Source organism: Streptomyces sp. KLMMK, from assembly GCF_036961605.1.
Lineage (GTDB): Bacteria > Actinomycetota > Actinomycetes > Streptomycetales > Streptomycetaceae > Streptomyces > Streptomyces telluris.
Map to the genome: position 1 here is coordinate 56,395 of NZ_JBAMDC010000001.1, position 57,040 is coordinate 113,434.

Sequence of the window (57,040 nt, forward strand, 5' to 3'; positions counted from 1 at the left end):
ACCGGACCCGTGACGGGCCTCTGATCAGCAGCGTTGTTCCGGGCGCCCACCTCGACTGCCACTCAAGGAGGCCTCGTGACTCCTGTACGCGTCATACCGCCCCACGTGTCACATTCGAACTCCTTCCTTTCCGTGGTTGACCAGGGGGCACGGGCGCGGTTGACAATCTCTTCGCCCATGAATTCGACGTTCCGCGGCGGGCATCGGAGCGACGGGTACAGCCGCCGGGCCCGCCTTCACCCGTGGCCTGCGCCGTCGGGAGCGACCCGTGAACGCCCTGCGGCTTACGTCTTACGGCCGGTCGAGGCGTCCGCACAGCCGCCGCGGCACGACCGTGTCGGAGGAGAGGAGAACCTATGTCGTTCCAGCCGAACGTTGTCGGCGCACACCTGGTGTTCGAGGACAAGGGACAGGTCCTGTTGGGGTTACGGACGCCCGACGCGCTGTTCGCTGCGCATGTCTGGCATGTTCCGGCAGGGCATGTGGAGCGGGAGAGTGCGCGCGCCTGTGCCGTACGGGAGGCCGACGAGGAGCTCGGCATCACCGTGGCCGAGCCCGACCTCGAGCTCGTGCATGCCGTGCACCTGCTCGACGCCGACGACGCCGAAGCCGTACCGCGGTTGCAGCTGTTCTTCCGCGTGCACCGATGGCACGGTGAACCGCAGCTGATGGAGCCGGACCGGTGCGTGGAGTGGCGATGGTGGCCCTTGCACGCTCTGCCCGACCCGACGGTGGAGTACACGGTCGCGGCATTGGAGGGCATAGCGCACGGTTGGCCGTACACGGACATCGGCTGGAGCCGGTGACACCACGCCGTGCCGCATGCGGCGGACCCCGCTAGGACGGGTGACGCCCCCGGCGCCGGCCATGGGAATTGCCCGCGTCAGTCGGGTTCGGTGTCGAGGGCGAGGGGGAGCACAGTGAGCGAGGCGGATGCCCAGGGGGCGCAGAACCATCATGGGGCGGATGTACCCGTTCCCCGCCAGGGTCAGGGTGCGCTGCCGCTTCCTCCGCAAAGTGCCGCGGCGGCGCCGGAGGGCGGAGAGGTCGGTGATGAGCTGAAGAGCGCGTACTGGAGTCAGTGGGACGGGGAAGCCGCCCGCACCAGTGTGTGGCGGATTCTCGGCCGGCTTCCGGCGATCAGCCGCAGGGTGCTGGGGTTGGCTTACCGGGCCGATGCGCGCGCCACGGTGGTGGTCGTGGTGCTGCAGCCGGCCTCGGCGTTGATGAGCGCTTTCGGGCTCCTGGCCTCGGTGCGCGTGCTGTCGGCGCTCTTCGCCCAGGGTGCAACCTCCGAGCGCATCCACCACGCCCTTCCCTCGCTCGCGCTGGTCGCCGGCTTGATGGCGGCGCAGGGGCTGATCGACTTCGGTGTAGCCCGGGGACAGGCCGCGCTCACTCCGAAGGTCCGGCGCGCGGTGGAGCAGGAGTTCTTGCGGCTGAACTGCCATGTGCGCCTGGAAGCGGTGGACGATGCTGCTTTCGCTGACGAGGCGCACAAGGCCAACGATCGCGGGCTGTACTACATGCGCGAGGCCGTGCCACAGCTGATCCAGCTCGCGCACGCCGCACTCGGTCTGACCGGGGCAGCCGGCGTCCTGGCCGTCCTGCACCCTGCGTTGCTGCCCCTTCTGGTGCTGTCCGTGGTTCCTCAGGGGTACGCGGCGGTGCGCTCGGCGCGGGCGCAGTTCCTCTCCCACAGCCGTTACAGCACGCTTCAGCGCCGTATCCGTCTGTTCACCTGGATCCTTCTCGACCGTGAGTCGGCCCCGGAGGTGCGCGCTTCGACGGCGCAGCGGGCGTTGCTGGAGGAGCATGAGCGTTTCGCCCGGCGGATCGAGGAGGAGGATGCGCGGCTGGGGCGGCAGGAGGCGAATGTCTCGCTGTGGGGGCGTGCGGTCGGTGGCCTGGCGGTGGGGGCGACGTATGGGGTGCTGGGGTGGATGACGGCGACGGGCTGGCTGCCGCTGGCGGCGGGTGGCGGGGCGTTTCTGGCGATCCGCTCCAGCCGGGGGACGCTGGTGAGCGTCGTGCTGGCGATGCACCGGATGTACGAGCATGCCTTGTGGATCGACGATCTCGAGCGGCATCTGGAGCGCTGCCGTGCCCTGCAGCCGCACCGTACGGGCCGGCGCCTTGCTGACCGGGTGAAGACCATTACCGTCACGGACGTTCACTACGCCTATCCCGAGGCCGGCCGGGACGCTCTGCGTGGGGTGTCGATGACGCTGGCGGCGGGCTCCACGGTGGCGTTCGTCGGGGCGAACGGATCGGGCAAGTCGACGATGGCCAAGCTCCTGGCAGGGCTGTACGCGCCGTGCAAGGGCAGCATCTCCTGGGACGGCGTGGAAGTGCGGGAGGTGGATGCCGAGAGCATTCAGGCCCGGGTCGCCATGGTGCTGCAAGACCCCGTCGCCTGGCCGCTGTCGGCGCTGGCCAATGTCACGATCGGCGCGGGGAGCATCACCGAGGCCGACCCGCAGCGGGCTCTCGCAGCTGTGACCGAGTCCGGCGCGGACCGTGTCATCGCCGGGCTACCACAGCAGTGGGCCACCCCGCTGTCCAAGCGTTTCAAGAACGGACAGGAACTGTCCGGCGGGAACTGGGCCAAGGTAGCCGTGGCCCGGGGCCTGTACCAGGACGCCGCCGTCCTGGTACTGGACGAGCCCACGGCCAACATGGACGCCCGCGCCGAACACGCCGTCTACGAGGCCGTCCTGCACGGCAAGCGCCGCCCGGACCGCATCACCATCCTGATCTCCCACCGCCTCAGCAGCGTCACCGGCTGCGACGCCATCCACGTCTTCCGTGACGGACACATCATCGAATCCGGCACCCACCAGGACCTGATGAACCACACCACCGCCGACGGCCGACCTGGCGAGTACCGGCAGATGTTCACCCTCCAGGCCACCGCCTACCAGGCAGCGGCTGCGACGGGAGAGGACGAGAGGTGATGAGGGAGGTGGGCCACCGCGCCGGCGAGCAGTTCCTGCACAGTGCACAGTGCTGTGACTGCGGCCGCGCGCCCTCGCCGCACATGCTCCGCGGTCGGCTGACGGAATGGTTGCTCAGACTTCGCTGCGAGAGGTCACCTCGGCGGCAGGGTCAGGGGCGGCCGGGTCAGGGGTGTTGTGTCCGGTGAACGCCCACAGCACGAGCCCCAGGCAGCTGAACGCGGCGCCGAGTGCGCATACGGCGCCCCAGCCGGCCACCGTGTAGAGAGAAGTCGCGGCTAGGGCGCCTGTGGCGCTGCCGATCGAGTAGAAGACCATGTATCCGCCGATCAGCCGGCTGCCCGCGTCCGGGTGCAGCGCGTAGATCAGGGTCTGGTTGGTGACGTGGACCGCCTGCACGGCGAGGTCGAGGAGGACCACCCCGACGACCAGGGCCCAGAGCGAGCTGCGGGTGAAGGCCAACGGCAGCCACGAGACGGCGAGCAGCGCCAAGGCGATGCCGGTGGTCCGCCGGGAGAGTCCGCGGTCGTTCAGGCGGCCCGCCGCGGTCGCGGCCAGGGCTCCGGCGACACCGATGAGCCCCAGCGCCCCGATCGCGCTGTGGGGCAGGAAGTACGGGGCCTCGCTGAGCGGCAGCGCGACGCTGCTCCACAGGGTGCTGAAGGCGGCGAAGACCAGCAGACCGAACAGGGCCCGGAGCCGCAGCAGTCGTTCCCGTGCGAACAGGGTGATCGTGGAACGCAGGAGCTGTCCGTAGCGCAGGGTTGTCGGCGGAGCGTCACTGTGGCGCGGCAGCACTCGGTACAGGACCAGGGCGAGCAGCGCGGTGAGCGCCGCCGAGGCGAAGTAGACGGAGCGCCAGCCCGCGAGATCGGCCATGAGGCCGGATGCGGTGCGGGCGAGCAGGATTCCGATGACCACGCCGCTGGTGACCAGGCCGACGACCCGCCCGCGTCCGGCGGCAGGGGCCAGTGATGCCGCGAAAGCCACCAGCGTCTGCGTGACGACCGCGAACAGCCCCGTCGCGGCCATGCCTGCGAGGAGGATCGCCGCCGTGTGGGCAGCGGCTACCACGGTCAGTGCCATCACCAGGAGCAGTAACTGGGCCACGACGAGCCGTCTGCGGTCGGCGATGTCGCCCAGCGGCACGAGGAAGAACAGTCCCAGCCCGTATCCGACATGCGTGAGGGTGACCACGCTGCCGACGAGCGCCGGGCTCATGGCGAGGTCGCGGCCCATGGTCACCAGGAGTGGCTGGGAGAAGTAGACGTTGGCCACCGCCGCCCCGCAGGCGACGGCGAACAGCATGACGACGCGACGAGACAGGACGAACGCGGGGCCTTCCCCGCTTCCGGCCTCGATCGGTCGTGTGACGGCCTCACAGTTGCCGGGCATCAGCACTCCTCCGCATATCTGGTTTCATCTTGCTACCAATGGCGGCGACGGTAGCCCGCCTTGGTAGCATGTTGCAACCACTGCGAGAGTGAGGGACACCATGGTGACCAGGACGCGCTTCGACGACAGCGAATGCCCTGTCGCCCGGTCGGTGGACGCGATCGGCGACTGGTGGTCCCTGCTGATCGTGCGGGACGCCTTCGACGGAAGCCGGCGCTTCGGGGAGTTCCAGCGCAGCCTCGGCGTGGCGAAGAACATCCTCACCGCACGTCTGCGCACGCTGGTCGCCGGCGGTGTCCTCGAATCCGTCCCCGCCTCGGACGGCAGCGCCTACCGCGAGTACGTGCTGACCCCGAAGGGCAAGGCGCTCTTCCCCGTCATCGTGGCACTGCGGCAGTGGGGCGAAGAGAACTTCTTCGCCCCCGGCGAACCACACTCGGAGTTGGTCGACCGCCGGCAGGGACATCGCCTGCGTGCACTGGAAGTGCTCTCTGCGGACGGGCGACGGCTGGATCCCGACGACACCACCGTCCACAAGGTCTCCACCCCGTGATCCGAGCCGCATCCGGTACGCCCTGTGGACCAACGGTCACGGTGGGCGCCGGGCGGTGGGTGCAGGAGGGCGGGATGCGCCGCCCGCGCATGCGTGTGAGCCTGAAAACGTGGGCTGAACGGACGAGAGAGATGGGGGTTGGGGGTCATGTCCTGGCTGAGGAAGCACAAAAAAGAGGCGCATGCCGCCGAAGACGAGCGCGAGCAGCAGGACAGAGCGGCAGAAGCCGCGAAAGCACGGGAGGAGACGAAGGGCGACGCCTATAAGACGCCGCCCGAGCAGGACGTTCTCGGCTGGGGGCACTATCACGACTACCCCCCTGACTGATCCGGCTGGACCGCGGGTCAAGGCCTGGGCGTCGGCGGCCTGACTGCTGGCGGCCTGACTGCCGACGGCCTGCCCGTCACATCCCGGGGCAGGCCGCCGACACGTGGCGGAGCCGTCTTACAGCGCCCGCTCCAGGCGGTCCGCCATCAGCTTGACGAACCGGGCCGGCTCCTTCGGCTGACCGCCCTCGGCGAGCACCGCCAGACCGTGCAGGAGCTCGGCGGTCTCGGCGAGCGCCACGCGGTCCTCGCGCTCGTTGTACGCCTGGTTGAGGCCCTTCACCAGCCGGTGATCCGGGTTGAGCTCCAGGATCCGCTTGGCGCTGGGCACCTCCTGACCCATCGCGCGGTACATGTTCTCCAGCGCCGGGGTCAGGTCGTGCGCGTCGGAGACGACACAGGCGGGAGAGACGGTGAGGCGGGAGGACAGCCGCACCTCCTTGACCTCCCCGTCCAGCTGCTCCTTCATCCAGCCGAGCAGCCCGGCGTACTCCTCGGTCTGCTTCTCCCGCTCGCCGTCGGAGGCGTCCTCGTCCTGGGCGTCGAGGTCGATCCGTCCCTTGGCGACGGACCGCAGCTTCTTGCCCTCGTACTCGCCGACGGCGTCGGCCCACACCTCGTCGACGGGATCGGTGAGCAGCAGCACCTCGATGCCCCGGTCCCGGAACGCCTCCATGTGCGGGGAGTTCTCGATGCTCTGCCGGGACTCGCCGGCCAGGTAGTAGATGTCCTCCTGCCCGTCCTTCATCCGCTCCGCGTACTGCTTGAGCGTGGTCGGCTCGGTGTCGTGGTGCGTGCTCGCGAACGACGCGACGGAGAGGAGGACGTCGCGGTTCTCCGGGTCGGTGACCAGCCCCTCCTTCAGGACCGTGCCGAACTCCCGCCAGAACGTGGCGTAGCGGTCCTGGTCCTTGGCCATCATTTCCTTGACCGTGGACAGGACCTTCTTCGTCAGGCGTCGCCGCATCATCTCGATGTGACGGTCCTGCTGGAGGATCTCGCGGGACACATTGAGCGAGAGGTCCGCCGCGTCGACGACGCCCTTGACGAAGCGGAGGTACGGCGGCAGCAGCGCCTCGCAGTCGTCCATGATGAACACGCGCTTGACGTACAGCTGCACGCCGCGCTTGGAGTCCCGCGCGAAGAGGTCGTGGGGTGCGTGGGCGGGGAGGAACAGCAGGGCCTGGTACTCGAAGGTGCCCTCCGCCTGGAGCCGGATCGTCTCCAGCGGGTCGCGCCAGTCGTGGCCGATGTGCTTGTAGAGCTCGTGGTACTCGTCGTCGGTCACCTCGCCTCGCGGGCGAGCCCACAGTGCCTTCATGGAGTTGAGCGTTTCGGCTTGAGGCGCCTCGGCTTCGGGCGCCTCGGCTTCGGACGCCTCATCGCTCTTGCCGGCTGCGGCGGAGCCCTCGGGACCGGGCACCACCATCCGGATGGGCCAGGTGATGAAGTCCGAGTACCGCTTGATGATCTCCCTGATCTTCCACGGGGAGGTGTAGTCGTGGAGCTGGTTCTCCGGGTCGGCCGGCTTGAGGTGAAGCGTGACCGACGTGCCCTGCGGCGCGTCGTCGACCGTCTCCAGCGTGTACGTGCCTTCGCCGCGCGACGTCCAGCGGGTGCCCTGGCTCTCGCCGGCGCGCCGGGTCACCAGGGTGACCTCGTCCGCAACCATGAAACCGGCGTAGAACCCGACGCCGAACTGGCCGATGAGCCCCTCCGCCCCGGCCGCGTCCTTGGCCTCCTGAAGCTCCTGGAGGAACTTGGCGGTGCCCGAGTTGGCGATCGTGCCGATGAGCCGCCCGACCTCCTCGTACGACATGCCGATGCCGTTGTCCTGCACCGTGAGGGTGCGGGCGTCCGTGTCGACGTCGATGTCGATGTGCAGATCGGACACGTCGGCGTCGAGCGAGTCGTCCCACAGCTTCTCGAGACGCAGCTTGTCCAGCGCGTCGGAGGCATTGGAGACGAGCTCCCGCAGGAAGACATCTTTGTTCGAGTAGACCGAGTGGATCATCAGCTGCAGCAGCTGACGGGCCTCGACCTGAAACTCAAAGGTTTCAGTCGACATGTTCGCGAATACCTCACAGGTCCTGTCGCCAGATCTGACGGAAACCACTGTAAAACACCATGTCAGGGCAGTGGCTGGGATGTGGTGGGTAAGGCTGTTACAGACTGTCGCGCAGTGCGCCGGTGATGGGGCCGATGGCCCGAGGGGAGCTGACGCAGTGGTGAGGTACGGGGAGCGTGTGGTGGGTGAGGGTGTGGTGGGTCATCGGTTGCCATCGCCGGGCCGAGGCCACGGGGATGATGGCGTCGTCGCGGGCTGACCATACGGTGATGGGGTAGGCCAGCGGTCTGGGGCGCGGGCCGTACGTGTAGGCGTCGATCAGGGCGAGGTCGGCGCGGACGGCCCGCAGCACGGCGCCTCGCTCAGGCGTGTCCGTCCCGCCGGGCAGAGGGATGGCCAGGCTCTCGGTGAGAGCGACCAAGGAACCGTCCGTCATGGCCCCGCTGTTGAGGTCGAAGCTCGCGTACTCGGAGGGTGAGAAGGCGGCGCACACATGCAGGGCGAGGGCCGGGCGACGGCGTTGCTGGAGGTGCCAGGCGACCTCGTACCCGAGCAGCGCCCCCAGGCTGTGCCCGAGGATCAGCAAGGGCTCCGCCGTGTGAAGGAGCACGCTGTCGGCGAGTTCGGCGGCGAAGGCGACGAGGTCGGGGCCCGGTCCGGCTGCCGGCTCCGCCCCTGTGCCGGTCCCGCGGCCCGGGTACCGGGCCGTCAAGGGCCTCAGCTCCGGCGCGAGATGACGCGGCCAGAGCGAGAAGTCGCCGACGTCACCGCCCAATCCGGGGAGCAGCAGCACGGCCGCCTCCAGCCCGGGCCAGCCTCCTGCGGCGGGTAGCTCCCACAGTGGGCCGTCGCCGAGTGCTCTGCCTCTCACGGCATCCCCTCCCCCTTCGATGCCGCAGCGTCCTCGGCCCCCTGCGCACCGCCCCGAAGAGGAAGGCTTCCCCGGACCCGGCCCATCGAGTGCCCATTCCACTCTTTCGTGGGATGACCCGGTCACCGCTCTGCTTTCAGTTCCTCCAGGGGAAGGATCTCGGGCACGGGGAGCCGAGCGGGCACTGACGGGGGTGGCTGTGGAGCATGCGGTGAACGTCCGTGGTGGTGGCAGCGTCCACACCCATGATGTGGCTGTGGTCGGGATCTCCTGTCGCTTCCCGGGCGGTCTGAACGACCTCGGCTCGCTGTGGTCGGCTCTGATCGAGGGCCGGGACCTGGTCACACTCATACCGGCCGGGCGCTTCGACGCGGACGAGTTCACGGACGCCGACCCGCGGCGGCCCGGGCGCAGTTACACGTCCGCCGCCGGGGTTCTCGACGACGTCGCGGCCTTCGACGCGGACTATTTCTCCCTCTCCCCGCGCGAGGCGGCCCGCATGGATCCGCAGCAGCGGCTGCTGCTGGAGCTGGCCGCCGAGAGCCTGGACGACGCCGGTCTCGACCCGGCGGGACTGGCCGGGTCCGGCACCGGGGTCTTCGTCGGGGTGTCCAACCACTCCTACGGGAACCTCCAGCTCAGCCGCCCGGAGACCATCGACCGGCACACGATGACCGGATTGGCGAACGGCAACACCGCGGGCCGGGTCTCGCACGCCTTCGACCTGCGCGGCCCGAGCCTGGCGGTGGACACCGCCTGTTCGTCCAGCCTGGTGGCCCTGCACCAGGCGTGCGGGTTCCTCACCGCGGGCGGGGAGCTGGCGCTGGCGGCGGGCGTCAACGTCCTCGTCGGCCCGCACGAGTTCGTCGGCTTCGCCAAGGCGTCGATGCTTTCGCCCACCGGCCGGTGCCGTGCCTTCTCCGCTGCCGCCGACGGGTTCGTCCGCGCCGAGGGCGGTGCGGTCCTCGTCCTCAAGCCACTCGACCGGGCACTCGCCGACGGCGACCGCGTCCACGCCGTGATCGCGGCGACCGGCACCAACAGCGACGGCCGCACTCCGGGCCTGGCCCAGCCCAGCGCCGAGGCGCAGGCCGCCCTCCTGCGCCAGGTGTACGGCGCGCCCGGCCTGGATGCAGGCGAGCTGGTGTACATGGAGGCGCACGGCACCGGCACCCCGGTGGGTGATCCCCTGGAGTGCGAGGCCGTCGCGGCGGCTCTGTCCGGCAGGTGCTCGCCGGAGCGACCGCTGCCGATCGGGTCGGTCAAGACCAACCTGGGGCATCTGGAGTCCGCTTCGGGGCTGGCGGGGCTGCTCAAGGCCGTCCTCGTCCTGCGGCACCGGATCGTCCCGCCGTCCCTGCACGGGCTCCCGGCGAACCCGGCCATCGACTTCGCCCGCCTGGGGCTCGCGCCCGTGCCCGCAGCGCTGCCTCTGCCCCGTACTGCGGGCGGGCTGGTGGGCGTGAACTCCTTCGGATTCGGCGGCTCCAACGCCCACGCCGTCCTCGCCCCCTCCCCCGCCCCCGCCGCGCGGCAGGATCCGCCCGCGGGTCCCCGGCCCGTCCTGGTCAGCGCCCGCAGCCCCGCCGCCCTCGCCCGGGCCGCCACCGGACTCGCCGACCACCTCGACGCCGCGGATCCGGATGCGCGCGCGTTCTACGACATCGCGCACACCACGTTCCGGCGGCGCGGCAGGCACTCCTGGCGCGCGGCCGTCGTCGCCTCCGACGCGCGCACCGCCGCTGCCCGGCTGCGGGCAGCTGCCTGCACGCCCGCACAGGCGCTCGCGAGCGGCAGGGTCGCCTTCGTCTACAGCGGCAACGGCGCCCAGTGGACGGGAATGGGGCGCCGGCTCTTGGCCACCGCGGTCTCCGGGGCGGCGGGCGACAGCACGTCCGGTGCGGCTGCTTTCCGGCACGCCGTCGACGAGACCGACGCGGCCCTGTCGCCTCTGCTCGGCTGGTCCGTGCGCGACCAGCTGGCCAGGGGTGCCGACGCCGCCCGCCTTGCACGGACGGAAGTGGCTCAACCGCTCCTGTTCGCGGTGCAGGTGGGGCTCACGGCCGCGCTGGGAGCCTACGGGGTGCACCCGGCGGGAGTGGCCGGGCACAGTGTCGGCGAGGTCGCCGCCGCGTACGCGTGCGGTGCTCTCGACCTGGCCTCCGCCGCGGAGGTCATCGTCCGGCGCAGCCTCGCGCAGGCCCGCACCGCCGGTTCCGGGCGCATGGCGGCCGTGGGCCTGGGCCCCGACCGGGCGCGGGAGGAATTGTCGGCGTTCGGCGACGCACTGGAGCTGGCCGCCGTCAACAGTCCGCAGGACGTGACGGTCGCGGGCGACGAGGCCGCCCTCGACAAGCTGGCCGGACGGCTGGCCCGGCACGGCGTCCACTTCCGGATGCTCGACCTCGACTACGCGTTCCACACCGCCCGCATGGACCCGGTCGAGGCCGGCCTGCGCGCCGGCCTGGCCGGCCTGCGGCCCCGTCACGAGAGAACGGCGTTCGCCTCCACCGTGACCGGCGGCCTCCACCGGGGCCGGGACCTGACGGCCGAGTACTGGTGGGACAACGTCCGCCGTCCCGTGCACCTGCTGGGCGCGGTCGAAGCCCTGGCGGACCGCGGCTGCGACGCCTTCGTGGAAATCGGCCCGCATCCCGTCCTGGGCCACTACCTGCGCCGTATCCTCGCCGCCCACAGCGAGGAACCCGCCGCGGTCCTGCCGGCCCTCGTACGGGACCGGGACGGCGCCGAGGACCTCGAACAGGCCGTCGCCATGCTGCTCGCCGCCGGTGCCCGCACGGACGACGCTGTCCTCTTCCCCGTGCCGGGCCGGGTCCGGAGCCTGCCCGGCTACCCCTGGCAGCAGGACCGCCACTGGCACGGCACTCCCGGCTGGTTCCGGAACGGCTGCGGTGACGGCCTGCGTCACCACCCCCTCCTCGGCGAGCGCACCGGCCATGCCGAGCCCCTGTGGCAGCTGAGGATCGACCCCGTCCGCCACCGGTGGCTCGCCGACCACGTCGTCACCGGTGCCGTCGTCGTTCCTGCGGCCGCCTTCGCCGAAGCAGCCCTGGGCGCGGGCCGCCTCCACCACCAGGGCCCGGTGCAACTGGAAGACATCGCCGTCGAACGCGCCCTGACCCTGCCCTTCGACGACCCCGCCATGGACGTCCGCCTCCAGACGTCCATGGACGCGGCCGACGGCCAGGTCCGCATCACCAGCCGCGACGGCACCGGCCCCTGGCGCATGCACACCCGAGCCACGGTGCGCCGGCTCCTGCGGGAGCGACCGCCTGCCGAGGACGTACCCGCGCTGCAGTCCCGCCTGCCCTCCACCATCTCCGCGGAAAACGTCCGCGCCGCAGCCGCCGAAGCGGGCATCGTCTACGGGCCCGCCTTCAGCGTCCTCACCGCCCTGCACGTGGGGGACGGCGAGGTCCTGGCCCGCTACGCGCTGCCGGACGTCCCGGAAGCCGCCTCGGATCCGGGCGGCCGGGCGGCGTACGTCCTGCCTCCCGTGCTGCTCGACGGGGCACTTCAGGCAGGGGTGCCGCTGCTCGCCCGGGAAAGCTCCGGGACCGGGACCGAAGCTACGACCAAAGCCGAGGCCGGAACCGGGGCCTGCGCAGCACCCGGCGCCCCCTTCCTCCCCTCGGCCATCGCCGCCCTGCGGGTATGGGACGAAGCCCCCGCCGAGGGCTGGGTGCACGTGCGCAGCCGCGACGCCACCCCTCGCGAAGTGTGCTGGGACATCCGCCTGCTGGACGACCAGGGCCGCGTCACCGCCGAAGCCGACGGCTGCCGGCTCCGCCGCTTCGACACCGGCCGCGCCGCTCCCACGCACCTCACCACCGTCCTGCGCGCTGCGCCCCTCGCCCTGGGGCCCACGACGCCCGCACCCGCCGTCCCCGCGCCTCGCGAACTGGCCCGCGCGGCCTGCCGCTCCATGAGCGGACCTGTCTGGGACGCCGCCCGGTACGCCGAGGCCACCCGGCTCGACGACCGGCTCGCCGCGCACTTCACCCTGCGCGCCGTCCGCGCCGTGGCCCCCGCAGCCGCCTCGTTCACCCCCGGCAGCCTGATCACCGCCGGAGTGCTCCCGGTCTACCGCCGCCTGCTGCACGCCTCACTCGACCAGGCCGAACGGGCCGGCGTCATGCGGCGCGGCGACGACGGGGCCTGGACGGCAGCCGTCCGCCCCGATCCCCCCGGTGTTCTCGCGGACTTCGTACGAGCGGTCCCGGAAAGCGCCACGGAAACAGTGCTGCACACCTACTGCGGCACCACGCTGCCCGACGTGCTCCTCGGCCGCCGCGACGCCGTGGCCCTGCTCTTCGGCGAGAACACCCGCCATTGGGTGGAGAAGTACTACTCCTCCACCACCGTCGTGCGGCGCTGCAACGCCCTGGCCTCCGCCGTCATCCGTGAACTCGTCCGGCACTGGCCCGCCGACCGCCCGCTGCGCGTCCTGGAAGCGGGCGCCGGCACCGGGGGCCTGACCGCCGAGCTCCTGCGCGTCCTGCCGCCGGAGCGCGTCCACTACACCTTCACCGACCTGTCCGACACGTTCTTCCCGCGCGCCCGCGCCCGTTTCTCCGGGCACGACCACCTCGCCTACCGGGCGCTCGACCTCGACCGCGACCCGGAAGACCAGGGGTACGCACCGGGTTCGTACGACCTCGTGGTGGCCGGCAACGTGCTGCACGCCACCGCCCGGCTGCGGGAGAGCACCGGCCGGATCGCCCGCCTCCTCGACGAGGGCGGGTATCTGGTCACGGTCGAAACGCACGCCCTCGACCGGCTCCTGCCCTGCTTCGGGCCTCTGAAGAGCTTCTGGAGCGCCGACGACCCGGGCCTGCGCCCGGACTCCCCGCTGCTGACAGCCCTCCAGTGGGAGGAGCTGCTCACCGCACAGGGATTCGACGAAGCAGCCCACCTCGGCATGGACGGGGCGGGCACGGCGGACACCGACTACTCGGTGCTCGTCGCCCGGCGCGATCCCGCATCGGCCTGCCGATCGTCCGCGCCCCACACCGGCATCGGCACCGCCACCGGCCCAGTTACCAGCGCCGGTCCAGGCACCGGTGCCATCAGCCTCGATGCCACTGCGGGCGCCGGCACCACGGGACAGTCCCCGTCCCGCGCCCTCGCGACGTCCTGGATCATCGCGACCGAGCACCCCGGTGACCCGCTGGCCGAAGCACTCGCCGACGCCCTGCGCGCACCGGACGGTGGCCCGGTGACCGTCGTCCAGGCCACCGCCGACACCGGCCAGTGGGCCGCCTGCCTGCGCACCGACCCCGTACGGCCGACCCTCGTCCTCCTCCTCGCCGACACCGGCTGCCGGGAAACCGGAAGCGGCCTTCGCGACACCGGCCCGGCGGTGGACGGCGACGACCGGAGGGTGCTGGAGAACGCCGTCACCCGCACCGCCGTCCTGCGCGCCGTGGCCCAGGCGTGCGCCCTGCTTCCGCACGCTGCCGACCCCTCGCTGTGCCTGGTCACCCGCCCGTCGGGGGCCCTGCCCACAGCGGGAGCCCGCCCGTTCCCGCCCGACTGCGTGCCGTGGGCGGTGTCCCGCAGCCTCGCCAACGAAAAGTCCAGGCCGGCCGTCAGGCGGCTGACCCTCGCGCCGGGGCCCTCGCCCCGGCTCGACGCACGGCGGCTGGCCCACGAGCTGATGACGCCCACGGAGGACGACGAGGTCGTCCTCACGCCCGCCGGGCGGTTCGTGCCGCGGCTGCGCGAGCTGCCCGCCCCCACGGTCCCGGCGGGGCGGCGCCCGTACCGCCTGCGCCTGCGTCGGCCGGGGCTCGGATACGCCCTGGACTGGGTCCCCGCCCCCGACCCGCCGTCGCCCGGCCCGGGCGAAGTGGTGGTCGACGTCCGTGCGGCCGGGCTCAACTACCGCGACGCGTTGCTGGCGGCCGGCTCGCTGCCCCCGGGCGCCGAGCCCACGATCCCGGACGAGCACGCCCTCGGCCTGGAGGCCGCGGGCATCGTCACGGCCGCCGGGGAGGGAACGTCGCTGCAGGTGGGGGACCGCGTCTTCGCCTGCGCGCCCGGCGCCCTGTCCTCGCATCTCCTCGTGCCCGAGGCGTGCGCCGGACGCATCCCCGAGGGCATGTCGTTCGCCGAGGCCGCGACCCTGCCCGTGGCCTTCTTCACCGTGCAGCACTCCCTGGAGCACCTGGCCCGCCTCACGGCAGGCGAGACGGTCCTCGTGCACGGCGCCGCCGGCGGCGTGGGGCTGGCGGCCCTGCAGTACGCGCGACGCGTCGGGGCCCGGGTCATCGCCACCGCGGGCAGCCCCGCCAAGCGCACCCTGCTCGAACTGCTCGGCGCCGAGCACGTCCTGGACTCCCGCACGCTCGGCTTCGCCGACCAGGTGCGGGAACTGACCGGCGGCGACGGCGTGGACGTCGTCCTCAACTCCCTCGCGGGCGAGGCCCTCGCCCGCAACCTCGACGTGCTGCGTACCGGCGGTCGCTGCGTCGAACTCGGCAAACGCGACATCCACGGCGGCGGGCGGCTGCCCCTGCGCGCCTTCCGCAACAACCTGTCGTTCCACGCCGTCGACGCCCTCCAGATGTTCGTCCGGCAGCCCGAGCAGTCGGCACGCCACTTCCGCGACCTCACCCGGCGCGTCCACCAAGGGGCCTACCGTCCGCTGCCGTACCACCTCCACCCCGCCGACGAGATCACGGAAGCGTTCACGCTGCTGCACCGCTCCCACCACGTCGGCAAGGTGGTCATCGCCCTCGACCCCGCCCCGCACCTCACCGCGCTCCCCCGGCGTCTCGCCTGCGACCCGGCCGCCACCTACCTGATCACCGGCGGTCTCACCGGCCTCGGTGCCGCCGTCGCCGGTCTCCTGGCCGACCGCGGAGCCCGGCACCTGGCCCTGGTGTCCCGCCGCGGCCCCGCCACGCCGGGCGCCGGTGACCTGCTGGACGCACTGGCCCGCAAGGGTGCCACCGCCACGGCGTACGCCGCCGACGTCGCCGACCCCGCCGCTCTCGGCGACGTCCTCGATCGCATCGCCGCCACCGGGTTCCCCCTGCGGGGCGTCATCCACTCCGCCATGGCCCTGGGCGACGCCCTGCTGACCGAACTCGACGACGGAACAGCCGAGTCAGTGCTCGCCCCGAAGCTGCGCGGCACCATGCTCCTGGACCGCCTCACCCGCGCAATCCCCCTGGACTTCTTCGTCGTCCACTCCTCGATCTCCGCCACCGTCGGTCACCGCGCCCAGGCCGCCTACGGCGCCGGCAACCTCGCCATGGAGGGCATCGTCCGCGCCCGCCGGGCCGCGGGCGTGCCCGGCCTGGCCGTCGGCTGGGGCCTCATCGGCGAAATCGGGACCGCGGCCCTGGACGAGGTCAGCAGCGTGCTGGAACGCATGGGCCTCGCCCCCATGCGCACCGACGACATCCTCGCCTCCCTCGAAGACCTCATGACCCGCCCGCAGCACGGCGGACCCGCCGGCGCCGAAGCCGCACGCACCGGTGCCGGCCATGACGGCTCCGTCGTCATGGTCGGCCACTTCGACTTCGCCCGCCTCGCCGCGGTCCTGCCTGCCGCGCGCGGACCGCGTTTCGCCGGGGTCCTGCCTGCCGGCCAGGGCACCGCCGGCCACCGGAACACCACCCCGTCCGCCGGGTCCGACGCCGCACCGGCCCGCAGTACAGCCGAACTCGCCGACCTGCTGGCAGCGCTCATCGCCCGCATCACCCACCGCGCACCCGACCGCATCGACCGGACACAGGGGCTCGACACGCTGGGTCTGGACTCCCTCATGGCCACCGAACTCGTCGTCGCCCTCCAAAGCGAGCTGGCCGTCGAGATTCCCGCCATGGAAGTCGTCAACGCCGGCAGCATCAACGACCTCGCCGGACGTATCCGGACCCTCCTCGACCCGGCAGCCGACCGCCCATGACACCCACGTACGCGCGCCCCCGCGGCACCGGCCGCCGGACGTCCCCGCGGCTGGCCACGGCCGTGTTGTGCCTCGGGCTGTTCATCCTCGGCATGGACCTCACCATCCTCAACGTCGCCGTCCCCGCCCTGCGCAGCGACCTGCACGCAACCCTGGCCGAGGTCCAGTGGATCGTGGACGGCTACGCCCTGGCGCTCGGCGCCACCGTCCTGGCAGCCGGAAACGTGACCGACCGGGTCGGGCGGCGACGCTCCTTCCTGGCCGGACTGCTCCTGTGCGGAGCCGTCTCCGCGCTCGGAGCGCTCGCCCGCACGCCCGCCCAACTGGTCGCCGCACGCTGCGGCATGGGGCTCGGCGCCGCCCTGCTGATGCCCGCCACGCTCGCCCTCATCAGCAATCTGCACCACGAGGCCACGAGCCGGCGGCGGGCCATCGCCGCGTGGACCGCCACCGGCGCCGTCGGGGGCCTCACCGGCCCGCTCGTCGGAGGCCACCTCGTCGAAGCCTTCTCCTGGCGGGCCGCCTTCTGGATCAACGTCCCGCTCACCGCCCTCACCGCCGCGCTCGCGCTCGTCCTCGTGCCCCGCGCCGAGCAGCACGCCCCCGAAGCCGGCCGCAAGAGCATGGACACCGGTGGACTCGCCCTGTCCGCCGGCGGATTCCTCGCCCTCATCTGGGCGGTCATCGAAAGCCCCTCCCTGGGCTGGACCCACCCGGCCGTCCTGACCGCCTACGGGCTCGCGGCCGCATTGCTGTCCGCCTTCGTCCAGTGGGAGCGCCGTTCCCCCCACCCGATGCTGCCCCTGCCACTGCTGCGCGACGCCCGCATCGGCGCGGGCGCGGCCTGCCTCGCCCTGATGTCCCTCACCCTCTTCGGCGCGTTGTTCATCCTCACGCTCTATCTGCAGGGCGTACTGGGCTGCACCCCGAGCGAGGCGGGCGCACGCATCCTGCCGCTGCCGGGCGGGCTCGCCGCGGGTGCCCTTGCCGCGCCCGCCCTCATGTCCCGCCTCGGACGGCGTACCCCCGTAGTCCTGGGCCTGGCGCTCGTCGCCGCCGCCTTCGCCGTCCAGGCCGGCACCACACCGGAGTCCGGCTACGGGCGGGTCGTCGTCTTCACCGCCGTGGCCGGCATCGGCGCCGGCATGGTCGCCTGCGCGGCCACGGAATCCGTCATGGGAGCCGTCCCACCCCGGCAGGCCGCCCTGGGTTCGGCCATCAACGACTCGACCCGCCAGGTCGGAGCGGCACTCGGCGTGGCCGTCCAGGGCTCGGTCCTCACCAGCGCCTACACCCACGACCTCCGCACCCGTCTCGGCGGCCGCCTCCCGCCCGGCCCGCTGCCCCTGCCCGGCGCCACCGTGCCCCACGCGGCCCCCGGGCAGCTGGGCACCGCCGCGCGGGAGGCGTTCGTCAGCGCCGTGACGACCACGGCGCTCACGGCCCTGGCCATCACCCTGGCCACCGCACTGGTCACCTGGTTCTGGCTGCCTTCCGAAGCCTTGGACCGTCTCCCGGAGACAACCGGGGCCCCTGCCCCCTGAACTCAGCCCCACCGAACAGCAGGGACCCTCTGCACCTGAAGACGCCCACCGCCCCGGGCCGCTCAGGTCACCGCGGTACCAACGGGGATGGGCTGATGGTCCCGGTCTTCGGGGCGCGTCGGGGACCGGGCGGCCCCTCCTGGTGGGGCATTGGTCCCCGATCTTCCGTGCGCCCGGGCTGACCCGCTGTGCGACTGCTAAACCTGACGGTGGCCGCGGTTGCGCAAGGCCGGTGGGCCCCTTCCTGTTCCTGCTTCTTGCTGCTGGACGGCATGTTCAACCGCGGCAACCAGGCCGGCGGTTCGCAGCGGCGGGCGCTGGCAGGGGCCTTCGCCGCCTTCGCCGGAGCGCTGGCGGCCGACCCCGGGACCCGCCCCGACACGCTGCTCGCGCGCATCGCGCACAAGCACGTGGCCGTCGGTGTCACCGACGACCAGTACACGATCGTGCACAAGTACTTGTTCGCCGCCATCGCAGACGTACTCGGCGAGGCGGTCACCCCTGACGTCGCGGCCGCCTGGGACGAGGTCTACTGGCTGATGGCAGGGGCCCTCATCGCCCAGGAAGCCCGCCTCTGTCTCGAAGCGCAGGTACGGCCCGGGCATCCCTGGCGGCAGTGGACCGTCCTGGAGCGGCGGGAGGAGACCACCGACACCGTCTCCTTCCTGCTGCGCCCGGCCGACGGCGGTCCGGCGCCGCAAGCCCGCGCGGGACAGTACGTCAGCGTGCGGGTGAAGATGCCCGACGGCGTTCACCAGCTGCGCCAGTACAGCCTCTCCTCGGCGCCCGGCGACCAGGTCCGCCGGATCACCGTCAAGCGCCTCCACGGCCGCGGTGCACCCGATGGCGAGGTGTCGAACCTGCTGCACCGCACCCTGCGGGCGGGCGACGAACTCAGCGTCTCGGCGCCCTTCGGTGACGTGGTGCTCGACGAGAGCGACGCGCCGCTGGTTCTCGTCTCCGCAGGCATCGGCTGCACCCCGATGACCGGCATGCTGGCGCACCTCGCGGCCACCGCGTCCACCCGCTCCGTCAGGGTCCTGCACGCCGACCGCTCCCCCGCCGGCCACGCCCTGCGCGGTGACATGACCCGGCTGGTCGACGTCCTGCCCGCCGCGCGGGCCACGTTCTGGTACGAGCAGCCCACGCCGGAGGTGCCCGGCTCCCGGACGGGCCTGATGGATCTCGACGGGATCGTCCTGCCGACCGACGCGAGCGTGTACCTGTGCGGCCCCCTGCCCTTCATGAGGGCGATCAGGTCGCAGCTGCTCCGTGCCGGCATCGCTGCCCGCAACATCCGCTACGAGGTCTTCGGCCCCGACCTGTGGCTGGCGGACGCCGCCGCCTGACCGGGCGCCCGCCGCGCGCGCCCGTCAGCGTCCCCGGTGGGCGTTGAGCCGGGCGGCGCGACGCGTCAGGTGGTCGCGTTCGGCGAGGTTGGGCGCTTCGGAGGCCGCCTCGGCGTAGAGCCGTGCCGCGGTCGCCAGGTCGCCGTTGCGTTCGTGCAGGTACGCCGCCACCGCGGTGTAGCGGGGCATGGGGTATCCCCTGCTCGAAGAGCCTGGGGAGGAGTCGTCCAGCGCCGCGAGTGCCGCCAGGCCGGCGCCCGGTCCGTCGGCCTCGCCGACGGCCACCGCGCGGTTGAGCCGGACGACCGGGCTGTCGGTCAGGCGCGCGAGCTCGTCGTACCACTCGACGATCTGCACCCAGTCGGTCTCCTCGGCGGTGGGAGCGTCGGCGTGGAGCGCCGCGATGGCGGCCTGGGCCTGGTACTCGCCCAGCCGGTCGCGGGCGAGGGCCGCCTGCAGGATCCCGACTCCCTCGGCGATCGACTCGGTGTCCCACCGGCCGCGGTCCTGCTCGGCGAGCGGCACCAGGCTGCCGTCGGGCGCGGTCCGGGCGGCGCGCCGGGCGTGGTGGAGCAGCATGAGGGCGAGCAGCCCGGCCACCTCCGGGTGGTCGATCGCGGCAGCGAGCTGCCGGGTGAGCCGGATGGCCTCGGCGGCGAGGTCGACGTCGCCGGAGTAGCCCTCGTTGAAGACCAGGTAGAGGACGCGCAGCACGGTGGCGACGTCGCCGGGCCGGTCGAGCCGCACGCCGGAGACGGTGCGCTTGGCCCGGCTGATGCGCTGCGCCATGGTCGCTTCGGGCACCAGGTAGGCCTGGGCGATCTGGCGGGTGGTCAGCCCGCCGACGGCGCGCAGTGTGAGCGCGACCGCGGACGACGGCGTCAGCGACGGGTGGGCGCACAGGAAGTAGAGCTGGAGCGTGTCGTCCACCGCGGATACGGGCCCGGGTGCCGGCTCCTCACTGACGAGGTCTTCACGCCGGCGGCGGGCGGCGTCCGCTCGGGTCGCGTCGAGGAACCGGCGCCAGGCCACGGTGACCAGCCAGCCCTTCGGGTCCCGCACGGGTTGTCCCTTGCCCGAAGAGCTCGGGGAGGGCTCGTCCGGCCAGACGCGGACCGCCTCGGCCAGCGCGTCCTGCACGGCGTCCTCGGCCGCCGCGAAGTCGGCTCCGCGGCGGACGAGGATCCCGAGCACGCTCGGTGCGAGGCTCCGGAGCAGGACCTCGTTCACCTGGGTCGTCACGCGTCGTCACTCCGTGATGGTGGGCGGCGCGGCCAGGAACGGGCGAACCTCGAGCCACTCGTGGATGGGCTTTCCGCCGGCCCCGGGGGCGGCGGACAGTTCCCCGGCCAGTTCGACGGCGCGTTCGTGGCTGTCGACGTCGATGACCATCCAGCCGGCGATGAGGTCCTTGGTCTCGGCGAACGGGCCGTCGGTGACCGGCGGGCGCCCCTCGCCGTCGTAGCGGACCCACATTCCCTCAGGGGCGAGCGCCTGGCCGTCGACGAACTCGCCGGTCCCCTCGAGCCGGGCCGCGAAGTCGTTCATGTACTGCACGTGGGCCGAGATCTCTTCCGGCGTCCACTGGTCCATGGGCACGTCGTTCACCGCAGCGGGGGCGCCGCGGTAGTGCTTGAGCAGCAGGTACTTGGCCATCGTGGTTCTCCTCGGTGCTGGTGCGGCCCATTGTGGTCGCGTTCACTGCGGGGACGGAGCGGATCCCGCGTTCTCGACATCGCCGGCCAGGTTTTTTTGCCGTGTCAGTCGGCGACCGCCTCGATGTGATGGCCGGCGTCCTCGCTCCTTTCGACGAGGAGCATCGCCACGTCGTCCGCCAGGCTGCCTCCGGTGTGCCGGAGCAGCTCTTGGTGCAGGTGGTCGAGGAACTCCTGCGGGGTGGTGTCCGGGTGGACCGCTTCCACGACTTGGGGCAGGGGGAAGAAGGCGTCGTCGCGGTTGCGTCCTTCGATCACGCCGTCGGTGTACAGCAGCAGGCGGTCGCCGGGGGCGAGCGGGAAGGTCTCCGCCTCGGAGAGTCCGATGACGACGTCCTCGAGCCCCAGTGGTGGCTGCGGGGAGGCGGGCACGAGCATCCGGGCCTCTCCCCGGTGCAGTACCAGTGGGGGCGGGTGGCCGCGGTTGACCACGTCGACGACGGGCCCGTCCGGCACCTGGGCCACCAGCGCGGTGACGAAGCCCTCGACCAGGGACTCCTCGGCGAAGGCGCCCGGTACGGCGCGCTCGCGCCTCAGCGACGCCATGCAGTGGTCCATGACCTCGGCCAGGTCCCGTTCGTAGTGCGCGGCCTCCCGGAAGGCGCCGAGCACGGCCGCGGCCGCGCGCACGGCGGGCAGACCCTTGCCTCGGACGTCCCCCACGAGCAGCCGGACCCCGTACCGGGTCTGCACGGCTTCGTACAGGTCGCCGCCGATCTGTGCGCCCTTCTCGGCCGCGAGGTACATGCTGGCCGCCCGGAGCGGGCCCAGCCGGTCGGGCACGGGCCGGAGGACGACCTCCTGCGCCGCCGTGGCGATGCGGCGGACCTGGTCGAGCTCGTGCCGCCTGCGCGCACGTACGGCGCTGCTCGTCATGATGCTCGCCGCGGATACCAGGAAAAGCGCAAGGAAATTGGTGTAGACCTGCTGGCTTCCCCAGGCCTGGTTGTACGTCGCCGTGCACACGCTCACAGCCGTCGCGACGGCTGCTGCCGCGACGGTGCCCTTGGGGCCCATCGTGACCGCCGCCAGTGCGGGCGTCGCAGTGAGCAGAGGGCCGGTGTACAGGAAGTGCGCGGGTGAGAACTCGATGCCGATCACGATCAGGGCGAGCACGAACGGCAGGCATTGCCCCAGTGTGAACAGACCCCTGCTGTGGGTGCCCGTTCCTGGTCGAGGGGGTGAGCGGAAGAGCCACCGCATGTCTACAGACTCCCCCGTGGAGCCTCAGCGGTCCACTTGCGGCACCCGCCTCGCCGCGTGGGCGCCGCGCCCTCTCGGGGAGAGCGGCTACGGGACCGGGCGCGGAGGGGAGGGTTGCCCAGGCATCGGCGACGACGGTGTCGATGGCCGTGGTGAGGGTGGGGGTGTCGGCGTCGGCGGAGAGCGCCGGGCTGTCAATGATGTGAGGGCGCGGCGGACAGGAGCGCGGTCCAGTCCTGGTCGGCGGCCCAGTCGGAGAAGCTGTGCCAGCCGGCTTCGGGGTAGGCGCGGCGCAGCCCGGCGACATCGACGTCGAGGCCGGAGGTGGTGAAGTACTCGAACATGGCTGCCAGGTCGGTGGAGCGGGTCCGGACGTAGGCCAGGGGGACTTCGTGGTGCGCGACCGGGCGGCCGATGGCTTCCGCGAGGGAGTGCGCGATCTGGGCGGGGGTGCGTTCGTCGGAGGCGATGTCGATGCGCTGGGCGTTGAATTCCTCGCGGCGCCGGAGGACCAGTGCGGCGAAGGTGCCGATGTCGGCGGCGGGGATGAGGGTGAGCGGCCGGTCGGCGGGCATGGGCCAGGCGAAGGTGCCGTCGCGCAGTCCGTCGAGGGTCCAGCCGCCGGCGTAGTTGTCCATGAAGGCCGCCGGGGCGATCACCGTCCAGGGCACGCGGGAGGTGCGCAGGTGCTGCTCGATCCGGCGCTTGCTCTCGTAGTGCGGGACGCCGGTACTGCGGTCGGCGTGGGCCGCGGAGGTGAACACGATGTGCCCGAGGCGCGCGGCTGCCGCAGCGTCGATGAGGGCCTCGCCCTGCCGGGTTTCGGTGGCGGTGTCGGTGCCGAAGGGGGTGGTGACCGCAAAGAGGGAGTCGGTGCCCGCGAGGGCGGCCTCAAGGGTGGTGACGTCGTCGAAGTCGGCGCGGACGACGTCGGCTCCCAGGCGGCGCAGGGTGTCGGCGGCGGGCGAGGCGGGCCGGCGGGTGAGGGCGCGTACCCGGTGGCCGGCGGCCAGTAGCGCGCGAGCGGTGGCTCCGCCCTGGGCTCCGGTGGCCCCGGTGACGGCGACGGTGAGCATGGTTCTCCCTGAGAAGTAGAATATCTGCGTGGCGCATTAACTGCGCCACGCAGGAGACTACGAGATATCGCTGCGCCGCGCAGCGATTGGGAGGGTGATCCACGTGACAGACGCGCGCCGGTCCCGGCTCTACGAGGAGTTGTCGACGGAGTCCCGCCGCTACCTGGCGGCGTATGCGCTGTTCAACCAGGCTGTCGCCGATCACCTCGGCCTGCACCCGACGGACGTGCAGTGCCTGAGCCTGCTGACCGCCGAGCCCGAGCCGCTCACCGTCCGGCAGATCGCCGACCTGACCGGTCTGACCACGGGCTCGGCCACCCGGCTGGTGGACCGGCTCGAACGGGGCGGCTACGTGGCCCGCACGCCCGACAGTCAGGACCGCCGCAGAGTCCTGGTCACCCCGGTGCCCGAGCGCATCGCCCGGGTCACCGCAGTGTGGGACGACCTCGCCCCGGCCTGGCACGCGCTTCTCGACAGCCACAGCGAGGACGAGCTCGAGGTCATCACCCGGCACATGCGAAAGGCGCAGGACCTCAGCCACGCCCAGATGCGTCACCTGCGCTCGCGGCCCAAGCCGGACTGACGGCCCGGGGCGAGGAACCGTGGCGGGCTCAGCCGTTGACGAAAGTGAGGCTCGTCGCGTCGTAGCGGGTGCCCGCAATCTGCTCGGCCGGGGCGGCGGCCTCAATAGCGGCGAGGTCCTCGGCAGACAGCTCGACGGCCACGGCCGCGAGGTTCTCCTCCAGGTAGCGCTGCCGCCGGGTGCCGGGGATCGGCACCACGTCGTCGCCCCGGTGCTGCACCCAGGCCAGGGCGAGCTGACCGGCGGTGACGCCCTTCTCCGCGGCCAGCTCGTTCAGCTTCGCGACGATCGCCAGGTTCCGTTCGAGGTTGCCGTCGGCGAAGCGCGGCTGGCTGCGCCGCACGTCGGTCTCGGCCAGCCCCTCGACCGAGCTGTACCGGCCGGTCAGGAAGCCGCGCCCGAGCGGGGAGAACGGGACCAGGCCGATGCCGAGTTCGCGGCAGACCGGGGCGATCTCCGCCTCCAGGTCGCGGGTCCACAGCGACCACTCGCTCTGCAGCGCGGCGATCGGGTGCACCGCGTGCGCCCGCCGGACGGTCTGCGCGCCGGCCTCGGACAGCCCGAGATGACGCACCTTCCCGGCCTGCACCAGCTCGGCCATGGCGCCGACGGTCTCCTCGATCGGCACCTGCGGATCAACCCGGTGCTGGTAGTAGAGGTCGATGTGATCGACCCCGAGCCGGCGCAGCGACGCCTCACAGGCCTGCCGCACGTAGGCGGCGTCGCCGCGGACCAGGGTGGGCTCGCCCAGGCGGTTGGCGAAGCCGAACTTCGTGGCCAGCACCACCTCGTCGCGGCGCCCGGCGACAGCCCGCCCGATCAGCTCCTCGTTGTGCCCGCCGCCGTAGAAGTCAGAGGTGTCCCAGAAGGTCACCCCGAGGTCGAGCGCATGGTGCAGCGTCGCGATCGACTGGTCGTCGTCCGCGGCGCCGTAGCCGTGGCTCATGCCCATGCACCCCAGTCCCTGCGCAGAGACCGTCAGTTCGCCGAGGCGGCGGGTGGGGACGTTGTTCATGATGTTGCCTCCTGAGCGCTGAACCATCTGCCCAGGAAGCTAGGTGCTGGAGCGCACTCCATGTCAACCAGAGATGCGTCGCCACCCTCGGCCGGGACCGGCCGGGCCTCGCGAGGTCTGCAGCGGCCGACCCTGCGCAACCTCGTGGCGGGTGCGAGACTGGAGTAAGAGGGCCGTTCCGCTTGGTGCTCCGAGGAGAAGCGGCGCCCGGCGGACGTGTGGGCTGCCAGGCGGATCACGTCCCGCGCCGCCGGGAAGGCGGACCGATGAACGACCGCAACGACCGGAACAGACACGCCCTCGTCGTAGTCACCGGTACTTACGGCGACCTGGGGCTGGGCGCCCTGAGAGCACCCGCACAGGATGCCGAGGAGCTCGCCGACGTGCTCGGCGACGAAAGCATCGGTGGCTTCGACGTCGAAGTCCTCTCCGATCCGACCGCCCAGTGCCTGCGCACAGCAGTGGAGGACTTCTTCGCAGAAAGATCCCCCAAAGACACGCTCCTGCTCCACTTCTCCTGCCACGGAGTCAAGAACAGCGCGGGCAAGCTCTTCCTCGCCGCTACCGACACCAACCGGGCGCGGCTCGCGTCGACCGCCGTACCCGCCGAGTTCGTGAGCGAGCAGATGCTCGACAGCCGTGCCCAATGCGCAGTCGTCTTCCTGGACTGCTGCTATGCCGGCGCGTTCGAGCGCGGAATGTTCGCCCGGGCGGGCACGGACGCGCACGTCGAGGAGAGCTTCACCGACCTGCAGCGCACGAAGGACAGGCGGGGGCGGGCCGTCTTCACCGCCTCCAGCGCGGTGGAGTACGCCTTCGAGGGCGACCATCCCGTGGCCGGCAAGCCCGGCGCGGCGCGAGGGCCGTCATTGTTCACCGGTGCGCTGGTACACGGGCTGCGCAGCGGAGAGGCGGATCGCGACGGGGACGGCAGCATCGGCCTGTCCGAGCTGGCGGACTACGTGAGCGAACGGCTGGACGCGCTGGCCTGCCGCCAGACCCCGCAGTTGTGGCTCTTCGGGGGCCACGGAGACCTCCCCATCGCCCGTGCGAAGCTGCGTGCCACCCGGGCTTCGCCCTTGCCCGAAGCACTGGCCGCGGCAGTCGAATCCGACAGTCGTGAACGGAAGCTGTGGGCCGTCAACGATCTGAGCACTCTGCTGCAAGGAGCCGACCTGGGCCTCGCCCTCTCGGCACATGCGGCGCTCTCGCGGCTGGAGCGCGACGACAGTCGCCGGGTGGCGGACAGCGCCGACCGGGCACTTCAGCAGGCACAGCCCCGGACCGCGACCTCCACTGTGGACCTGGGCCGGGTACCGGTGGGCGAGCCGGGAGAACCGACGCACCTCGGGGTGGAGGGACCGCCGGTCGCACTCGCCACCTTGCGCGCCAGCACGGAGCCCTGGCTGACGACGCGGTGCACCGCCGATGGGCTCGAACTGATCGCGAAGGTGCAGGAGAAGGGGGTGCACACGGGAACCCTGACCCTGCAGTCGGCGACCGGGCAACTGACCGTACAGGTCCAGGCGCAGACGCAGGGCATGGGGGCAGGGGGGTATGACACCGCCGGCGCGACGGAAACACCGGTCGTGGAACCGAAACCAGCGCAGAAGGCGAAAGCGGAACCCGCACCGAAGCCGGTGGAGCAGCAGGAGCACGAGCCCCCGGCCGCCGTCGTACGAGTCTGGCCGTTCTTCTGGGCGGCGGCGCTGATGTGCCTCGCCTTTGCGGTACCCCTGGGCGTGAGCAGAAACGGTCGCTCTATTTGGCTCGCTCGCCTGGCGGGGGAATACCAACCGCTGCAGCCACTGAGCGGCTTCGTGACCTTTGTGCTGATCGTTGTCAGCATCATCACCTGTCTGGTGACAGGTACCCTCATCGTCCGCGCGTCCGCTCACGCTCGCGGGCGGCGCCTGCGTCATTGGTGCGGGGCGGTGGCGTTGCTGGCGGCATTGGCAGTGCTGTGCCTCGTCAGCGTCCTGTTCGCGCTCGGAGCGACGTCCCGCCTCCACCTGGGCTGCCTCGCCCTCGTCGTCGGCGCCGCGCTCCAGGTCACCGCCGCGGTGCGGCTGCACCGGTCGTCGATCGTGAACACCTCGCCACAAGCGGCCCTGGAGTCGACTCGGCTCTACGCGCGGCCGTTCCTGTGTGCGGCAGTACTGATGACGCTTGCCCTGTTGTTGCCGGTCTATCAGGACTCCGGCGACACATGGCTCTTCCAGATGCCCTATGGGTACGTCCTGCCGACACCCGTCGCCTACGTGGTGGTTCTTGTCTCACTCACCAGCACAGGCACGTGCGGGCTCATGTGTGCTCTCACCTGGGGCGACCCCTGGCCCGCCGGCCGGGGACGGGTCCGTGCATGGTGTGCCGTGGTGGCGCTGCTGACGATCGCAGCGGCATTCGCCCTGTTCCTGACGAAACAGATCCAACTGGGCCTGCTGGCCTTCACTGCCGGGGCGATCGTGCAGGTCTGGATCGCCGTGCAGATGTGGCGAAAACACCGCACGGCCGAGGGGCGGGTCCGTGACCCTGATCTCCGGTGAGTCCAGTGAGCCACGGAGTGGAACGGTGCACGGCGGACCGCTCCGCCGTGCACCGCAGCCATGCGCCACCATGGCGCGTCCCGGCTACGGGTTCTCCTGCAAGGTCAGGCCGTAGTAGTCGACGTAGTAGTCCCCCACCCGCTGCGCGTGGTCCGTCAAGCTGAGGCCCTTCGGGGAGGAGACGCCCAGGTCGCGCAGGGTGTCGACCATCATGCGGGCCAGTCGGCGGCCGTCGACCTCGCCGATGCCGAAGTCCCCGGAGTGGTAGGGAGCCTCGTGCCAGTGGTCCAGGGCGGCCGGGCGGGTGGTGTGCGCGATCCAGCCGAAGGAGGTCGGGTCGGTGATGCCCTCTCCCAGCCGCTCCGGGTCGTAGATGATCTCCAGTCGTTCGCCGCAGAGGAGGTTGAACAGGATCGGGCCGTACGTGCCGGGCACCAGGGCGTGGAAGCCGAAGTCCAGCTGGATGCCGAGGGCGTGGGTTTCGGCCGGGAGGGTGTCGAGGAAGTCGCCGAGAGTGTTGGAGAAGACGTCCCAGTCGTCGGTGCGCCAGCGGCCCGGGAAGCCCAGGCCCGCGGTGGAGGAGTCACTGCGGGAGCCGAAGAACCCGCCGAGGGCGTAGTGCTCGCCGTGTCCCTGCCGCCAGAACCAGTTCTCCGCCGGATCGGTCGGCTGGAGCAGCAGTTCAGGGCCGTGCTCGCCGGCGTGCAGCTCCAGCGTGTTCTCCCGCCCACGCCAGCGGCGGAATGGGCTGCCCCACAGCGGGGCGGAGTCGTAGAAGGGCCCGGGGTCGCCGTAGACGCCCATGATGGAGGCGGGGCCGAACTCTTCTGTCAGGGCCTCGCCGACCGTCCGGAATGCCGCGGCCTTCTCCGCAGCGCCTCCCTCCGGCACCGCGACGGGCACGTACAGCCCGACGTACTCCTCACCGCCGTGCACATAGTCCTTCTCGAAGCGGTCCACCGGGCGCAGCCGGGGCGTCCACTGCGGGGAGGCGTCCGCCTGCGTACCTGTGACCAGCCGCGGCCCGGCGGCGTCCTCATGCCACTGCCAGCCGAGGCCTTCCACCACTGCTCGCAGCGCCGGCCCGCTCCAGCCGCCGGTCGCCGCTCCCCTCAGCTGCCGTGCCAGCTCCACTACACGCGCCTTGTCCCAGGCCCCCGTCATCCCGAACTCCTCGTTCCGTTCCGTGTTCGTGCGACAGACCTTGTCATACGGCACTGACAAGAGCTCACCCGCCGAGCGCGGAGCGGGCCCCGTCCGGGCCTCCGGACCCCTGCCCGGCCTTCGCTCCGGTTCGCCGCAGAACTGCTGCGCGCCCTCGGCCGACGCGCCGACGCGGAGCCGGAGCTGCCGGCCGAGGTGGAGGAGTGGCCGGGCCGCCGCATGCCCACGCGGTACGGGGACCCCCGTCGAAGGCTGGCTGGTCGATGATGCCCTGGCGCTGCCCGGAGCGCCTACACGCCTACGTGGGCGGCAAGGCAGCACGGGTGAAGGTATGGGTGCGGGTGTACGTGGTGAAGCCCATGGATTCGTAGAGCCGCTTGGGTACGGGATAGGCGGCATCGCCTCGCGGGCAGACGACGGCATGCCGGCCGCCGGCACGGGCGAAGGCGTGCAGTACCGCGGTGCAGACGGCCCGGGCCAGGCCGAGGCGACGGTGGTCGGGATGGGTGCCGACCGGCTCGAACACGCCGGTTGCGTTGGCCTCGTCGTACCAGCCCTGGCAGTAGGCCGCGACATCTCCGGCGGGCGTTGTCACAACGAGATCGAGTTCGGGACGGTAGGGCCAGGTCTCCCTCATGCGGGCGTGGCGTTCGGTGGTGACTCGGGTCGATCCGAAGGCAGCACGGTGTGCGGCTGCCCGGCCGGCCACGTCGGTGTCATCGTGCTGGGCTCGGATCGTATAGCCGTCCGGCAGACGGGGAACGTCCGGCAGATCGGTGAGGGAGCGATCGAGGCACGCCATGAACGGGCCGTCGGCAGCATCCGTGTATCCCCGCTGTTCCAGCGCCTTGACCAGATGCGATTCGGTACCGGCCACCTCGACGTGCAGCGGGCCGGGTGCCATGTGTTCGGCCCGAGCGAGGACGTCGTGGGCCAGTTCCGGGTGGTCCTGGTCGACTTGGAGCATCAGGCTGTCCGGTAGATCCAGCCATCCCCAGGCCAGCGTTGGGCCGCCTTCGGTCCAGACCGCCGTCGGGCATTCGTCGACGCGGCCGAGCGACAGGCACCAATTCCAGGTGAGGTCGCCTATGTGCCGGAAGCCGGTCGCCGGGAAGGTTCGGGTGGCCAGGTCCTGCGTGGCGCGTAGCGCCATGGGTCCGACGTGGTCATGGCGTCGCATGCGCGCCATGCTGCCGAACGGCTTTCGATCAAGCAACGGAGTATTCGGCGCGCCGCGTACCACCAGGCCGACCCCGGGTGCCCACCCCGGTGCCGACGGCCGGAGCCGACGGCACCGGGCACCCCAGGGAGTGGGAGCAGGAAGTACGGGCGGCCGCCGGCCGTCCTACCGCGGCGCCTTGACCAGCTTGAACTCCATCACCTTGAGGTCATCGCTCGCGTACCGGTCCTGCCAGTAGAGCGTCTTGTCCCCCGGGAAGGCGGGGGACGCCGCGAGATACTGGTAGGAACCGTCCCACCGGGTCTTCAGGCGGAACGTGTCCCCACTGGGCTCCAGCATCCAGGGATTCTGCCGGCAGCTGTCCATCAAGGCGATCCAGCGGTTGTAGGTGTGGCAGAGCATGGTGGCACTGCCCCGGCGCTGCAGGCGTATCTGATAGCCCTCGCCCCATGTGGAGTTGGGGTCCTTCTCGAAGACGACGGGTGTGCCCTGGTCTCCCGCACGGTCCGTGTAGTGCACCAAGTCCCCGTATTCGCTGGCTCTTCCGGCCTTGATCCCCCGGTCGAGCTTCGTGGCCACCAGGTAGTAGGGGACGCCGGGCTCCACGGGGCCGGCCTGGGCACCGCCGGCGGCGGCGTGTGCTGCCGAGGAGGGGACGGCCACTGCCACCAAGGCGAGGAACCCGGCCACGGCGACCGACAACCGGACTCGCCAGAGACTTCCCTGAGCGACCTTCATGGGCTTGCTCTCCCTTCACGCTTCAAAGCCGGCGTTTCGCGGCGAACGGAGAGTTCCTCCCGGTCGCCACCGCCGACGAACCGCCGCTCATCCTCCACGACAACAGGCCCGAACAGAAAGCGTTTTCGTCAACAGGTCACGGTCACGGGTCACAGATCGCGCGGTCGCAGCGCGGGGAGCACCGGTAGGCCGGTGACTATGCGGAAGGCACGGAAGGTGCTGGTGCGGCGCCGGTGCGGCGCCGGAACCACTGCCCAGGCGTGCGTCGCGGCCGGCGGGCGACGATGTCACCGCCGGTCGACCTGCCGGACAGCAGCACGCGCAGCCGTACCGGATCCTCCTCCGGCCCGGGGAGCGGGTGAATCTTGATCTCACCGCGGCTGTAGGTGACGTCGTCGGCATCGACCACGATCCCCGGTGCGGTCACCAGGGTCAGATTTCCGCCGATGCGCAGGTCGACCTCGATGTGCAGGACGTCGTGGGTGATGACGGCCTCGGTGAAGTCGAGCTTCAGGTCACTGAACTTCAGCCGGATCTCCATCCGGCGTGGAACCAGCCAGCGACCGGTGCGCTTGCCCTCGCCGAAGCGCTGGTCGATCCGGATCACCTCGCGGGCCTGCGGCGGCATCCCCTCAAGGGGCAGATCAGCGGTCAGCACCGCGAGGTCGGAGGCGGTGCGTGCCGCCATCGCCGCTTCGACGCGCTCGTCCAGCTCGGCGATCGTCAACCGGCCGTCACCGGCCGCGACCCGGAGGATCTCCACGGCCTGATCCCGGTCCCGGTGAGATACCCGCTGCTCGGACACATGACGACGGAGTGAGGAGTCAACTGTTCTGGAGAGATCGCCTGCCATGGCTCCAGTCTGCTGACGGGCCCAGGAGACCGGCAACACCCGATCGAGGAAATGGGGGATTACCCCGACGGATCTCAGGGGAGGCCGGTTCACCGGCACACGCGAACCCTCAGTCCACCGTCGTCACGATGACGAACCGCACGTCCGGCTGCTCGGCGGGAACGAGGACGTGGCTGGTGACCCGGGTCTCCACGCCTCCGTGGCAGGGCAGGCGCAGCCGGAGGCGGTGACCTCCGGGGTGTTCGACGACGGCGTGCTGCTCGGCCCAGATGCGGCGGCAGGTGCCGTTGGTGTCGGGGATCTCGTCGATCAGGGCCCGGATCTCCGCGTTCTTCGGGGCCCCGTGGCTGGCGACGCGGAGCATGGGGAGGTAGGTGCGGGCGCAGGTGTCCTCCCAGTCCAGGATCTGTTCGCGGGCCTCGGCCGAGGTCAGGGCCCAGCGCATGAGGTTGGGCCGGGGGCCGAGGGCGAAGGGGAACCACTCGGTCATGGGCGAGTTGGCGGCGAGGATGTTCCAGGCGGCGTCGGAGAGGTAGGCCGGGTGCGGGGCCTGGTGTTCCAGGAGGGTGACGGTGGCCGGGGCGGCTGTCGGCAGGCCGTCGTGCGTGCCGGAGACGGGCGGGCGGCGGCCCGAGACGCCGAGGAAGAGGGTGAGGTTCTCGGTCTCGCTCAGCTGCAGCGCCTCGGCGACCCGGAGCAGGAAGGCGTCCGAGAACTCGCGGGGGGCGCCGGTCTCCAGGGCGCGGTACCAGCCTTCGCTCACGCCGGTGAGTCCGGCCACGTCGGCCTGTGACATCCGCGTTCCGGACCGGTGTCCCCGCGGCGCAGTTCGGGTATGCGCCGCCGGTCGACGCGTTCCCTCCAGGCGCGCAGCAGCCGGCTGACGGACTGGGCGTGCGGGGCGCACGTCACCGTCGCCGGGCGCTCGGGGCTCTGGTCCTGATTTTCCATGGATTCACGGGCCTGTCTTGAAAACGATCACTGATCTGCCCGTTTCCACCTGATCTGGGTGACGTTGACCAGCCCTTGTCATCCGGCTTTTCTCCTAGGCGAGTTCAGGGCTCATGGAGCACTTCCTGATGTCCCGCCTGGACGGCTCCCGCACGCTCGGCGAGGTCGGTGAGGAGTACGCGGCGCGGTTCGGGCGGCGGCTCGGCGAGGCCCACTGGCAGCGGCTGCTGCAGCTGCTGCGGGTGCGGCGGCTGCTGGAGGGGGCGGGGAACGCCGAGGCCAAGGGCACGCTGCGGCTGGCCGCGGACGCCACGGCCACCGCCACCACCGACCGGCTGTACAGGGCCGTCGGCTTCGCACTGGCGCCGGTGGTCGTGGTGCCCGTCCTGCTGCTGGTGCTCGGCATGGAGACGTACATCGCCGTGCACGCAGGGGCGTTCGTGAACGACACCGTGCGGCTGTTCCGGCAGCCTGCGGCGCTGCTCGCCGCGTTCTCCCTGCTGTGGGCGAGCACGGCCCTGCACGAGCTGGCCCACGGGGTCGTCGCCCGGCACTTCGGTGGGACCGTCGGCGAGATCGGGCTGCGCTGGCACCTGCCCATGGTGTTCATGTACTGCACCGTCGAGAACTATCCCTACCTGCCCACATGCCGGGCACGGGTCGCCACCGCGGCCGCCGGAACGGTCATGAACCTGGCGTTCCTGCTGCCCTTCTGGCTGCTGTGGTCCCTCGTGCCCGGCGGCGACGCCGCCCGCGGCACCCTGGCCGGCCTGCTGTTCACCGGCTCGGTGCTGGCGCTGACCAATCTGGTGCCGCTGCCGCCGCTGGACGGCTACAAGATGCTCGGCCACGCCCTGGGGATGGCCGACTACGCTACCGAGAGCCGCTGCTTCCTGCGGCTGCTGGGCGCACGGATCGTACGGCGGGGCGACGGCGTCGCCGCCTACCTGCGGGCGGCCCGGATCGCGTACGCCGCCTACGGCCTGGGGGCGGTGGTCCTCGTCGGCGGCAGCGGGACGGGCTTCGTCCTGCTGTGCCACCACCTGGCCGGGGACCGCTACGGCGTGTGGGCCGTCCTCGTACCGGTCCTGCTAATCGCCGCGCTGGTGGCCGTGACCGGCCCGTGGGCCCGGCGGGGCGATCGGGATCACGGCCATGGTCACGGCGGCGCGGGCCGCACTGGGCAGGCGCGCGCCGGGCTCGCCCTCGTGATGTGCGTGCGGCGGCTCGGCTGCCGGGCGGCCGGGGCCCTCCGTCCTACAACTCATACTCCGGCAGCCTGCGGACGTCCCCCGTGCCCAGCGCGATCACGGCCCTGGGCTGCATGGGCCCGTCACCGCGCCGGGAGAGCAGGACCACTTCGCCGACGACCGCCGGCAGCGCGCCGAGCCGGGCGGCGCACTCGGCGGCAAGCTGCCGCGGCTCCTGCGTGCGGCCGAGGGACAGGTGCGGGATGAAGCGGCCGCCGCGCCCGCGGCAGAGCGGGAACCGCGATCCCAGCGCCTGCTGGAGACGGGTCCACGGGACCGGTCCGGCCGCGGCCGGATCGAGCCATACCGTGGCGTAGTGCCGGTGACGGAAGTAACGGACCCCCGACAGGCGCGCCGTGAACGCCTCGTTCTCCGCCGCCCCGGCGGCAAGCAGCGGCACAGCCCGTACGAACTCCTCCTCCGGTACGAAGCCGAACAGCAGGTTCACATGCGGCGGCCACCGCCGGACCTGTGGATCGTGCTCCCACCGGATCTCCTGAATCGCCGGCCAGAGCTCCCGCGGCGGTATCCACGCCACCGCCGTCCGAGCCGTCGGCACCACCTGGAGCGCGCTCAAGGGCTCGGCCCCGCCGAATTCCCGGTTCCTGTCCACGCCTCCATGCTCCCGGACCACGCCCGAACCGCACGACGCGACCGGCACCGAGCCGCACGGGCACCAGCCGGGCGAGTGAAGAACCCGCCCCGACCGCGGGCCACCCGCCCCGGTCTTTGCCCCATCGCGTACTCCCTTACGCCCCTCCCCTCATTCCGCTCATTCCGCTCACTCCGCAACGCAGGACACCCTCGACACGATCATGCGCGCGGAGACCCCCGGCGCCCTGGCCCGGGTCGACCGTCCGGGCGAGTCCTGGCACGGCACTTCCAGGCGGGGGCCGCTGGGATCCGGCCGCCAAGCGCTGGTACGCGCCCCGCGCGGGGATGACCGCCCTCGCCCCGTGGGCGGCCGCCGCCGACGTCCCGGATCTGCTGCCCGGTGAGGACCGTACGCTCGGCAGCGGGCTGTTCGTCGACCTGGTGCCCAGCAGTTGCTGGTTCACCAACGTCCGTTCCTGCGTCACCCCGGCAGGACTGGGAACGGCTGCGCCGCATGATCACCCGCCGGGCCGGCGTGCGCTGCGAGGCCTGCGGAGCCGGCGAGGACCGGCAGGCCACAAGGTGGCTGGAGGCGCACGAGCGGTGGGTGTACGACGAGGCCCGCCGCGTGCAGACGCCCAAGCGGCTGATCTGTCTGTGCACCGACTGCCACACCGTCACGCACTTCGGCTACGCCCAGGTCCGCGGCCTGGAGGCCCAGGCCTTCGCCCACTTGGTCAAGGTCACGGGGATGGTCCGGGCCAGGCCCGGCGGCACGTCGACTCGGCCTTCACGCTGTGGCGGCAACGCTCCGCCGCGAACTGGAGCCTGGACCTGAGCATCCTCACCGGGGCCGGCATCACCGTCACACCTCCCCCGGACGCACGCGACCGCCGCGGCTTCGCCGCCACGACCCCGGCCTCCGAAAGTCAGGCGTGAAGGCGCATCACCGTAGGCCGGACGCGGCAGTGCTCGGTGGTCACCGGTCGCCCTCCAGAGGACGACCGGTCGCCTTCACCCAGTCCTGGGCACCGCCGGCCAGCACGGCAAGGTCCCGGCAGCCCCGGCGGGCGAGAAGGCTGGCGGCGGTCATCGCGCGCTCGCCGTGCCCGCACATCACCACCGTGCCGTCGCGTACCTCCTGGCCGGCGGCGGCCAGATCGCCGAGCTCGGTGTGCGCGGCGCCGGGGAGGTGCCCGGCGGTGAACTCCTCGTCCTGACGTACGTCCAGGACCGGACGGTCTCCGATCCGGCCCGGCGTCACCAGCCCGATGGTCTCGATCGGGCCGCCTTCGGCGCGCCAGGCCTCCATGCCGCCGTCCAGCCGCCCGGCGAGCCGGTCGTAGCCGATCTTCACCGCCTGCCAGGCGAGTTCGTCCGGGTCCTGCCCGGCTCCGAGGACGAAGGCGAGCGGCACGTCCGGGGGCAGCAGCCAGCCGGTCCAGGTCGCGAACGCCGGCCGCAGCGCGTTCGAGACGGCACCGGGGACGTGCCCGGCGGCGAACTCGGTGACCGGGCGGGCGTCGACCAGGTACGCACCGTCGGCGAGCAGGGCCCGCAGCCGGGCCGGGGTGAGCGGCTTCAGGCCGGGGACGCCGGTGAGGAGGGCGGGGCCGCGGCGGTTGACTTCGGCGAGGCGGGCGAAGTAGGCGGGGTAGGAGCCGAACGAGCCGAGCAGCCGGGCGACGAACGCGTCCTCGTCCGGCGCGGCCAAGAGGTCGTTCGCCCGCTTCTCGGCGCCGATGGTGGTGGTCCGCTCGGCGCCGGGCGGGGCCGAGCAGAACGACCCCGCGCCGTGGGTGGGCCACACCTCGGTCGCGTCCGGCAGCTCGGTCAGGCGGCGCAGCGAGCGGTACTGGGCGCGGGCCAGTTCTTCGGCCCGGTCCGCGCCCTGGAGGTCGGTGCGGGCGACCGAGCCGACGATCAGCGATCCGCCGGTGAACACGCCGAGTACCCGGGCCCCGTCGAGGAGCAGGAAGGACAGGTGCTCGTCCGTGTGGCCGGGTGTGGCGAGCGCCCGCAGGGTCAGCCCTCCCAGGTCCACCTCGTCGCCGTCGCCGAGTGCCGTGTGGGGGAAGGCACGGTGGCCGGAGGCGGAGGCCAGCACGGTGGCGCCGTCGTCAGCCGCGAGCTGGAGCGCGCCGGTGAGGAAGTCGGCGTGCAGGTGGGTGTCGGCAGCGAACGCCACCGTAAGGCCGCACCGGGCGGCGGCCTCGCGCAGAGCCCGGAGGTCGCGGGAGGCATCCACGGCCAGGGCGCGGCCGTCGCCCAGATCGACCAGATAGGCGCTGTTGCCCAGCCCGGCGTCGACCAAGGGCGTCACATGCTCGTCGGCGAAACCCATGGTGTCCTCCAGCATCGTGGTGGTGCGGCGACATCCCGATCCTGGCTTTTCCTACAATATTCCACGGTTTTATGGAGGATGCCATGGCTGCACGGGGCGCAGCGGGGCCGGTTCCACTCCGCGCCGGGCGGCAGTTCCGGCTCGACAGTCGGGATCGCCCCAAGGCATGCGAAAGGGCGCAGCCCCCTTGCGGGTGCTGCGCCCTTCGTGCCGTCCGCGGCCGGATCAGTACGCGGAGTTGACGTTGTCCATGGAGCCGTACTTGTCGGCGGCGTAGTTGCAGGACGCGGTGATGTTGGCGACCGGGTCGTAGATGTCCCAGGACGTGCCCTCGACGTGGTACGCCTTGAAGGTCGGGTCGATGATCTGCAGCAGGCCCTTCGACGGGACGCCGTTGACGGCGTTGATGTCCCAGTCGTTGATCGCACGCGGGTTGCCGGTCGACTCGCGCATGATGTTGCGCTTGATGCCCTCGTAGGAGGCCGGGATGCCCTTGGCCTGCAGGACGTCCAGGGACTCCTTGATCCAGCCGTCCAGGTTGTCGGCGTAGGACTTCTTGGCGGGGGCGGCGGGCTTGGCGGCCGGGGCGGGCTTGAGGGCCTTGCGCTCGGTGGAGCGGTTGGCGCGCTCGGCGTCGGCCTTGGCCTTGGCAGCGCCCTGGGCGGCGGCCTCGGCGTCGGCGCCGGCCTTGAGGGCGGCGGCGTCGGTGGCCTTGGCCAGCTCGGCGTCGTGCGTCGTACCGAACTCCTGGGCGCTCTGGGCCACGGGCTTCACGGCGACGCTGGGGACGTCGGCGGCGGAGGCCTGCGGCACCAGCGCGAACGTCAGAGCGGCGGCACCGGCGACGGTGACGAGACCGGCGGCGGAGATCTTGTGAGCCTTGGGCAGAGCGGTATAGCCGGAGATGGTGGAGCGCATGACTGAGCTGAACCTCTTCCAATCGGGGACGTCGCACCCGGGCCTCTTCGGCACGGGAAAGGCGCCGCGTCTCGAACGACGGCGCCCTGCGACTCAGCCATTGTTAGCGGCGCGAAACCCACCTGACAAAGGGTGTGACCTACGACGTAGCACCGTAAAACACCCACCCGAAGTGGTCGGAATGCGCAATTTTGCACCCTTGGCACTACGACCCGGCATCGTATGTGATCGGGCCCACGTGCGTGCCCTCACGCTCCGGGCCCCGTTCGCCGACTCACCGCGACCGGCTGATTACACCCACGGAGAGGGCATGCCCGGGCAACGCTCACGCACTGTCCGAGCGGTGTCACCGCCCTCTCCCCCGAAAACGGCTGTGCCGCCTCCCGGCCTGCGCCCTACGCTCTGCGCGTGCTCCCCATCGCCCTCGCCTGCGTCGCGCTGCCCGTCACCGCCCTGCTGTACGGGCTGCTCGGGCTGCGCCGCCGGGACGGCCGGCGGTACCGAATGGCCTCCGAGCGCTGCGCCGCGCTCGTGGTCGACCCTTACTACGCAGCCGCCGCCCGCTGGTGGCCCGAGGACGACACCCAGGCCGCCGCGGCCCGGCTGCTGCTCGCCGGACTTGCCACCGTCAACCGCCGGGGCAACCTGAGCCTCACCGAAGACGGCACCGACCCCGCACGTACCGCCGGGCACCCGCTGCCGGACGCCCTGCTCGCCGCGCTGCGCCGGCGTACCGCACCCGCCGCCATCGGCCGCATCGTGCTCCGCGACACCGCCTTCCGTACCGCCCGGGAGGGGTTCCACACCGCCTACCGCGCCGGCCTGCCGCCCTCGCCGCCGGCTCCCCGGCGCGACCTCGGGTGCCTGGGCGTCTTCGGGGTGCTGCTCCTGGTCATGGAGATCTCATTCACTTCCGCCGCGCTGCTCGACACCGCACCTCGCGGGCCGGAACAGTGGGCCGCATCCGCTGCCACGGCACTCACGCTGGTCGCGCAGATCGCCTGGTTCGGCCGCTACGACGGGCAGCGCGACGCGGCCGGCCCACGCGACCCGCTCGCCGAGCGACTGGCCCGGGCGGGCCTGCACCCGGCGCTCGCCGAGCTCGCATCGCAGGATCCGGAGAGTGCTGACCGGCTGCGGACCAGCCGGTTGCGAACCCGCCGCAGCCGCAACCGAGGCCGGCCACGCCGCCGCAGCACCCCCACCGGGGCCGGAGCCTGATGGCCGGACGAGGCGTGTCCGTTCGCCGACAAGGGTCGTCAGCGACCGGGAGTCGGCGATGGTGTCCGGCAGGGGCTCGGTGCCGAAGTCGGGGGCCGGGGCCGGGACAAGACAGATCGGCGAGAGGTGCTGAGGTATGGCGGGCAGGCGGGCGCTGGGGCGGCGGTTCGGGCGGTTGTGGGGCGCGTATGCGGTGAGCGCGTACGGCACCTCGCTCGGGTTCGGCGCGTTTCCCCTGATCGCGGTCCTCGTGCTGGACTCCGGGCCGGCCCAGGTGGCGGCGCTGGCCGCCGCGGGGCGTGCGGTGGGGGCCGTGCTGGCACTGCCGCTCGGCCCGTGGGTGGAGTTCCGCCGCAAGCGGCCGGTCATGGTGGCGATGGACCTGATCCGGTTCGCGGCGCTGATGAGTGTCCCCGCCGCGTTCGCGTTCGGGTGGCTCGGCTTCGCCCAGCTCCTCGTCGTCTCCGTCGTCGTCGCCGCGGCCAACATCGCCTTCACCGCGGCCAGTGGTGCGTATCTCAAGGCGCTCGTGCCGCCGGAGGACCTGCTCGTCGCGAACAGCCGGTTCGAGTCCACGACGTGGACCGCGACCATGGTCGGACCACCGCTCGGCGGGGCCGCGATCGCGGCGCTCGGCCCGGTGACGACCGTGGTGGCCGACGCGGTCAGCTACCTGCTCTCGGCTCTGGGCATCCGTGCCATCGGCGGGACGGAGCCACGCCCTTCCCGAACCGATGCGCCGCGGCTGCGGGCACGCGATCTGCTCGAAGGATGGCGCCACATCCTCGGCCGGCCGGCGCTGCGCCGGCTGTTCCTCAACGCGGTCGTGGTCAACGGCCTGATCATGGCCTCCGAGCCGCTGCTCGCCGTGCTCCTGCTGGGCGATCTCGGGTTCGCGCCCTGGCAGTACGGTCTCGTCTTCGCGGCCCCTTGCATAGGCGGCCTCGTCGGCTCACGCCTCGCGCACCGGCTCGTGGAGCGATTCGGACAGCGCAAGGTGCTTCTCACCGCCGGAACGCTGCGCGCGTGCTGGCCCGTCGGGTTGGCGTTCGTCCAGCCGGGCGTCCCCGGGATCGTGCTCGTCATCGCCGTCCAACTCGGCCTGGTGACCTGCTGCGGCCTGTTCAACCCGGTGCTGGCCACCTACCGGCTCCACCACACCGCCCCTGACCGGGTCGTCCGCACCCTGTCCGCGTGGTCGATCAGCAGCAGCGCGACCATCGCGGCCCTGACCGCCGCGTGGGGCCTGCTCGCCGCCGTCACCGGCCCCCGCACCGCGATCGCCGTCGCCGGAGTCCTCCTCCTCGCCACGCCGCTGCTGCTGCCGCACCGCGAGAAGGCGCCGCAGAACGAGCTCGCCGGTGCAGGAGTCCCGAGGCTGAGCGCGGACAGTGATCGCGGCGGGCGCTGAGCCGGCACCCCGGCCGGCGCCCTACTCGCTGTGCACGATCTGGATCAGGTTGCCGCAGGTGTCGTCCAGAACCGCGGTGGTGACCGTGCCCGTCTCCAGCGGCTCCTGGGTGAAGCGCACCCCGAGTTTGCGCATCCGCTCGAACTCCGCTTGTACGTCGTCCACAGCGAATGAGGTGACCGGGATGCCGTCCTGGACCAGCGCCGTCTTGTAGGGCTGCACCGCGGGGTGGCCGGAGGGCTCAAGCAGCAGTTCGGTCCCGTCGGGCTCTTCCGGCGAGACCACGGTCAGCCACCGGTCCGCGCCGAGCGGGATGTCGTGCTTCTTCACGAAGCCCAGCACGTCGGTATAGAAGCGCAGGGCCTTCTCCTAGTCGTCGACGAAGACGCTGGAGAGGTGGATCTTCATGAGGTGCTCTCCGGGGTTCTCGTGCAGCCGGGTGGGCCGGCTGATCGCCCGGCGGCGCGACAGCCCCGGGCCGTGCTTCGTCACCAGCCGTGGGCACATGGTAGAAGCCCTGGCGTCGCCTCATCGATGAGACGCGCCCTGTCAGGTGGCCACGGCCCGGGAGGGGACTCGAACGGCCGAGGCCCTCGCCGGGCGGCCGATGCCGCCCCGGCGTCGGTTGCCGCTTCGGCGTACGGCCGAACGGTCAGCCGAGGACGAGCGGGACCTTCGCGGCCAGCTCCCCCAGGTCGGCCTTCTCCTCGTCGGTCGGGGCACGCCGGCCGGTGCCGATCAGCAGTGCGTCCTTGTCGGAGAGCGACGACGGGAACGCCGCGCCGGCGATCTTCTCCAGCAGCTCGCGTGCTCCCGCGAGGCTCTCGGCGGGCGGGTCAACCGCGTCCGGAAGGTGCGCGATCAGGTCGAAGTGGTGCAGCGTCCATTCCAGGACGTATACGGAAAGGTAGTCGGCCACGGTGAGGACCTCGTCGCGGGTGCCGACCCGGAGGGCGGGGTCCGCGAGTCCGGCGGCGCGACCGGCGGCGGACCCGAGGTCGTCGAGGTGGAACTTCAGCAGCCAAGGCTCTTCGTAGGCGGCGGCCAGACGGACGGTCAGGGCGTCGAGCGGATCGTCGCCGGTCGGCGGCCGGTCCTCGACGTTCCAGTAGGTGACCGCGTCCCGGGTCGGTTCCGCTTCGGCGGGGGTGGCCAGGGTGATCAGGACGTCCTGGGCGTCGATGATCAGGTGGCACACCAGGTCCCGCACCAGCCAGCCGGTGCAACCGGACGGCCGCGCGAAGTCCTCGTCCGGGAGTCCGGCGACCGCTGTGCGCAGCGCTGTCCACGAGCGTGAGAAGAGATCCACGGCCGCAAGCTAGCAGCGCCCGGCCGCCGTTGCGACCGGTTTCCTCCGCGCACGCGTGCCGGACCGGCCCCTCCGGGACTTTCAGGAACCCGGGACGAACACGTTCGGAAATTTTTGTTATCGACCCCCGGCCGCGCCGTCTCCTGAGTGTTGGACCAGCACTCAGTGACACCGCACCGGAAGTGATCCGCATGAATCGTGAACTCGAGACCCCGATGTCCGACCCGGCGTCCGACGGCAGCACGGGCCCGCGTCGACGCCGGGCCCGTGGCAAGCGCCCCCGTCGGGCACTGGTCATAGGCGGGACGGTGGGGCTGATAGCCGTCGTGGGCGGCGGGTACGGCGTGGCCCAGTCGCTGTCGGGCGGCGGGGAGACCCGTACGGACGCCGCGGCGTCGTCCGCGTCGGCCACGGAGCAGCCCACCGAGACGCTGAAGGAACACCCCTCCGTGGCGGCGGCTGCTTCCTCTGCCCCCAGTGCGAGCAGCAGCGCGTCCCCGAGCGCCGGCGCAAGCGCGTCGGCGGCCGCGGGCAAGGACGGGAGCCAGGAGAAAAAAGACCGGGCCGAGGTCAAGACCGAAGCGGGGAAGGAGGCTGAGGGCAAGCCGGGCACCCGGTCATCGGCCAAGGACAAGGCCGATGAGGCCCCCTCGACGGGCCGTGGGAGCGGCAACGGCTCGGGCAGCGCCCGCAAGCCCGCGGCCGGCGGTGGCGGCGCCCAGGCCGGCGGCGCGAACGGCAAGCACGTGCAGCAGGTCGTCGACATGGTCAACGCGGAGCGCGCGAAGGCCGGCTGCTCCCCGCTCACCATCAACGCGAAGCTGCAGGCGGCGGCCCAGGGCCACTCCGACGACATGGCCGCCCGCGACTACTACGCCCACACCAGCCCGGAGGGCAAGAGCCCCGGCGACCGGATGACCGCCGCCGGGTACCGCTGGAGCACGTACGGCGAGAACATCTTCAAGAGCCCCAAGGACGCCCGTACGGCGATGGACGGCTGGATGAAGAGCCCCGGCCACCGCTCCAACATCCTGAACTGCTCCTTCAAGGAGATCGGCGTGGGCATCAACTTCAAGTCGAACGGCCCGTGGTGGACGCAGAACTTCGGCGCCTCCTCCTGACCCGTTCGTGACTGCGCGGGCCGGCGGCACGATGCCGTCGGCCTGCGCGGCGTTCCCCCTGCCGTCCGCCCCTCGCCGCACGCCATGCGGCGGGGGGCTTACGCATACGCCACGACGTGCGGTGTCAGCGGGCGGCGCGCATGAGCAGCCGGGCCCGCACCCGCTGCAGTCGCGGCATCAGGACGTACACCACCGTGAGGACGACGCACGCGCTGAGGACGAGGGTCTGCAGGACGAGCGGCAGGCGCTCCAGCCACTTGTGGAACAGCAGCTCCAGCACGGTGAGCGTGGGGAAGACCGACACCCAGATCATCAGGGCCATGTGGTGACGGGGCGGCGGGCCGGCCTGGGGCGCGGCGGGGGTGGGGGTGGGGGCGGGGGTGGGGGTGGGCTCGGACATGCGTGCGGACTCCTTGACGATCAAATTCCAACCAACCGTTTGGAGATTAACTTAACTTTCAAGCAATCTCCAAACGGTTGGTTGGAGTCCCGTATGATCGGCGCATGGCCTGGGACACCGCACGCACCCGACAAGCCCTCCTGGACGCGGCCGTCGACGAATTCGCCGAGCACGGCTTCGACGGCGCCCGCATCGAACGCATCGGCACCCGCGCCGGCGTGAACAAGGAGCGGATCTACCAGTACTTCGGCAACAAGCAGCGGCTCTTCGGTCAGGTACTGGAGACGGAGCTCGAGCGCATCGCCACGACCATCCCCCTCACCGCCGAACAGGCCGAGGACCTCGGCCACTACGCCGGTCTGCTCTACGACTACCACCGGGCCCGCCCGCAGTTCATCCGCCTGCTCCACTGGGAGGGCCTCCAGGACCGCGGCGGCCCCGCGCTCAAGGAACCGGAGCGCACCGCCACCTACGGCTCGCGCGTCGCGGCGCTCGCCCGGACCCAACGCGATGGGGCGCTGGACACCGGCCTGCGGCCCGAGGAACTCTTCTACGCCGTCCTGGCCCTGGCCGCTTGGTGGTTCACCGTCCCCCAGGCCGTCCGCATGATCTTCGGCGGCCCGTCCGACCCGGAGGCCGAGCGCGCCTCCCTGATCCGACTGGTCCGCAGGCTGGCACGACAGGGCGGGCCGGAATAGGGCTTTACGCACGGCTCGGGCGGCCGCTGAATCGAGGAGGACAGGACGGTGCACGCGGTGGGGCGCTCCGCTCCCCCGAGGCCCGTCCTCTTGACCTCCAGGAGGCGACGGCCATGACGGATCTACGCAGGGACATGCACAAGGGCCGGAACAAGGGCCTGAAGAAGGGCCTGAAGAAGGGCCTGAACAAGGATCTGCACAGGGACCTGCACGCGGGCGCACCCCACGGGACACCGGCCGGCAGACCCGCCCGTGTCGCCCACCGCAGACGTGCCCGCGCTCTGCCGACGCTGCTGGCCGCGGCCGCCGCGGCGGCGCTGGTGGGGACCGGCGCGGCCACCGTGCCCGCCTCCGCCGCCTCTCCCGGCACAACGCCGGCCGCGGCTGCCTCGCTCCTGTGCCCGACGGCAAACCTCTGCCTCTACGTCGGCGGCATCGGCATCCCCGAGCCCCTCCAGATCCCTCAGTGCCGGGGCCGGGACTTCACCCCTCCGTTCCCCGCCAGGAAGGTGGAGAACAACACGCAGCGGATCGCACACCTGTCGACGCCCATGGGCACCGTGCTCCTGAAGCCCGGCCAGACCATGGACTTCCGGCCGGACCTTCAGATCGCTTCGGCGCGGACTGTTTGCTGAGGAGTGCAGCAGCCGCCGGTTACGGCTTGCGCCCCACCACATGGAGGAGACGGTCCTGGCCGGACGCGTCCCCGTCGAGCACGTCCTGGTCCAGCTCCACCATGAACTCCTCGCTGCTGCCACCCCGCAGCAGCGAGGTGGAGAGGCGACTCGCGGGAGCGGTCAGGCGCGGGCCGGAATCACGAACCGTACGCCCGTCAGCCGTTCCGACAGCTCCCACAGCCGCCTGCCCGTCCCGCGATCGGCGGCAGCAGGGCACAGCTGCACTCGCGTCGGACCGCCGCGGAGTTCGGCCATGCCGTCCGGCCCGATGAACTGGCCGCCCTCCGCGGCCGGGTCGGTGGCGGCGTACAGCTGCGGCAGTGCGCCACGGGCCGGCGGCTGGGCGAGGAGGGGGTTGCCGATGGTGCCGAACACGAGCCTCCACAGGCCGATCGGCGCGCTCGTCTGCAGGTTGGTGGCGGTGTAGCCGGGGTGCGCGAGCAAGCTGCGAATCGGGCTGCCGGACCGGGCCAGACGCAGGTGGAGTTCTTGCCCGAAGACGGCGTTGGCGAACTTCGACTGGTTGTAGAAGCCCATGGGCGAATAGCTGCGCTCGCCGGTGAGGTCGTCGAAGCGCAGGTGTGCCTTTCGGTGGTTGACCGAGCTCACCGTGACCACGCGCGGGTCGCGTCCGGCGGTCAGCAGGTCGAGCAGCAGGCCGGTCAGCGCGAAGTGACCGAGGTGGTTGCAGGCGAACTGCAGCTCGTGGCCCTGCGCGCTCAGCGTCCGGGGCGGTGCCATGAGGCCGGCGTTGTTGACGAGCACGTCCAGCCGGGCATGGTCGGCGTGCAGCTTCTCGGCGAACGCTCGGACCGAGTCGAGGTCGGCCAGGTCGAGGTGGCGTACTTCAAGGGCGGCACCCGGCTGTTCGGCGGCTATGCCGGCGGCCGCCCGGCGGCCCTTCTCCTCGTCGCGCACCGCGAGGATCACGTGCCCGCCCCTGCGGGCGAGGGCCCGGGTGGTCGCCAGGCCGAGGCCGCTGTTGGCTCCGGTGACCACAAACACTCGTCCGGTCTGGTCCGGGATCTGCTCGGCGGTCCATTGCCGCTGATTCGTCATGCGACACAGATTGCTGTGTGTGTCACTTGGTGTCAAGATGTCACCAAGTGACACACAGGGCATAGGGTTACCATCGTCCGGTGAGTTCCCGCCCCGAAGTGAGCATGGCCGAGCGCAAGCGCCGGCTCGTCTCGAACGAGCTGACCGAAGCAGCGCTGCAACTACTGGCGTTGAAGGGGTTCGACGCGGTCACCATCGACGAGATCGCGACGACCGCCGGCGTCTCCAAGCGCACGTTCTTCCGCTACTTCGCGTCCAAGGAGGACGTGGTCGTCCAGTTCCTGGCCGGCATGGGCACCGACATCCGCGCGGAACTCGCGGCCCGCCCCGCGGATGAGCGGCCCTCCGCCGCGCTCCGGTCCGCCGTCGCAGTCCCCGTCGCCGCCTGCACGGACCACGCCGACCACGCCGGCAGGGCCCTGCGCGTGGTCCGGCTGATCCTGCGCACGCCCGCCCTGCACGCACGCTTCCTGGAACGTCAGGCGCAGTGGCGCGACGACCTCGCGGCGGAACTGGCGCACCGTCTGGGGCTCGACCCCGGTACGGACCTGTACCCGCGACTGGCCGCGGGGATGGCGCTCAACGCCTTCGACGCCGTGCTGCACCGGTGGAGCGGGAGCGAGGGGAGCGAGGACCCCGCCGAACTCCTCGACCGCGCCTTCGCCGTCATCGCCCCGGCACTCGACACCGCCTGACGCCGCCCGGGGGCCCCGCCCCCTCAAGAACCCCGCCCCGCCTTATGATCCCTACGCATTCAGGGGGAGGACGGATTCGGCATGCGGATGCTGGGAGTGGACGGACCGACGCACGTGGGGCCGTTCAGGACGGTCGGGGTGCTCGGGCAGGGCGGCATGGGGCAGGTGCTGCTCGGAGTGGCACCGGACGGCCGGTTCGTGGCCGTCAAACGGGTGCACGCCGATCTGGCGGAGGATCCCGGGTTCCGTTCACGGTTCCGGCGGGAGGTGGACGCGTCGCGACGGGTGTCCGGGGCCTACACCGCGCCGGTCGTCGATGCCGATCCGGACGCGCCGACGCCGTGGCTCGCCTCGCTCTTCCTGCCGGGGCCGTCGCTGAGCGAGGCGCTGGCGGCGGGCGGCGCGCTGCCCGAGGAGGCGGTACGGCTGCTCGCCGCCGGGCTCGCCCAGGCCCTCGCCGACATCCACCGGGCAGACCTCGTGCACCGGGACCTCAAACCGTCGAACGTGCTCCTGACCGAGGACGGCGTACGCGTCGTCGACTTCGGCATCGCCCGCGCGGCCGACCACCAGACGAAGCTGACCCACACGGGCGCGCTGATCGGCTCGCCCGCATTCATGGCGCCCGAGCAGGTCCGGGGCGAGCAGCCGGGCCCGGCCGGTGACGTGTTCTCCCTCGGCGTCACGCTCGTCATGGCCGGTACGGGCCGGACCCCGTTCGCCGGCAACTCGCCGCTCGCGCTCATGCACGCCGTCGCCCACGACGTCCCCGACCTGAGCTCCGTACCGCCCCGGCTGCGCCGGATCGTCGAGCCGTGCCTGGTCAAGGACCCGGCCGCGCGGCCGACTCCCGCGCAGCTCCTCGACCTGATCGGCCCGCTCGCCCCCACCGCGCGCCCCTGGCCGGAGGCGGTGTACCAGCAGGTCGCGGACCGCCGGGCCCGGGCGGCCCGGCTTGCGGCCACGGCAGGCTCTGCAGCCCCGCCCGCAGCTGCCGACTCCATACCCGTGCCCCTTCCCGCCACAGCCGGACCGATCCCCCCGACCACCGCTGCACCGCCGGCGAATCCCGCCCCGCGCCGCCGTCCCCGGTGGCTGATCGCCGCGATCGCGGCGGGCGTGACGCTGGTGACGGTGGCGGCCACGGTCCTGGCGGTCGGCCCGGACAACGTGTACTACGCGTTCGTTCCCGAGCCCGTGCCGACCCCCGGCTCGACCCCGCTCGCCCAGGTGCCGGACAAGTACACCAGGACGGTCCCCACCTGCGTGCAGGTCCGCCGCAGCATGAAGGCCCCGGACGGTTTCGGTGAGGCCACGGGCAACTTCCCCGACAGGGTGTGGGAGCAGTCCGACAGTGACGGACACACGCATCCGTCGACCGCCTGCGTCTGGCACACCCGCTCCGGCGACAAGATCGACGTCACCTGGGACCTCTACCGCTCCCGCGCGGGCGGTCCCACCGGCGCCGAGCAGGCGAAGAAGCGCTACGAGGGCATGTACATGCGCTCCAAGACCCCGCGTGACTCCGGTCTCGGCTTCGCGGAGGAGGGCATGTGGCTGAAGAACCCCAGCGACAGCAGTTGCCTGCTGTACGCCCGGGACGGCAACCTGTCCCTGTTCATCGCGGTCCAGGGCGTCCACTACCCGAAGGGCGCGTGCGAGGACCTCACGAAGGACATGGCCCGGCAGGCCGTCGCGGCGGTGAGGGCCCTGTGAGCACCTCCGCAAACGCACCGCACCCGCTGCCGGAGAAGGCCGGACCGTACCTCCTCCTCGCCGAGCTCGGCCGGGGCGGCATGGGGCGCGTCCTGCTCGGCGTCGCGCCGGACGGCCGGACGGCGGCGGTGAAGCTCGTCCACGCCCGGCACGCGGCCGACGACGGCTTCCGCTCACGTTTCCGGCGGGAGGTGGAGGCCTCGCGGAGAGTGTCCGGTGCGTACACGGCGGCCGTCCTCGACGCCGACGCGGACGCCGAGCTGCCCTGGCTCGCCTCGGTGTTCGTCGCCGGCCCCTCGCTGGGAGCGGCCGTGGAGCGCACGGGCGCGCTTCCCCCGGACGCCTTGCACCGCCTGGCGGTGGGCCTGGCGACGGCCCTGGACGAGATCCACCGCACCGGTCTCGTCCACCGCGACCTCAAACCCGAGAACGTCCTGCTCGCCGAGGACGGCGCCCGGGTCATCGACTTCGGCATCGCACGGGCGACGGAGACCGGGGACGCCACCGAACTCACCGGAACGGGATGGGTGGTCGGCTCACCGCCGTTCATGTCGCCCGAACAAGCGGAGGGCCGTGAGCTGACCGGTGCGAGCGACGTGTTCTCCCTCGGCTCGGTCCTCGTCCTGGCGGCGACCGGACGCAGCCCGTTCGCCGGACTTTCCGCCCTCCAGACGCTCTACAACCTCGTCCACACCGAACCGGACCTGAGCGGTGTCCCCCAGGCCCTCCACGGGATCGTGGTCCGCTGCCTGGCCAAGAACCCGGCCGGCCGGCCCACGCCGGCCGAGCTGCTCGCCCTCCTCGGCCCGGTGACCCCGGCGGCCCGGCCGTGGCCGCCCGCCGTGCACGGGATGGTCGACGAACAGCGGGCCCGGGTCCAAGGACTGCTCGACGGCGATCCCGAGCGCACTGCGGTCCTGTCCCGCGCCGACTCCACCGCCGTCCCACCGACGGCCGTGCTCACCACGTACGGCGCTCCCGCCTCTCCCCCACACTCCCGTCCCCGCCGCCGCCCCGTGGCGTGGGTGGCGGCAGGTGCGGTGCTCGCGGCGGGGCTCGGCGTGGGCGCGTACCTGCTCCTGCGCGATGACGACGACGGCGGCGGGCCGGCGGACAAGTACGTGACGATGCCGTTGTGTTCGGAGGCCGTTCCCAAGCTCCCCCTGCGGGAGGAGCGCAGGAAGGACAAGGACGTCTACCAGGAGAGGGCGGAGGAGGCGAGCACCGTGTGCTCCTGGCACGGCAAGGACCAGCCCCAGTCGGACGGCTGGAACGCCTTCCCCAGCGCGAGGGTCTCGTGGGACGTGTACCGCTCGGACCCCGACGAGAACGGCACGGGAGAAGCGCGGGAGCGATTCGCCGGCGGCGCGAAGGGCGAGCGCCGCGCGGATGGCCTCGGCCTCGGCGACGCCGCGTACTGGTCGGCGCCTCAGCCCGACGGGCAGACCTGCCAGCTCAACGTCCGCGACGGCAACCTCGTCGTGCACGTCTTCCTCGACGCTGCCAAGCACCCTGCCTGCGAGGCGCAGGCTCAGGACATCATGAAGGCTGCGCTGGCGGCCATGCCGCCGCGGGCGAGCTGATCAGGAGGAGCAGCTCGCCCGGGACGGCGAGTGGACCGGGGAGCGGACCGGAGAGCGGGCCCCTCAGTCAGCGGCGCCCGACAGGACGAAACCGCGGTACCCGTCCCGTGCGGCGGCGTCGCATTCCGCCCGGTAGCGGTCCGCGCCGCCCGTGTAGGCCAGGAACACCCGGGGCTTGCCCGGCACGTTCGCCCCCGTGTACCAGGAGGCGACGTCCGGGTAGAGGGTGCGGGAGGCGAGGTCGGCGACGTGGGCGCACCACTCCTCCTCCGCGCTCTCGGTGGCGTCGATCTCGGTGATGTCGTTCTTCCGCAGGTGGGCGATGCAGTCGGTGATCCACTCCACATGCTGTTCGATGGACACCACGGCATTGCTGAGCACCGAGGGGCTGAGGGGGCCGATGACGGTGAAGAGGTTCGGGAAGCCGGCCGAGAGCACGCCCAGGTGGTTGCGGGGGCCGTCGGCCCACTTCTCCCTGAGGGTGGTGCCGCCCCTGCCGACGATGTCCACGGCGACCTGGGATCCGGTCATGGCGTCGAAGCCGGTGGCGAAGACGATGACGTCGACGGCGTGTTCCCGGTCCGAGGTCCTGATGCCTCGTGGTGTGATCTCCACGATCGGCGTCTCGGTGAGGTCGACGACGTTCACGTGCGGCTCGTTGTAGGTGGCGTAGTAATTGGTATCCAGGCAGGGACGCTTGGTGCCGAAGGGGAAGGTGCGCGGCGAGAGCGTCTCGGCCGTGGCCGGGTCGGTGACGATCGAGCGGATCTTGGAGCGGACGAACTCGGCGACGGTCTCGTTGGCGGCCCGGTCGGCGAGGATGTCGGTGTAGGTGCGCAGAAGGCCGCTGAGCAGGCCCGTCTCCCAGCCCTTCTCATAGGTGGCCGTGCGCTCGGCCTCGTCCACTTCCAGGGCCGAGCGGGTCGGCAGCTCGAAGACGGTGCCTCCGCGGGAGCGGCGCTGGGCGGCGCGGAACTCCGGGTAGCGGGCCTTGAATTCGGCGTTCTCCGCTGCGGACAGCGGCCGGTTCAGGGCGGGCAGCGCGTAGACGGGCGTGCGCTGGAAGACCGTGAGTCCGGCGGCCTGTTCGGCGAGGAGCGGGATGGCCTGGACGCCGGAGCACCCGGTGCCGATCACGGCGACCCGTCTGCCGGTGAGGTCGACGCCCTCGTGCGGCCAGTCGGCGGTGTGCAGGGCCCGGCCGGCGAAGGTGCCGGCTCCGGGTATGTCCGGTTCCTTGACGGCCGACATGCAGCCTGTGGCCAGCACGACGAACCGGGTGGTGACCGTCTCCCCGCTGTCGGTGGTGACCTGCCAGACGTGGCCGCTCTCGTCGTACACCGCGCGGGTCACGCGGGTCTGCAGGGTGACGTCCTTGCGCAGGTCGAAGCGGTCGGCGACGTGATGGAGGTAGCGCAGGAGCTCCGGCTGCGTCGCGTACCGCTCGCTCCACTCCCACTCCTGGTCCAGTTCCGGGGAGAAGGAGAAGGAGTACGACGTGCTCTCGACGTCGCACCGGGCGCCGGGGTACCGGTTCCGGTACCACGTTCCGCCGATGTCCTCGCACGCTTCGAAGACGCGGGTGCGCAGGCCCAGTTCGCGCAGCCGGTACAGCTGGTAGAGGCCGGAGAAGCCGGCCCCGACGACGACGGCGTCCAGTTGCGGGGCGACGGGGGCGGACGGGGAGGGGGGCCGGGGGGCGGTGTGCATGCCGTTCTCCTGACAGGTCTCTCGTACCGGGGTCGTACGGGCGGACGCGCGCCGGTGCCGGGCGGCGGCCTCCGGCGCCCGCGGCCGACGGTCCCGGCCGGCGAGGCCGCCGGTGCCGGTGACCGGCTCCTTCACGTGCTTCCCGTGGCAGCACATCCTGGTTCACGCACCGGCGTTCCGGGAAGACCCGGGGTCGGGCCGGCGTCGCTCGCCGCTACGCCGTTCACCTCTCCGGCGCGGCCTTGTGGTGGGGCTTCCCCAGGCGCCAGGGCCGGTCGGTGTACGCGCCTGGTGCGAAGCGTTCGACCGCGGCGACGATGAGGTCGTGGTGCTCGCGCCGGCGCCGGGGCCGGAGCACGTTGCCCAGGGCGTAGTACGGCAGGGCCAGGGGTCGATCCAGCACGCGGTCCTTCCAGGGAAGGGTGGCGCCTGCACGCACGAGGAGCACCAGGACACCACGGTCAGGCGTGAACTGGACCGCGTCGAGGGCCGACCAGGCGAGGGTCTCGACGCGGTGCCGCTGCACCTTGCTGATGCCTGCCGCGTCGATCCGCAGCGCGGGCCACCGCCACGAGCGGAGGAACACCGGCAGGGTGAGCACTCCCCCGGCCACCGGCAACGGCGCATACTCGGCTACGCCGGGAAGCCCGGCGGTCTCCATGCCCGCGTCCGACAGCAGCTCGACTCCCAAGAACGTCACCGCTTCGAGCAGCGCAAGACCCGCCACCACCGTCAGAACGATGCCGAAGTGCCCCACCGCGCGCCGTACCCTCTCCGCGGGCAGCAGGAGCCCGCCGCCCCCTACGGGATCGGCAGGTGCAGACATCGGGAACCTCCCTTGAAGACCTGGCCAGGGCCCCTCCTCGGGCCCCGGTGCGGGTCGCATCGGCGAACCGGACGAGAGGATCGTACGTTCGATCACCGATCCCGCGCTGCGGGCGCCGACGACGGCAGTCCATGTCTGGTGAGGGAATTGCCCAATTGCCCACCTGCAGTGGACGACAAAAAGGCAAGGGGGAACACCCGCTCCTTGCCACTCTCAACTTATAGCGCACCAGGGGGCTTGCAGCAAGGCCCCGTTCGTACTGCACAATCATCAACCTCGGCCAGAGCCTGCGGAAATAACAGATCCACGACGTACGTGTGCTGTTGTCCACGTACGGGTCACGCGGCGTGGTGGTGCAGGACGGTGCGTCCGGCCCTGCCCGGCAGCCGGCCGAGATCTGACGTTGTTACATTTAAGTTTGTTCGATGGGGGATTCATGATTGACGTCATCGTGGTCGGCGGCGGCCCGACCGGCTTGATGCTGGCCGGCGAGCTGCGGCTGCACGGTGTGCACGTGGTCGTGCTGGAGAAGCTGGCGGAGCCGACCACGGAGTCCCGCGGGCGCGGTCTGCACGTGCGCAGCGTCGAGGTGATGGACCAGCGCGGCCTGCTGGAGCGGTTCCGCGAGGTCAGCGAGCCGTTCACGGTCGGCGGCCCGTTCGCCGCCTTCCCCACGCCGTGGCCGGAGCAGATGGACACCGCGCACCCGTACGGCCTCGCCATGCCGCAGCCGGTCACCGAGCGCGTGCTGGGCGAGCGTGCCGCCGAGCTCGGCACCGAGGTGCGGCGCGGCTGCGAGGTGGCCGGGCTGAGCCAGGACGAGGACGGGGTGACCGTCGAGCTGACGGACGGCACGCGGCTGCGCTCGCGCTACGTCGTCGGCTGTGACGGCGGCCGCAGCACGGTGCGCAAGCTGCTCGGCGTGGGCTTCCCCGGCGAGCCCCCCACGGTCGAGACGCTGCTGGGCGACATGGAGGTGACCGAGGACCCGGCGACGGTGACCGCCGTGGCGGCCGAGGTCAGCAAGACCCACGTGCGGTTCGGTGTCGTCCCCAACGCGGACGGGACGACGTACCGCGTCATCGTGCCCGCCGACGGTGTGGCCGAGGAGCGTGCCGCGCCGACCCTGGAGGAGTTCAAGCAGCGGCTTCGGGAGGTCGCGGGCAGCGACTTCGGCGTGCACTCGCCGCGCTGGCTCTCCCGGTTCGGCGACGCCACCCGGCAGGCCGAGCGCTACCGGGTGGGCCGGGTGCTACTGGCCGGCGACGCGGCGCACATCCACCCGCCGGTCGGTGGGCAGGGGCTCAACCTCGGCGTGCAGGACGCGTTCAACCTCGGCTGGAAGCTGGCCGCCGAGGTAAACGGCTGGGCACCGGAGGGGCTGCTGGACAGCTACCACGCCGAACGGCACCCGGTGGGCGCCCGCGTCGTGCTCAACACCCGGGCGCAGAGCGTGCTGCTGCGGACCGATGCGGGTGCGATGGCGCTGAAGGAGCTGTTCTCGGAGCTCCTGGAATTCGAGGTCGTGAACCGGTACGTGACCGAGATGATCACCGCGGTCGGGGTCCGCTACGACTTCGGCGAGGGCCACGAACTGCTCGGTCGGCGGATGCGGGACGTGCAGCTGAAGGAGGGCCGCCTCTACGAGCTGATGCGCGGCGGCCGCGGTCTGCTGCTCGACCGGACCGGCCTGCTCTCGGTGGAGGGCTGGGCGGACCGGGTCGACCACGTCGTCGACGTCAGCGAGGAACTGGACGTGCCCGCGGTGCTGCTGCGGCCGGACGGCCACGTGGCGTGGGCCGGTGAGGACCAGCAGGATCTGCTCGGCCACCTGCCGCGGTGGTTCGGCGCCGCCGCCGGCTGACGCGCGGCCGCGGGCCCCGGAGACGGGGCCCGCGGGGTTGCCGCCCCGGCGGACGATCCTCGCGGGTCGGCTGCCTATGCTGCGTCGGTGGCTGAAGTGGACATGAAGAAATCGCAGGGCGGGACGGTGGACAGGGGTTTGTACCTGCTGTTCACCCTCGTCGTGGTGGGGCTCGGCTGGATCATCGCCGCGGTCAACACCGGAATCTCGTACGTCGCACTGGGGACGGACCTGATCCCGATCGTCACCGGGCTCCTCGGGTGCGCGGTCTTCGCCCTCGCCCTGCGTCTCCTCCACTGCGCCTGGTGGCTCGCCTTCCTCTCCTTCCTGCCGGCGGTGCTCGTGCTCGTGGGCTCGGTGCAGTACGCGCCCGAGTCCACGCTCGACGAGCGCGGCGTCCGCGAGACCGTCCGCATCTCCGCCGACAGCGGATCGACTCACCGCTTCACTCTCACCGGCCGGTCGGGCGAGCTCAAGCAGACCCTGGACTACGACGGCGACCACCCGCAGTGGAAGGTGGGCGACCGGGTCGAGGTCATCAGCGACCCGAAGGGCGTCGTCCCGCTGGAAGCGGCCTCCGACGTCGACCCGGACGGGCAGTTCGCCGCTCTCGTCACGGGCGTCGCCGGGTGGACGGGCATGGCCCTGCTCGCCGGCCGGCGCGGATTCGTACGGCGTCGCGCGGGCCGGCGCCCCGCGTTCGAGGACTTCGACTGAGCCGGGCCCGGTGCCCGGCTCGCGGGCTTGAGGCCCCGCGCGGACGCCGGCCGCCGCGGGCCCCCGAAAGGCCGGCCTTTCCGAAAGGTCAGCCCTTTCGGCCCTTCCGGCCTTTCAGCCCTTCGACCGCTCCGCCGCGCTGCGTTCGACGCAGAACTCGTTGCCCTCGGGGTCGTGGAGCGTCACCCAGCCCGAGCCGTCGGCCCTGCGGTGGTCGCCCTGCATCACGGCGCCGAGGGACAGCAGGCGCTCGACCTCTTCGTCCCGGCTGCGGTCCTGGGGCTGAAGATCGAGGTGTACACGGTTCTTCACCGTCTTGCGGTCATCGACCGTGACGAAGAGCAGCGAAACCGCCGCGCTCGTGACAGTGGCCTCCGGGTCTCCGGGGTAGTCGTCGTCAGCGAGGGAGCCGTCCAGGGCGGCGGCCCAGAACGTCGCCAGAGCGTAGGGGTCGGCGGAGTCGATGGTGACGTGGCGTATCAAGGAGCTCATGCCCGCAACCTGATCACGAATCCCCCATGCCGTCCAGCCCCGCCCGGGGCCTCCTCGCACCGGCGGAAGCGGCCGGCTGCCGGCGGTCGTTTCACCAGCGCACGGCGGCGAAGTCGATGGGACGGGGCCGGAGTTCACCGACGCGGGCGGCCAGGTCCCGAAGCCGTCGGGCCATGGCTTCGGCCGGGAGGCGCCGGCGGTCGCCGTGGCCCGGCAGGACCCACTCGAAGCGCAGCCGTCCGGCCGTCCGGGCCAGCGACGCGGCCAGTTCCTCGATCGAGTACCAGGTGACGCTGTGGGCCACTTCCAGATCCGCCGTGGTGCGCGACCAGTAGAAGCTGTCGCCGCTGAAGCAGTACCGGTCGTCGGCGAGGTACAGCACACTGCCGCGCGTGTGCCCGGGCAGCGGGTGCGCGGTCACTCCGTCGGCGATGCAGGCCGGCTCGGTGCCGCGCAGGATCCGGTCGGCGTCCGGGGCCGCGTCCAGGTCGCCCTCGTGGATCCACAGCCGGGCGCCGAAGTGGTCGGCGTAGCGCCGGCCGTGCGCGGCGTGGTCCCGGTGGGTGAGGAGGACGTCGGTGACGGGGCCGAGTCCGGCGTGGCGCGCGGCGAGCACCGGGCTCCAGCGCGGGGTGTCCACCATCATCAGGGAGCCGTCGGGGCGCCGCAGGAGGTAGGAGTTGGCTCCCGCGGTGTGCGGGGAGTTGTGGCCGCAGAGATACACGGCGCCGACGTCGGTGCCGGTGCCGTCCAGGGCCATGGGGAAGGGGTCCGACGACGCGTCGAGGCGGCGGGTCGCGGGGCGGATGGACCGGGTGGGGCAGGCGTGTGCCGCGGCGCCGAGTTGCGCCGTCTCGGACGGGTTCCGTGGCTGCCGGAGGAGGACCGACCGGCCTTCGGCCTCGCCGACCAGGTCCGGAGCGAGCTGCCGGGCGACGTCGCAGTTCGTGCAGCGCTCGTCGATGTACCAGCCGCTTTCCAAGGACTTCTCGTGCACCGCGTGCCTCCCCGTTTCCCGTGCGACCGGTCCGGCGGCCGCCCTCCTTCATGGGTACTCCAGGCGTCACCGGAAGGGGAAGACGGACCGAATCTTGTTCTTGCGGAGCACTTCTGATCTGAAGAGCCCGGTTGGCGGCTTTTCCGGGGTATTGCCCGGCACCCCGGCGACGGTGCACTCTGAAGCCCTATGAAGACAGGCATGATGACCGCGCCCGGGGCCGAGATCTACTACGAAGTACGCGGATCGGGCCCACCCCTTCTCCTCATCAACGGCGGTGACGGTGACGCGGCCATGTTCGGCCCGCTGGCCGACACCCTGGCGACGGACCACACCGTCATCACCTACGACCCCCGCGGCAACTCCCGCAGCCGCTTCACCGGCTCCCCCGCCCCGCAGTGGATCGAAGAGCACGCCCGCGACGCCCACTTGCTGCTGGACACGGTGGCCGCCGGCGAACCGGCGTACGTCTTCGGCACCAGCTACGGCGGCATGGTCGGCATGGACCTCCTGGTCCGGCACCCCGGCCGGGTACGGGCGCTGGTCGCGCACGAGCCGTTCGTGATCGACCTGCTCCCCGACGCGGACGAGTGGCACGCGCTCTGCCAGGAGGTGTACGAGCTCTACGAACAGGCCGGCACCGACGTCGCGATGCAGAGGTTCAGTGCGGCGATCGGCGTGGAGGGGCCTCCTCCGGCGTCGGCGTCGGGCCTCCCCGCCCCGGTCCGGGAGATGCTGGCGCGCCTCCACGCCAACATGGAGACGTGCCTGGCATACGAACTGCGCTCGTTCACCCGCTTCCGGCCCGACGTCGACGCGCTGCGGACGGCACCGTTCGCCCTGGCAGCCGGCGGCGAGGGGCCCAAGACGCTCATGCACCGCGTCACGCGGACCCTGGCGGAGCACACCGGCAGCGACGTCACCGACTTCCCGGGCGGACACGTGGGCTTCCTGACGCATCCGGGCGACTTCGCGGCGGCCCTGCGCACGGCGCTGGGTGCGGCAGCGGGCACGGCGGCACCAGGGCACTGAGCCGCGCGGCGGGGCGGCGGCACACCTCGTCGCCCCACCGCCGGTACCTTCGGATCCCGTACAGACTGATGCAAGAAATTTGCTTTAAGCTGGCCGTATGAGTCGCAAGCCGATGGTTCGCCCCGGGGGCCGCAGCGCACGGGTCCAGCAGGCGGTCCACACCGCCGTCCGCGAACTCCAGGCCGAGGTGGGGCGCGCAGAACTGACCATTCCGCTGCTCGCGGCCCGCGCCGGAGTCACCCCCTCGACGATCTACCGACGCTGGGGCGACCTGCAGGAACTGCTCTCGGACGTTGCCGTCGAGCACCTGCGTCCGGACACTCTCCCGGAGGACCGCGGCCGCCTGCTGGACGACCTGCGGAGCTGGGCCGAGCAGTTCC

General features: G+C 71.8%; 47 protein-coding genes (1 of these 47 cut by a window edge). 22 read left to right on the forward strand and 25 right to left on the reverse strand.

The window, feature by feature from the left end; genetic code table 11:
* Positions 1-356 precede the first annotated feature (356 nt).
* Positions 357-806 carry an NUDIX hydrolase gene (locus tag V7793_RS00275; protein WP_335580782.1) on the forward strand — a complete coding sequence of 150 codons (450 nt, stop codon included), beginning with the start codon at positions 357-359 and terminating at the stop codon, positions 804-806.
* 114 nt (positions 807-920) lie between these two features.
* Positions 921-2,957, forward strand: coding sequence for an ABC transporter ATP-binding protein (locus V7793_RS00280; RefSeq protein WP_335580783.1), 2,037 nt, complete (start codon positions 921-923; stop codon positions 2,955-2,957).
* 114 nt (positions 2,958-3,071) lie between these two features.
* On the opposite strand, the gene V7793_RS00285 is transcribed toward V7793_RS00280, so the two are convergent.
* Positions 3,072-4,352, reverse strand: coding sequence for an MFS transporter (locus tag V7793_RS00285; RefSeq protein WP_335580784.1), 1,281 nt, complete (start codon positions 4,350-4,352; stop codon positions 3,072-3,074).
* A 100-nt stretch (positions 4,353-4,452) separates the two neighbouring features.
* Here V7793_RS00285 and V7793_RS00290 point away from each other — a divergent pair, with 100 nt between their 5' ends.
* Positions 4,453-4,905, forward strand: coding sequence for a winged helix-turn-helix transcriptional regulator (locus tag V7793_RS00290; protein ID WP_335580785.1), 453 nt, complete (start codon positions 4,453-4,455; stop codon positions 4,903-4,905).
* Between the two features lie 147 nt (positions 4,906-5,052).
* On the forward strand, positions 5,053-5,232 hold the full coding sequence (locus V7793_RS00295; RefSeq protein WP_335580786.1) for a hypothetical protein: 180 nt from the start codon (positions 5,053-5,055) through the stop codon (positions 5,230-5,232).
* A gap of 117 nt (positions 5,233-5,349) precedes the next feature.
* On the opposite strand, the gene htpG is transcribed toward V7793_RS00295, so the two are convergent.
* Entirely contained in the window at positions 5,350-7,299 is a 1,950-nt protein-coding gene (htpG, locus tag V7793_RS00300) for a molecular chaperone HtpG (protein ID WP_335580787.1), read from the reverse strand.
* Positions 7,300-7,396: 97 nt separating this feature from the next.
* Positions 7,397-8,170 carry a thioesterase II family protein gene (locus tag V7793_RS00305; protein WP_335580788.1) on the reverse strand — a complete coding sequence of 258 codons (774 nt, stop codon included), beginning with the start codon at positions 8,168-8,170 and terminating at the stop codon, positions 7,397-7,399.
* Positions 8,171-8,426: 256 nt separating this feature from the next.
* Between V7793_RS00305 and V7793_RS00310 the strand changes: the two genes are divergently transcribed.
* The 3 genes from V7793_RS00310 (at position 8,427) to V7793_RS00320 (ending at position 19,002) form a co-directional block, all read left to right on the forward strand.
* A complete protein-coding gene (locus V7793_RS00310; RefSeq protein WP_335580789.1) occupies positions 8,427-16,109 on the forward strand; it encodes an SDR family NAD(P)-dependent oxidoreductase in 7,683 nt (2,560 codons plus the stop codon).
* Positions 16,106-17,653, forward strand: coding sequence for an MFS transporter (locus tag V7793_RS00315; protein ID WP_335580790.1), 1,548 nt, complete (start codon positions 16,106-16,108; stop codon positions 17,651-17,653). The genes V7793_RS00310 and V7793_RS00315 overlap by 4 nt, the downstream gene beginning before the upstream one ends.
* 272 nt (positions 17,654-17,925) lie before the next feature.
* Positions 17,926-19,002: an FAD-binding oxidoreductase gene (locus V7793_RS00320; protein ID WP_335580852.1), complete on the forward strand. Its 1,077-nt coding sequence runs from the start codon at positions 17,926-17,928 to the stop codon at positions 19,000-19,002.
* 24 nt (positions 19,003-19,026) lie between these two features.
* Here the strand turns inward: V7793_RS00320 and V7793_RS00325 are convergent, their stop codons facing one another.
* The 4 genes from V7793_RS00325 to V7793_RS00340 all read right to left on the reverse strand — a co-directional run bounded on the left by V7793_RS00325 (position 19,027) and on the right by V7793_RS00340 (position 22,996).
* A complete protein-coding gene (locus V7793_RS00325) occupies positions 19,027-20,232 on the reverse strand; it encodes an RNA polymerase sigma factor (protein ID WP_335580853.1) in 1,206 nt (401 codons plus the stop codon).
* 18 nt (positions 20,233-20,250) lie between these two features.
* A complete protein-coding gene (locus V7793_RS00330) occupies positions 20,251-20,658 on the reverse strand; it encodes a YciI family protein (protein ID WP_335580791.1) in 408 nt (135 codons plus the stop codon).
* Between the two features lie 104 nt (positions 20,659-20,762).
* Positions 20,763-21,920: a PP2C family protein-serine/threonine phosphatase gene (locus tag V7793_RS00335; RefSeq protein WP_335580792.1), complete on the reverse strand. Its 1,158-nt coding sequence runs from the start codon at positions 21,918-21,920 to the stop codon at positions 20,763-20,765.
* Between the two features lie 194 nt (positions 21,921-22,114).
* Complete coding sequence (locus V7793_RS00340) at positions 22,115-22,996, reverse strand: NmrA/HSCARG family protein (protein ID WP_335580793.1); 882 nt, start codon at positions 22,994-22,996, stop codon at positions 22,115-22,117.
* Positions 22,997-23,090: 94 nt separating this feature from the next.
* On the opposite strand from V7793_RS00340, the gene V7793_RS00345 reads away from it, so the two are divergent.
* Positions 23,091-23,579: a MarR family winged helix-turn-helix transcriptional regulator gene (locus tag V7793_RS00345; RefSeq protein WP_335580794.1), complete on the forward strand. Its 489-nt coding sequence runs from the start codon at positions 23,091-23,093 to the stop codon at positions 23,577-23,579.
* 28 nt (positions 23,580-23,607) lie between these two features.
* Here the strand turns inward: V7793_RS00345 and V7793_RS00350 are convergent, their stop codons facing one another.
* Positions 23,608-24,594 (reverse strand): aldo/keto reductase, encoded by a 987-nt coding sequence (locus tag V7793_RS00350; protein WP_335580795.1) that lies wholly within the window; start codon positions 24,592-24,594, stop codon positions 23,608-23,610.
* 266 nt (positions 24,595-24,860) lie between these two features.
* Here V7793_RS00350 and V7793_RS00355 point away from each other — a divergent pair, with 266 nt between their 5' ends.
* A complete protein-coding gene (locus V7793_RS00355) occupies positions 24,861-27,140 on the forward strand; it encodes a caspase family protein (RefSeq protein ID WP_335580796.1) in 2,280 nt (759 codons plus the stop codon).
* 84 nt (positions 27,141-27,224) lie between these two features.
* Here the strand turns inward: V7793_RS00355 and V7793_RS00360 are convergent, their stop codons facing one another.
* The 6 genes from V7793_RS00360 to V7793_RS00385 all read right to left on the reverse strand — a co-directional run bounded on the left by V7793_RS00360 (position 27,225) and on the right by V7793_RS00385 (position 33,937).
* Positions 27,225-28,304, reverse strand: a complete 1,080-nt coding sequence (locus V7793_RS00360; protein ID WP_335580797.1) for a hypothetical protein — start codon at positions 28,302-28,304, stop codon at positions 27,225-27,227.
* A gap of 298 nt (positions 28,305-28,602) precedes the next feature.
* Entirely contained in the window at positions 28,603-29,484 is an 882-nt protein-coding gene (locus V7793_RS00365; RefSeq protein WP_335580798.1) for a GNAT family N-acetyltransferase, read from the reverse strand.
* Between the two features lie 165 nt (positions 29,485-29,649).
* Positions 29,650-30,222 carry a hypothetical protein gene (locus V7793_RS00370; protein WP_335580799.1) on the reverse strand — a complete coding sequence of 191 codons (573 nt, stop codon included), beginning with the start codon at positions 30,220-30,222 and terminating at the stop codon, positions 29,650-29,652.
* 196 nt (positions 30,223-30,418) lie between these two features.
* Positions 30,419-31,075: a DUF1707 SHOCT-like domain-containing protein gene (locus V7793_RS00375; protein WP_335580800.1), complete on the reverse strand. Its 657-nt coding sequence runs from the start codon at positions 31,073-31,075 to the stop codon at positions 30,419-30,421.
* Positions 31,076-31,184: 109 nt separating this feature from the next.
* A complete protein-coding gene (locus tag V7793_RS00380; protein WP_335580801.1) occupies positions 31,185-31,982 on the reverse strand; it encodes a helix-turn-helix transcriptional regulator in 798 nt (265 codons plus the stop codon).
* Positions 31,983-33,283: 1,301 nt separating this feature from the next.
* A complete protein-coding gene (locus tag V7793_RS00385) occupies positions 33,284-33,937 on the reverse strand; it encodes a 2'-5' RNA ligase family protein (RefSeq protein WP_335580802.1) in 654 nt (217 codons plus the stop codon).
* 447 nt (positions 33,938-34,384) lie between these two features.
* On the opposite strand from V7793_RS00385, the gene V7793_RS00390 reads away from it, so the two are divergent.
* Positions 34,385-34,708 (forward strand): hypothetical protein, encoded by a 324-nt coding sequence (locus tag V7793_RS00390; RefSeq protein ID WP_335580803.1) that lies wholly within the window; start codon positions 34,385-34,387, stop codon positions 34,706-34,708.
* Between the two features lie 141 nt (positions 34,709-34,849).
* Here V7793_RS00390 and V7793_RS00395 read toward each other — a convergent pair whose 3' ends face one another.
* Both V7793_RS00395 and V7793_RS00400 read right to left on the reverse strand, forming a co-directional pair.
* Positions 34,850-36,229 carry an MBL fold metallo-hydrolase gene (locus tag V7793_RS00395; RefSeq protein WP_335580804.1) on the reverse strand — a complete coding sequence of 460 codons (1,380 nt, stop codon included), beginning with the start codon at positions 36,227-36,229 and terminating at the stop codon, positions 34,850-34,852.
* Positions 36,230-36,439: 210 nt separating this feature from the next.
* Entirely contained in the window at positions 36,440-37,132 is a 693-nt protein-coding gene (locus V7793_RS00400; RefSeq protein ID WP_335580805.1) for a transglycosylase SLT domain-containing protein, read from the reverse strand.
* Between the two features lie 408 nt (positions 37,133-37,540).
* Between V7793_RS00400 and V7793_RS00405 the strand changes: the two genes are divergently transcribed.
* Together V7793_RS00405 and V7793_RS00415 are read left to right on the forward strand one after the other, a co-directional pair.
* Positions 37,541-38,353 (forward strand): hypothetical protein, encoded by an 813-nt coding sequence (locus V7793_RS00405; protein WP_335580857.1) that lies wholly within the window; start codon positions 37,541-37,543, stop codon positions 38,351-38,353.
* 136 nt (positions 38,354-38,489) lie between these two features.
* The gene (locus V7793_RS00415) at positions 38,490-39,764 is read left to right on the forward strand and encodes an MFS transporter (RefSeq protein WP_335580806.1); all 1,275 of its coding nucleotides are present in this window, start codon (positions 38,490-38,492) and stop codon (positions 39,762-39,764) included.
* A 21-nt stretch (positions 39,765-39,785) separates the two neighbouring features.
* Here the strand turns inward: V7793_RS00415 and V7793_RS00420 are convergent, their stop codons facing one another.
* The 3 genes from V7793_RS00420 to V7793_RS00430 all read right to left on the reverse strand — a co-directional run bounded on the left by V7793_RS00420 (position 39,786) and on the right by V7793_RS00430 (position 41,073).
* Positions 39,786-40,124 (reverse strand): VOC family protein, encoded by a 339-nt coding sequence (locus V7793_RS00420; RefSeq protein WP_335580854.1) that lies wholly within the window; start codon positions 40,122-40,124, stop codon positions 39,786-39,788.
* 9 nt (positions 40,125-40,133) lie between these two features.
* The gene (locus V7793_RS00425; RefSeq protein ID WP_335580807.1) at positions 40,134-40,256 is read right to left on the reverse strand and encodes a hypothetical protein; all 123 of its coding nucleotides are present in this window, start codon (positions 40,254-40,256) and stop codon (positions 40,134-40,136) included.
* A 160-nt stretch (positions 40,257-40,416) separates the two neighbouring features.
* The gene (locus tag V7793_RS00430) at positions 40,417-41,073 is read right to left on the reverse strand and encodes a maleylpyruvate isomerase N-terminal domain-containing protein (protein WP_335580808.1); all 657 of its coding nucleotides are present in this window, start codon (positions 41,071-41,073) and stop codon (positions 40,417-40,419) included.
* A 191-nt stretch (positions 41,074-41,264) separates the two neighbouring features.
* On the opposite strand from V7793_RS00430, the gene V7793_RS00435 reads away from it, so the two are divergent.
* Positions 41,265-42,194 (forward strand): CAP domain-containing protein, encoded by a 930-nt coding sequence (locus tag V7793_RS00435; RefSeq protein WP_335580809.1) that lies wholly within the window; start codon positions 41,265-41,267, stop codon positions 42,192-42,194.
* A 124-nt stretch (positions 42,195-42,318) separates the two neighbouring features.
* Here V7793_RS00435 and V7793_RS00440 read toward each other — a convergent pair whose 3' ends face one another.
* A complete protein-coding gene (locus tag V7793_RS00440; protein WP_335580810.1) occupies positions 42,319-42,594 on the reverse strand; it encodes a hypothetical protein in 276 nt (91 codons plus the stop codon).
* 104 nt (positions 42,595-42,698) lie between these two features.
* On the opposite strand from V7793_RS00440, the gene V7793_RS00445 reads away from it, so the two are divergent.
* Positions 42,699-43,292 carry a TetR family transcriptional regulator gene (locus V7793_RS00445; protein WP_335580811.1) on the forward strand — a complete coding sequence of 198 codons (594 nt, stop codon included), beginning with the start codon at positions 42,699-42,701 and terminating at the stop codon, positions 43,290-43,292.
* A gap of 113 nt (positions 43,293-43,405) precedes the next feature.
* The gene (locus V7793_RS00450; RefSeq protein ID WP_335580812.1) at positions 43,406-43,927 is read left to right on the forward strand and encodes a hypothetical protein; all 522 of its coding nucleotides are present in this window, start codon (positions 43,406-43,408) and stop codon (positions 43,925-43,927) included.
* Positions 43,928-44,089: 162 nt separating this feature from the next.
* On the opposite strand, the gene V7793_RS00455 is transcribed toward V7793_RS00450, so the two are convergent.
* A complete protein-coding gene (locus V7793_RS00455) occupies positions 44,090-45,028 on the reverse strand; it encodes an oxidoreductase (protein ID WP_335580813.1) in 939 nt (312 codons plus the stop codon).
* A 104-nt stretch (positions 45,029-45,132) separates the two neighbouring features.
* Between V7793_RS00455 and V7793_RS00460 the strand changes: the two genes are divergently transcribed.
* The 3 genes from V7793_RS00460 (at position 45,133) to V7793_RS00470 (ending at position 49,022) form a co-directional block, all read left to right on the forward strand.
* Complete coding sequence (locus V7793_RS00460) at positions 45,133-45,723, forward strand: acyl-CoA-like ligand-binding transcription factor (RefSeq protein ID WP_335580855.1); 591 nt, start codon at positions 45,133-45,135, stop codon at positions 45,721-45,723.
* 81 nt (positions 45,724-45,804) lie between these two features.
* Positions 45,805-47,439, forward strand: coding sequence for a serine/threonine-protein kinase (locus V7793_RS00465; protein ID WP_335580814.1), 1,635 nt, complete (start codon positions 45,805-45,807; stop codon positions 47,437-47,439).
* Positions 47,436-49,022, forward strand: coding sequence for a serine/threonine-protein kinase (locus tag V7793_RS00470; protein WP_335580815.1), 1,587 nt, complete (start codon positions 47,436-47,438; stop codon positions 49,020-49,022). The genes V7793_RS00465 and V7793_RS00470 overlap by 4 nt, the downstream gene beginning before the upstream one ends.
* 63 nt (positions 49,023-49,085) lie before the next feature.
* Here V7793_RS00470 and V7793_RS00475 read toward each other — a convergent pair whose 3' ends face one another.
* Both V7793_RS00475 and V7793_RS00480 read right to left on the reverse strand, forming a co-directional pair.
* On the reverse strand, positions 49,086-50,732 hold the full coding sequence (locus V7793_RS00475; protein WP_335580816.1) for a flavin-containing monooxygenase: 1,647 nt from the start codon (positions 50,730-50,732) through the stop codon (positions 49,086-49,088).
* Positions 50,733-50,955: 223 nt separating this feature from the next.
* Positions 50,956-51,558: a hypothetical protein gene (locus V7793_RS00480; RefSeq protein ID WP_335580817.1), complete on the reverse strand. Its 603-nt coding sequence runs from the start codon at positions 51,556-51,558 to the stop codon at positions 50,956-50,958.
* A gap of 436 nt (positions 51,559-51,994) precedes the next feature.
* Between V7793_RS00480 and rox the strand changes: the two genes are divergently transcribed.
* Together rox and V7793_RS00490 are read left to right on the forward strand one after the other, a co-directional pair.
* Entirely contained in the window at positions 51,995-53,422 is a 1,428-nt protein-coding gene (rox, locus tag V7793_RS00485) for a rifampin monooxygenase (protein WP_335580818.1), read from the forward strand.
* A gap of 87 nt (positions 53,423-53,509) precedes the next feature.
* On the forward strand, positions 53,510-54,139 hold the full coding sequence (locus tag V7793_RS00490) for a hypothetical protein (protein WP_335580819.1): 630 nt from the start codon (positions 53,510-53,512) through the stop codon (positions 54,137-54,139).
* 114 nt (positions 54,140-54,253) lie between these two features.
* Here the strand turns inward: V7793_RS00490 and V7793_RS00495 are convergent, their stop codons facing one another.
* Together V7793_RS00495 and V7793_RS00500 are read right to left on the reverse strand one after the other, a co-directional pair.
* Positions 54,254-54,631, reverse strand: a complete 378-nt coding sequence (locus V7793_RS00495; RefSeq protein WP_335580820.1) for a VOC family protein — start codon at positions 54,629-54,631, stop codon at positions 54,254-54,256.
* Positions 54,632-54,722: 91 nt separating this feature from the next.
* Positions 54,723-55,628 (reverse strand): MBL fold metallo-hydrolase, encoded by a 906-nt coding sequence (locus V7793_RS00500; RefSeq protein ID WP_335580821.1) that lies wholly within the window; start codon positions 55,626-55,628, stop codon positions 54,723-54,725.
* Positions 55,629-55,829: 201 nt separating this feature from the next.
* Here V7793_RS00500 and V7793_RS00505 point away from each other — a divergent pair, with 201 nt between their 5' ends.
* Positions 55,830-56,660, forward strand: a complete 831-nt coding sequence (locus V7793_RS00505; RefSeq protein WP_335580822.1) for an alpha/beta fold hydrolase — start codon at positions 55,830-55,832, stop codon at positions 56,658-56,660.
* A 97-nt stretch (positions 56,661-56,757) separates the two neighbouring features.
* On the forward strand, positions 56,758-57,040 hold the 5' portion of the coding sequence (locus V7793_RS00510) for a TetR/AcrR family transcriptional regulator (RefSeq protein WP_335580823.1). The gene runs 290 nt beyond the window's last position; 283 of the gene's 573 nt are visible here — the first part of the coding sequence; its start codon is at positions 56,758-56,760; the stop codon falls past the right edge of the window.

What these genes read in the sequence shown, in the direction of transcription:
- V7793_RS00275 (WP_335580782.1), top strand. Translation starts at nt 357, where the DNA reads ATGTCGTTCCAGCCGAACGTTGTCGGCGCACACCTGGTGTTCGAGGAC.
- V7793_RS00285 (WP_335580784.1), bottom strand. Translation starts at nt 4,352, where the DNA reads ATGCCCGGCAACTGTGAGGCCGTCACACGACCGATCGAGGCCGGAAGC.
- V7793_RS00290 (WP_335580785.1), top strand. Translation starts at nt 4,453, where the DNA reads ATGGTGACCAGGACGCGCTTCGACGACAGCGAATGCCCTGTCGCCCGG.
- V7793_RS00295 (WP_335580786.1), top strand. Translation starts at nt 5,053, where the DNA reads ATGTCCTGGCTGAGGAAGCACAAAAAAGAGGCGCATGCCGCCGAAGAC.
- htpG (WP_335580787.1), bottom strand. Translation starts at nt 7,299, where the DNA reads ATGTCGACTGAAACCTTTGAGTTTCAGGTCGAGGCCCGTCAGCTGCTG.
- V7793_RS00315 (WP_335580790.1), top strand. Translation starts at nt 16,106, where the DNA reads ATGACACCCACGTACGCGCGCCCCCGCGGCACCGGCCGCCGGACGTCC.
- V7793_RS00320 (WP_335580852.1), top strand. Translation starts at nt 17,926, where the DNA reads ATGTTCAACCGCGGCAACCAGGCCGGCGGTTCGCAGCGGCGGGCGCTG.
- V7793_RS00330 (WP_335580791.1), bottom strand. Translation starts at nt 20,658, where the DNA reads ATGGCCAAGTACCTGCTGCTCAAGCACTACCGCGGCGCCCCCGCTGCG.
- V7793_RS00335 (WP_335580792.1), bottom strand. Translation starts at nt 21,920, where the DNA reads ATGCGGTGGCTCTTCCGCTCACCCCCTCGACCAGGAACGGGCACCCAC.
- V7793_RS00340 (WP_335580793.1), bottom strand. Translation starts at nt 22,996, where the DNA reads ATGCTCACCGTCGCCGTCACCGGGGCCACCGGAGCCCAGGGCGGAGCC.
- V7793_RS00350 (WP_335580795.1), bottom strand. Translation starts at nt 24,594, where the DNA reads ATGAACAACGTCCCCACCCGCCGCCTCGGCGAACTGACGGTCTCTGCG.
- V7793_RS00355 (WP_335580796.1), top strand. Translation starts at nt 24,861, where the DNA reads ATGAACGACCGCAACGACCGGAACAGACACGCCCTCGTCGTAGTCACC.
- V7793_RS00360 (WP_335580797.1), bottom strand. Translation starts at nt 28,304, where the DNA reads ATGACGGGGGCCTGGGACAAGGCGCGTGTAGTGGAGCTGGCACGGCAG.
- V7793_RS00365 (WP_335580798.1), bottom strand. Translation starts at nt 29,484, where the DNA reads ATGCGACGCCATGACCACGTCGGACCCATGGCGCTACGCGCCACGCAG.
- V7793_RS00370 (WP_335580799.1), bottom strand. Translation starts at nt 30,222, where the DNA reads ATGAAGGTCGCTCAGGGAAGTCTCTGGCGAGTCCGGTTGTCGGTCGCC.
- V7793_RS00375 (WP_335580800.1), bottom strand. Translation starts at nt 31,075, where the DNA reads ATGGCAGGCGATCTCTCCAGAACAGTTGACTCCTCACTCCGTCGTCAT.
- V7793_RS00390 (WP_335580803.1), top strand. Translation starts at nt 34,385, where the DNA reads ATGATCACCCGCCGGGCCGGCGTGCGCTGCGAGGCCTGCGGAGCCGGC.
- V7793_RS00395 (WP_335580804.1), bottom strand. Translation starts at nt 36,229, where the DNA reads ATGCTGGAGGACACCATGGGTTTCGCCGACGAGCATGTGACGCCCTTG.
- V7793_RS00400 (WP_335580805.1), bottom strand. Translation starts at nt 37,132, where the DNA reads ATGCGCTCCACCATCTCCGGCTATACCGCTCTGCCCAAGGCTCACAAG.
- V7793_RS00415 (WP_335580806.1), top strand. Translation starts at nt 38,490, where the DNA reads ATGGCGGGCAGGCGGGCGCTGGGGCGGCGGTTCGGGCGGTTGTGGGGC.
- V7793_RS00435 (WP_335580809.1), top strand. Translation starts at nt 41,265, where the DNA reads ATGAATCGTGAACTCGAGACCCCGATGTCCGACCCGGCGTCCGACGGC.
- V7793_RS00440 (WP_335580810.1), bottom strand. Translation starts at nt 42,594, where the DNA reads ATGTCCGAGCCCACCCCCACCCCCGCCCCCACCCCCACCCCCGCCGCG.
- V7793_RS00445 (WP_335580811.1), top strand. Translation starts at nt 42,699, where the DNA reads ATGGCCTGGGACACCGCACGCACCCGACAAGCCCTCCTGGACGCGGCC.
- V7793_RS00450 (WP_335580812.1), top strand. Translation starts at nt 43,406, where the DNA reads ATGACGGATCTACGCAGGGACATGCACAAGGGCCGGAACAAGGGCCTG.
- V7793_RS00455 (WP_335580813.1), bottom strand. Translation starts at nt 45,028, where the DNA reads ATGACGAATCAGCGGCAATGGACCGCCGAGCAGATCCCGGACCAGACC.
- V7793_RS00460 (WP_335580855.1), top strand. Translation starts at nt 45,133, where the DNA reads ATGGCCGAGCGCAAGCGCCGGCTCGTCTCGAACGAGCTGACCGAAGCA.
- V7793_RS00465 (WP_335580814.1), top strand. Translation starts at nt 45,805, where the DNA reads ATGCGGATGCTGGGAGTGGACGGACCGACGCACGTGGGGCCGTTCAGG.
- V7793_RS00475 (WP_335580816.1), bottom strand. Translation starts at nt 50,732, where the DNA reads ATGCACACCGCCCCCCGGCCCCCCTCCCCGTCCGCCCCCGTCGCCCCG.
- V7793_RS00480 (WP_335580817.1), bottom strand. Translation starts at nt 51,558, where the DNA reads ATGTCTGCACCTGCCGATCCCGTAGGGGGCGGCGGGCTCCTGCTGCCC.
- rox (WP_335580818.1), top strand. Translation starts at nt 51,995, where the DNA reads ATGATTGACGTCATCGTGGTCGGCGGCGGCCCGACCGGCTTGATGCTG.
- V7793_RS00495 (WP_335580820.1), bottom strand. Translation starts at nt 54,631, where the DNA reads ATGAGCTCCTTGATACGCCACGTCACCATCGACTCCGCCGACCCCTAC.
- V7793_RS00505 (WP_335580822.1), top strand. Translation starts at nt 55,830, where the DNA reads ATGATGACCGCGCCCGGGGCCGAGATCTACTACGAAGTACGCGGATCG.